Here is a 57,671-nt window from a genome sequence, read left to right as displayed (position 1 = left end):
AGCACAGGAGCAGATGACTACATGACAAAGCCGTTTCATCCTTTAGAATTGGTAGCGCGGGTTAAATCCCAGCTTCGACGCTACAAGAAGCTGAATGTTCCTTCTATTCCCAAAGAAGACGAAATTGAGATTGATGACCTCGTCTTGAATGTGTCCACTCATGAAGTCAAGGTTGGCGGAAAAGATGTGCGATTAACTCCGCGTGAATTCTCCATTTTAGAGCTGCTCGCTCGTCATCGCGGCATGGTATTCAGCAGTGAACGGATTTATGAACGGGTCTGGGGAGAGTCTTTCATGCAATCGGACAATACCGTGATGGTACATATTCGCAAAATCCGTGAGAAGCTTGAAGACAACCCGCGCAAGCCGATGTACATTAAAACAGTCTGGGGAGTTGGATATAAAATTGAGAATTGAGATTAGCGCACCGAAATTTATTAGAATACCGTGGCAAATGATTTCACGAAAGGTGAGAAGCTGGCGACATACATTACTCAGAAGCTTACGCGTGCGATTAATACTGACATTTGCTGTCTGTATTGTTGCCGGATTGATTGTATACGCTGTGACCAAGCCGATATTTGAAACTCAGAATATGTCTGCTGAGATTCATTACGAGGGAGGCATGGATGAGATTGATAATGTAGCCAGAGAATCAGTAATGCCAGTGATTAACCAATACAATCAAGATTTAAAAACCGCACTTGGAAATCCTAAAACCACCAAAGCAGGCGAAGGAGCCGTTACTGGAAGTAGTCCCCAAGAAGTAGAAATAATTGATGGATCAATACACAACGAGAAAGAGTACATCAAAAACTTGCAAGAATTCATTGATCAACAAGGGAAAAACTACGAAAAAAAAATCATGATCATCGATATGGATGGGAAAGTCCTCTATAAATCAAGCAATACAGCTGAAACTCAGGTAGACATTCGTACCTTGATTGGTCAGGCGATGGAGGCTCGAAGTCACTACAGTGGAATCAGCTACTCTGGGGATTCCCATCCAATGATTGAGTATTCAAGCTTTATTCCGATTGAACTGTATAACAACCAAAAAGTATTCCTAATTGTGACTGGCGCCCCTCGCCCAAACATCGTGTACAACAATTTCTCGACTACCCCTATACTTCTCCCTATTCTTCCTGGTCTGATTACATTCTTCGTCCTTTTCTACTTCTTGACCAAACGAAAGATGAACCAAATCGGGGAGCTGTCTGCTGGTTTACGGGAAATTGCCACAGGCAACCTCCAGCATCGCGTCAAAGAAGGTAGCCAGGATGAAATCGGTTCACTTGCAGTCAACATCAACCATATGGCTTCAGAGCTGCAACTTAAAATCGAGGAAGAGCGCCAAGCCGAGAAAGTGAAAAACGAGCTGATCACCAATGTCTCACATGATTTGCGTACGCCTCTGACGACGATCATGGGATATTTACGCTTGGTTCTGGATCACAAATATGAATCTGACGAGCAAATGGAGGAATACGTGAAGGTTACCTATGGAAAGTCGGAGAAGTTGAAACGGTTGATTGATGACCTCTTTGAGTACACCAAACTGACCAGCCCTGGCGTCCGATTGCACCGAAGAGAAGTATGCATGAATGAATTAGTCGATCAACTGGTTGAAGAAGCTGTTCCGCTGAGTGAGGAAAACGGTCTTGTCTTTGTGAAAGAAATGACCCACGAGCGAATCATCGTCGATGTAGATGCAGACAAGATTGTGCGAGTAATTGATAATTTGCTGACCAATGCGATCACCTACAGCAACAAGCCTAGAGAAATCCGAGTTAGACTAGACTCTCTTGAACAGAAGGCCATTGTTCAAATCGACAATTATTGCGACACACTGACGGATGAAGACGTTCCACGTTTATTTGAGCGGTTCTATCGGGCTGATCAGTCGCGCTCTGCTTCAGGTGGTTCAGGACTTGGTCTGGCTATCGCCAAGAGCATTATCGAACTCCATGGTGGAGATATCTGGGCCCATAAAGAAGGCAATTTCATTCGTTTTTCATTCACTCTCCCTTTGTAAACTGCACAGGTGTATTGAAACAAAACCCTGCTCGACACAAACGGAAAGCTGTGTCAGGCAGGGTTTTGTTCAGCATAAAATTATCTTATATCTTAAACTGAGCGACCGACTCCAGCAATCGCTTGGAGCATTGGGTTACTTCTTCACAGAGATTGACGATGGTATCCGAATCCGAGACGATGATTCCCGATTTCTCCGCAATATCTGTCGTTCCAATTGCTCCCTGAGAAGTTGCAATACTAATTTCATTCAATGAATTGGTCATGAGCTCAATCGAAGTTAACAATTGGTGGGTCGTTTCACTGAAATCAGCCATCATCCTGCTGATCATATGCGCGTCCTCATTATATTTTTCTGCGGTGACAATTTGAAGCTGATAATCTTGAATCACCTGTTGATCAATAAATCCCATCACTTCAGACGAACTATCGGACAAGTGTTGCACTGCCTCCATCACACTATTCACCACTTCCTGGATTTCGGTAGCCGAATCACGGGAATGTTCAGCCAGCTTGCGAATTTCCAAGGCGACAACAGAGAATCCTTTGCCTGCTTCCCCTGCTCGCGCCGCTTCAATCGAAGCATTAAGAGAAAGCAGATTCGTCTGTGCCGCAATATTCATAATCGCGGTGGAAAGCTGTCCAATTTGTTGAACAGCGCTTGACTTCTGGATGGCGTCCTTCAGTTTTTGATTCGTCTGCAAATACATTTCTTGTGCCACTGCCTGTGAGTGAAGCGCGGAATCTTTTAATTCTTTGGCTCTTTGGTTAATTTCTTGAGTTGACGCTTCGGCTGCAACAAGCCTTGCCGAAATATTCTCCACTGCCCGTCTAATCCCGGAAGCGGAGGCGTTCATCTCTTCGGTAGATGCGGCGGTTTGCTGCATTCCCGCAGACATCTCTTCGGTAGTCGCCGAGATATCTTCAATTTGACCGTTGAGATGCCCCATATGTTCCATCGTTTGGTGCAGAAGACGATTGACTTCCTCCGATTCTTGCGTGATTCCGGTAATAATTTGACGAATAGAATCTCTCATATTGGACGAAGAACGGATCAATACGCCAATCTCGTCTTGTAGACGGGAATCTTTACTCTCCATCTCACTGCGAAAATCCCCCTTCGCCAAACGAGCCAGATAAGCGGTTGTATACTCCAACGGTTTAGTTAATCTCAAACTGAAGAGAACCGCACAAACAATAATCACAACAATTACACTGAAGGATAAGGTAAACAGAGTCAGTAGGTTATGCTTAAATTTCAGCTCCAATTCTTCCGTGTCCAATCGTACGGCCTGATCAATATCATCCGTATAGTTACCTGTCCCCACAACCCAACCAAAGTCTTCAAAGGCTATCGAGTAAGAACGCTTCGGCAAAGGTTCCGTTCCGCCATTTCTCGGAAAATAATAATCGCTAAAGCCGCCGCCCTTTTTCCCGTTCTCGATAATTTCCTGGATAAAATGATTGCCTTTTGCATCTACCTGATTATAACGGTTTTTACCCTCTGACTCTTTCTTTCCTAAGAAAACGACGTTCGTACCATCGTAGGTGTCAATCCAGAAGTAGGAATCCCCGCTGTACCGAAGCTCACGCACAGCGTCAGCCGCTTGTTTCATGGCGGCCTCTTTGGTCATCTCTCCTTTTTTGGCTCGATTGTCATAATAGTGAAGTAGACTGATGACCGATTCCACTTCCGACTGAATCTTACGGTCAAATCCCTTTCTCAAAGAATCGTCTAACTGAGCGATGGCGCGTTCCTTGGCAGATGACATATACAAATAGGCCATACCGTTAATGAGCACTCCTAAAAGCAGACAGGCAGATAACATAAGCAGTATGACCTTGTGGCTTAATTTCTTCACGTTGTCTTATCACCTCGTTGAGTTTTGTGACTTTATCCAATACCCAACTTATTGATAGTGTTAAACATAAGAAAAGACATCCTCCCTCTGTGCTCTATTTAAGCTCGCGTGTAGCATCTAGTGTCCGCTCCGAGCACTACGGAAGGGAGTCGACAAGAAAATCACTTAGTTTCTCAGTCTGAAGTAAAGAATGCCGACTCTATTTCCTTCCTACGTTCTCTGCGCTTTGTTTCGCTTAAAATGAGCGTCGAGCGGACGATGTCTTTTCTTGGTTGGCTTACGCGAAATGGAAAACGCCTCCGATGTCCGGAAGCGTTTGTTTGGATCGTTTATCGTTCAATGATTTGTGCGGTAACCATCGCTTGCCCCACAAGCTGGTCATTATGGAAGACGGATACCTCCACTTTTCCGAATCGGCGGCTGATATCGAGCACACGCGGTTTGACGGAGATTTCACTTTCCATCTGAACCGGCTTGAGGAAGTAAACCGTAATATTCTCAGGTACCATATCCCCACGCTTATGTTGACGGAGCGCGTTACAAGCGGATTCAACAATGACAGTCGTCATGACGCCACTTGAAACTGTCCCCAAGTGATTCGTCATCTGCGGTGTAATATCTCCATGCCAGACAATCGTATCGCCCTGCTTCTCTTCATGGAAGTGACTGACAATTTGGTTTGAGAAGGTCTCCCCCATTTGGGGCTGTTTCTGCATGTACTGCATGGCTTTCAAGACATCCTGACGACTGAGGACACCAACGAGCTTTCGATAATTGTCTACGACCGGCAACAGCTCGATTCCTTCCCACACCATCAAGTGGGCAGAGGAGGCTAACGATACGCGCGGTGTTGTCGTAATTGGATTTTTGGACATGACTTTTTCGATTAGCGTATTTCGGTCGTGTCCTATAATATCTCGGGAGGTAACAATTCCGGCAAGTCGCATTTGGTCATCCACAACCGGAAATCGAGTATCGTTGTAGGCTTGGGTAAACTCGTGCCATTTGTCCACCGTATCGGTTGATTTGAGCACGGCGGTCTCTTCCAGTGGTTTTAGAATATCTTCCACCATCATGATTTCTTTTTTGATCAGGCGGTCGTATATGGCTCTGTTGATTAGAGAGGCCACGGTGAATGTATCATAGGTAGATGAAATAATCGGGAGAGACAATTCATCGGCCAACGCCTTCACTTCATCGCTTGTATCAAATCCACCGGTGATCAGTACCGCCGCTCCGTTTTGCAAGGAGAGTTTATGGGCTTGATCGCGGTTCCCGACAATTAACAAGCTTCCCGGATCGATATAACGCATCATCGCTTCCAGCTTCATTGCGCCGATGACAAATTTATTCAGTGTTTTGTACAAACCTTCTTTACCGCCCAGCACATGACCGTCTACGATATTGACAACCTCGGCAAACGTGAGCCGTTCAATATTTTCTTTTTGCTTCTTCTCAATCCGTACAGTTCCCACACGCTCAATCGTGCTTACATACCCTTGTACCTCCGCTTCCTTGATGGCGCGGTAGGCAGTTCCTTCACTAACCTCCAGATCCTTGGCGATCTGTCGAACGGAGATTTTTGTTCCTACGGGCAGACTGTCAATATATCCTAGAATTTGTTCGTGTTTTGTTGCCATTGTCCGTATCACCTTCCACCATTCTCGGGTCTAACCTCAAGTTGGGCTTCTTCATAACTTTTCTATCTATTATATAGATAACCTTGATAGATTACCTCAGCTAACACAAGTGATCCTGGCAAAAATAAGTACCAGACATAAATTTTTCGAATTTGCGGGACGCTGATCCATTCATGTCCCCGCAATCGGTTGAGTCCGACTCGTACAGTAAAAAAAATCCAATAGACGGACCAGTTGATCATGGGCAAATACAAAATGATAAACCATAAAAAACTGATCGAATGTTCTCCCAGATAAAAGCGGAGCAGTGTCGCCAGAAGGGCCACTAATAAGAAACGTAACATAGCCTTTTCCCTCCTTCTGCCACTATAGCGTACTGCCCGATAAAAAAAAAGAGTGTAGCCAGCATCGGCTACACGAACAGGTATATTAATTAAGGGGGTTTTCATCGTAGTTTTATCTTACCCATCAATTATTACAGGAATATTACAAAGGGATTACAGTTTCTTTTCAGTTTTTCTACGAATGTCTTTTACATTTTTTTCCTCTACTCTTCTATTCTCTTAAAATGGCCTTCATCCACGCCCTTTTGAACAAGCTATGATCCTGCCTAGACCCACGCCCAGAGCGGATTATCGCACTCACACCCATGGAACCAATACGTATGTCCTGTCATAGAATAGACTACCTAACGCCTAGCGGGAAGGGGATAGCCATGTCATATGTTCCAACGATGATTCAAGCAGTAGATTCAAAAACAGAAGAATATGGTGTATATCTTCCCTCCAAAATCATTCGTGAATGTAAAATCCCTCTAACTACCCTGACTATAGAATTCGGTAGTCAGCAAGCCCAAGGAACAATTATCAGACAAGAACAAAAAAATGTGACACAAATGACGGTACCACTTCTTAGAACGCTACGAATACCCATTGGATTGCTGATTCAGCTACGTTACGATGAATCAGCAGGCAAATTGATTTTTGGCCCGTACATGGGCATTCTTCTCTCCCGGATCAATCATTCCAATCCGTCACAACCTTTTGCCGGGATTACATCGTTTGTCGAGGAGATTGCTGATGTATGCCGAAAACAAGGCGGGATCGTGTCTGTATTTACCCCAAATGATATTCAATGGGATTCCCAGAGTATCCGAGCCATGATCAGGCGGAATGGGACTTGGCGACAATCCACCTTACCTTTGCCTCAGTGTATCTATAACCGTTTGCCGACACGTGAAGTGGAGCAAACGAACCTGGTAAGTTCATCAATTCAGCGATTTAAGGATCAGCAAATCCCCTTTTTCAATGAGCAATTCCTGAACAAATGGGATGTCTATGAAGCGCTGGCCCATCACCAAACGGTTGGGCAGTATTTTCCCAAAACCGTCCGCTTGCAACAATCACAAGATCTCAAAGAAATGTTGGCCGATCATCGCATGGTCTACGTGAAACCGACTAGCGGAAGCATGGGACGGGGAATTTATCGGATCTATAACTCCTCCAGAGGTTATCACCTGCAGTACGCCGCCATGAATGGCAGTGTAACTAAAACGTATAAAGAGTTCGCTTCCCTGTATTCTTCCCTGAACAAGCGTATTCGAGGAAAAAGTTATCTGATTCAACAGGGACTTTTTTTGATCGGTGTTAACCGTAAACCAGCTGACTTTCGGGCCCTTGTTCAAAAAAATAGGCGGGGCAAATGGTCTGTTACCTCTTTAGTAGCACGTATCGGTCAAAACAGCATAGTATCCAATGTAGCAAGAGGTGGAACGTTGACCTCCGCCAGTCGGGCCTTGAGTGTATCTGGGCCGTGGCGCGCTTCAGTCCGTCCCTCGCCACACGCGCTTAGCTCGGTTGCACTGGAGATTGCCCAAGAGCTGGAGCAGTCTCTGGCCGGTCATTACGCCGAAATGGGCATTGACTTAGGGGTAGATGTAACTGGTCGAATCTGGCTGTTGGAAGTCAACAGCAAGCCTTCCAAGGCGGATAATACCATCCAACGCAAAGAACCTGATGAAGGTGAGGACGTCAAAGAAATCAGCATCGTTCGCAAAATTAGACCCTCCGCTCGCCGCATATTCGATTATTCAACCTTCCTTGCGGGATTCTCCAAGTTGCCTAAATCGAGTTCCATAAAATCTAAATCAAGAAAATTAAAATCAGGAAAAGCCAAAATCGTTCGTTCGAAAAAGGTGAAACAAAAAGGACAACGAAGGTGACACTTATGTCATTTGAATATCGAACATTAGGAATTATGGCATTGTTCAAGGGAGAAGAGCCTTCCTTTAAAGAGAGAGGCTATTACAAAATGCTGACATTAGCTGGACGCAAGCTGAGAATCCGCGTCTTCGTCTTTTCTCCCCGTTCCCTAGACTTTGAGAATCGAGAAGTTTCCGGATATGAATTTGAACAGAATCGCTGGATCAAAAAGACCTTTCCGTTCCCAAAACTCGTCTATGATCGTTGTTTTATTGGGAGCTCTATCCGTACCCGTTATAAACCCTTAATCGATAAGCTGCAAGAAGATCCCGAGGTCACATTTCTTGGCCATGGACTTACTGGAAAATGGCAGGTTTATCAAACCTTGCTCCAATCTGAGGAGCTGGCGCAATACTTGCCTGAGACTCAACAATACTCTTTTAAGCATGTAACTTCCCTACTCATGTCAGGTCAGGACGTGATTGTGAAGCCAGCATCCGGAACCCACGGACTTAGTGTGATTCGGCTCTCAAGGCACTCAAAACAAGACTATGAGGTGTTAGGTCGAAATCATTCCAACCAAGTGATTCATAAACGGTTTACCAGCTTACCCAGTTTTCAACGGTTCCTTACTTCATTTACCGCCTCTCGCCCCTTTATTCTTCAACCATATTTAACCCTCCATACTCCAAGCGGGACTCCGTTTGACATCCGTGTTCTGGTCCAAAAAAACGGGAACGGCGAATGGGAAACAACCGGCAAAGCCGTCCGATTAGGTGAAAAGAATGGCATCACTTCTAATCTCCATGGTGGAGGTAAAGCGGTGGCAATCGACACGTTTCTCTCCCAAAACTTTGCCGCAAAGAACCCGGATCTGATCGAGCAAGAGATTGATCACGTCATTCGTTTGTTACCGCCGTTCCTTGAATCAAATCATGGCCGTTTGGTGGAATTAGGGATTGATATTGGTATCGATCAATCAGGAAAAATATGGATTATTGAGGTGAACAGCAGGCCGGGTCGGACCGTTTTCCGTCAGATTGAAGATCGAACCGCTCAACTCCGCTCCTTGACACAGCCTGTCAAATACGCGGTATATCTCATGAATGAACGTGTAGGGGGTTACTGAGCATGGAATCGCTTCTCGTGCGGCTTCGCTTCCTCAACCACTCCAAAGTTGCCGGAATCATTCTGCCGCTTTCATTATGTCAGCAATTGCAGCTTCGTCCACGTCAACAAATTCTTATTTCGTTGGGAAAGAAAGAAGTAACAGCTACCGTTTTTCAGGATAAACAAAACGTTGACAGTAACACCGTAAAGATTACCGGTCTGTTACGCAAACAACTTTATATTCCTCATACCGGATTTATTCATTTAAAAAGAGATGGAGATACCATTCGCATCGGCCCTTCCATTGGGATTGTGACAACAGGAGTTCGCCCGCAAACGCCAAATCCGATCGGAGGTCGCACTTCTTTTTTTCAAAAACTCCTGACCGCTCAAAAAGGAAAAGGGGTCTTCTACTTCGCCTTTTCCCCCAATGATATTGATTGGGATCGGCAGGTGGTGGATGCCTGGTTTTTGCGCCCGACCAATACAGGAAAGTACACGTGGAAAAAACTGACCACTCCGCTGCCTGACGTCGTCTACGACCGGATCCCTTCACGCGCCGCAGAAAAACTGGATTATGTCCAGCAATTCAAGATGAGGTGGGTGGCAGAAACAAGGTTGCCGATCTTTAATGACGGATTTTTTGACAAATGGAATGTTTATCGGCTCCTTTATCCCAATCTGGAAGTGCAGGAGCACATTCCGGAAACGCATATCCAACCAACCCTGGAAAAGGTTAAAGCCATGGTCAGAAAATATCCGATCATCTACCTTAAACCCAAAAATGGCAGTTTAGGCTACGGGATTGTCAAATTGACAAAAAAAACCAACAAGACCTATGAGGTTTCCTATCACACCGGTATGGGAAATGTCAGGCGAATATTCAAAACCATCTCCGCCGCCTTCGCTCATATTTCTCGGGCTCGCCGGTTAAATTCTTATTTGGTCCAACAAGGTATTCAATTATGCACATACCAGAATCGCCCTTTTGATTTTCGCGTCCATCTTCACAAGAATCAGGAGAACAATTGGGTCGTCTCTTGCATGGCGGCCAAGGTGGCTGGCTCGGGAAGCGTAACCACACATGTCAGAACTGGTGGCGTTGTAATCCCCGGAGAAGACTTGCTCCAACATCTATTTGGCCAGCAAAAAGATTTGATTACCAGACGCATCAGGGATGCAGCCATTCGCTTGTCGGCTGCTATTGAAGAGGCTAATCGAGCCCCTCTAGGTGAACTTGGTTTAGATATGGGCATTGATACCCATGGGCAGGTGTGGATGTTTGAAGCGAACTCCAAACCCGGCCGTTCTATCTTCAAGCATTCCCGGTTAAAGGAAGCGGACGCTTTTTCACGCAATCTCATCGTGGATTACAGCCGCTATCTAGCCAACTTCTAATAACCCCCTAGAAAATCGTATCAGTAGGAAGGAGGCAGTCCTATGGCCCAAATACGATCAGGGTGGCTAACGATTCTCCCCTCAGGTCGCTGGTATCTGCAAGGAGTTAACAAAGCCATAATTACAGGATTAAACAAACAAAAGCGACTCTTAGCCAAACTAGGCCCTGATTCCATTCAAAAACCAATTCAGCTTGGGGCACCCCCACAGCAGCCTCATCGTGTACGAACTAAGGTGTATTGGGCGGTGTCCAACGATCAACTAACGATCGGGCCAATCGTTGGTATTATGACTGTTGGAGACGGTAGTTCTTTCAGAGGAAACCGTGATAACTTCAAGGACATTATCCACTCTGGCAAACGGCTTGGCGCATTGGTTTATGTGTTTACTCCTAGTGGCATTAACTGGGAAAAGAAACGAATTCAAGCGTTCTTATACAACGAAGAATACGATAGCTGGGTTGAGAGCGTCATGCCGTTTCCACATGTCGTTTATAATCGTGTGCCTACCCGCAAATTAGAGACGAAAGATGAAGTCAAGCAAACCTTGAATCAACTGGCTAAATTAGAGAATGTCACACTATTCAACCGTCACTTTTTTAATAAGCGCACGCTCTTCCAAATCCTTGAGAAAAAGCCTGAAATACAAGAATATTTACCAGACACCAAGGTATTGAGCACCTACGCCCAATTCCAAGCGTTCGCCAAGCAGCATCCGTTCATCTATCTGAAGCCGACGAGAGGTAAAGCGGGCAAAGGAATCATGCGAGTCGAACAGCGCAAATCTGGCTGGAAGTTACGTTGTGTGAATGAGCAGAATTCGACTACCCGTCATTTTCACAAACTGGCAGATTTGTGGCGAAATGTCATACTGAGAACTCGAGGCAATCGCTATATCATCCAACAAGGCATTCAGCTGGCTCATTACAAAAAACGGCCGTTTGACGTCAGAGTATTAATTCAAAAGGGCGGCAGCGGCGAATGGGGAGTAACTGGTATAGGAATCAGGCGGGCTGGCGCCAACAGCATCACGACTCATGTGCCTCGCGGCGGTTCCATCCTCCCTACAACCAAGGTACTGCAAGCGTTATTTAAGGAACAAGCAGACGAGATCTATCAGCATATTGAACAAACCGCTTTGTCTATTGCGCGGCTTCTCAACGAAGAAATTGAGGATCTGGCAGAAATGTCGATGGATCTGGGGCTGACCGAAGAAGGAAAGCTTTGGTTTTTTGAAGCCAATGCCAAACCGGAAAAATTCGATGAGCCCACGATTCGCCGTTCGTCGCTGGCAAACCTCATTTACTATTCTCAGTATGTCTCAGCTTTTATGGCCTAATAACCCCCCCGTGGAGCATAAGAAAACCCATTCGACAACGCGGAATGGGTTTTTGGCTTTGATTTCGTCTTGAAAATTAGAATATTGATTCTTTCCTCCTTCATGCATTGAATAAACCACCATGGTAAAAAATTGATATCAGGAGGTGGTCAAATTGACCTACAACAATTTCTATGGGCAGAATCAATTCCAATCGCAATTACCTGTTGGCGGATCTGCTAGTACGATGTTCCAACCTGGCTTTGCGGGTACAAATGCAAACGAAGTTCGTCAAGATTATGCACAATCTTTGCAAACTCCTGCGGGAACCTCTACATACGCGGCTGGAATGTATGGAACACCGGTAAACAACATTTTCTCCCCCAATTTTGCGGGAACCAACGTCCAAGAAGTGCGTGCGCTTAACTCTGGTTATTCTTCTCCTGCGGTTCACCAACAACCGTTCATGGCTGGTATGGGCCAGACTATGGGTTATGCCCCTCAAGTTTCTTCTGTTGGCATGCCTTCTGTCAACGAGGTGTTCCAACCTAACTTTGCAGGCACCAATATTCAAGAAGTTCGCGCTCGCAACGCATCAGCCGGTTCATTTGCAGGCTATGGCATGCACGCGGGAATGAGTGGAATGAGTGCTGGCGGAGCAAACAGTGTATTCCAGCCTAACTTCGCAGGCACCAATGTTCAAGAAGTCCGTGCGCTTAACTCCGGCTACCCTGCTCCTTCGGTTAACCAACAACCATACGGACAAAGCTATAATATGGGGATGGGTATGGGGATGAGCGCGGCACCATCTTTTCCAGCCACGGCTAACGCTATCTTCCACCCTGGATTTGCCGGAACGAACGTTCATGAAGTTCATCAAGACTATGCACAATCTCAACACTACGCTCCATACAACGCTGGCCACATCCCGTTCCGTTCATTCTAAGAATCGACTGCTTGTGTAAATCGGAGAATAATGAGCTTCTGATTTACGAATGAAAAAGACCGCCGACTGTTGGCGGTCTTTTATCATACTTTGTGATTTGGTCTTCGATCGATGTCGAGAATGAAGGAGGAACGAGTGAAGACTTACGGTAATTACGAGAAACTGTACAAGGCCATCCGTCAATACGACACCAAGCAAGCCGCCGTGACGCATATTAAAGATTTAACAGAAATCCATGAGATCTGGTCGTTTTATGAGAAACTGACCCTTGAGGAACTTCGCTTGATCGGGGCGGCCATTCGCAAAACAGAAGCGCAACTCGGGTATATTCCCTTTTGTTTTTCCACGGTTCCTTTTGTATTTCTCATTTTCTCAGCCAAGCTCTCCAATCTGGTGAAGGAAGACCTGAAACTGCTCTTCGCCATTATCTTGGCCCTTACGTTGTTCGCGATTTATATCATTCAGCTTCATTTCAAACACAAAGCCTATAATTCCCTGCATCGTCATATTGTCGATAGCATTATTGAGATCAAACTTTCCGACGAGGAAGCATAATCATCAGAATTTCCAACGCATAATCGCTTGATGCAACTGACGCAATGTGTCCACGCTTGCTTCATCCACCGTAAAATAGACGCCGTCAAACCAATATTGGTCCTTCACAACACAATCCAATTCGGGACCAAAGTGGGCAAATTGAGCCTCAACAGCTTCTCGTGTTGAATCGATTACACGCCTAACGTGGACATGCCGTTCGATCTGTGTGCGATATTGACCGAACACCTCTCGCAACCCCGCTTGAATTTCTGGGGTAGCTTCAACTCGCAGCAGACGGTATAAGGCAAGCTCCACTTGCAGCCAACAGGTCACATAGAAATGAAATTCCCAGAACAACACGGTTAGCGCGTCAAGCAACGCTTCCTCACCGCCAGCTGTTGCTCTTTCTTCATATGCGTACAAGAGCTCGTCCTTTTTCTCTTCAATTACCTCGTAATGATGCAGGGCTCCACGTGTAAACTTGTCCACTATTTGAAACAACATTTCTGGTGTTCTTTCTGGAAGCCCTTTATGTCGATTGGCAATGTCACGCAATCTTGATCACCTCAACAGCTCAGATTCGATATCCTTATAGCATACCACGTTTTTTCAAGTACACTCTCCTGTCGACCTTGACTATTCTGTGATAAAAAAGAAAAGACTTCGTCCCTCTATGCTCTGTTTAAGCTAGCTTGTAGCATCTACTGTCCGCTCCGCTCTCTACGCTTGGTTTCGCTTAAAATGAGCTTCGAGCGGACGAAATCTTTTCTTAGTGGGCTTACGCGAATGGAAGGAAAGATAAATTACTTTACCACTTAAAGCAATTTATCTTTCCAATAATATTAGAGAAAACTTCGTCCCTCTACGAAAAAAGGTGACAGTCAGGCATTTGGGCTACCTGCTGTCACCTTTTTTGTAAACACATGAAGTTTATGTAGGACATCCCTTGCTTAGCAAAGCGCAAAGGATGTCTAGGGAGCATTACGCACTTGTAACGGCTGCGTGCAATTTCATAATGCGGGCCGGGTTGAAACCGAGCACTTGCTTATCCCCGATGACAGTGACTGGAACAGACATATAGCCTAGTTTGCTTAATTCCTCGCCATACGCGTCGTTCTCATCGATATTACGTTCTTCATACGGAATATTTTGTTCTTCCAAGAAGGTTTTCAATTGTTTGCAATAACTACAATTCATACTGGAATAGACAATCGCTTGGTTCATCAGATTTGATCTCCTATCTTCACTATCTGTTGTGAATCAATTAGAATTATTATTGATTAGCTGTAAATTACTATAGCACCCACGCTACTTAGAGTCAATACTTCTTTATAATTATTATAAACAAGAATTTAATTCACTAAATTGTAACAACTTTATTGTAAACTTAACAAAAGGACTAGCAATCGTCTGATGATTTCGTAAAATAGAACTTATGGTACTATTCTAAAAAGATCCAATATTGGATTCTATCGTGACGTGGAGGGGATTATTTGATGAGTCAAGCAAACCATTTCGATTCAAATTTCACCGTTACTATCCCGGAGTATTACAACTTTGCCCATCAGATTGATCAATACGCCGCGGCCCATCCAGACAAACCAGCTGTGCTCGTCGTAAACGAAGACGGTGAGGAGCTTCGGGTTTCTTATCAGGAACTAAGAAAGTACTCCAACCGGATCGGCAATAGTCTAAAATCTCTTGGAATTGCACAAGGCGACAAAGTGATCGTCCTCGTCCCTCGCGGAGTGGAATCCTATGGAATCTATCTGGCACTCAACAAAATTGGAAGCGTTATCATGCCAGGATCAGAAATGCTCCGCGGCAAGGATATTGAATACCGAGCCAAGCACGCTGGCGCCAAAGCGATTATCGCCTTTGGCGGAATCCGTCATGAAGTGGACGAGATTCGCGCCAACTGCCCGAGTGTCGAGCATTATATTCTGCTTGGTCAACAGCATGATGACTGGTTGGCGTTTGAGGAATTGATCTCCCAATCATCTGAAGAGTTGGAAGCTGCTCGTACACACTCAGATGAATTAGCCTTTCTTTCCTACACATCCGGAACGACTGGCGGTCCCAAAGGCGTCATGCACGTGCACGGCTGGCCATTTGCACATTTGGCGGTAGCGTCCACCTTCTGGCTCGACGCCCGTGAAGATGATCTTGTCTGGGCGACAGCAGGTCCTGGTTGGGCGAAGTGGATCTGGAGCCCATTTGTATCAGCGCTGGGCAAAGGCGGTACCGCTTTCGTTTACCAAGGAAAATTCTCCGCCGAGGCTTACCTCTCTCTGATGGAGAAATACCCGATTTCGGTTCTGTGCGCGACTCCTACCGAATACCGAATGATGGCCAAAGTAAATGGCATTGAAAACTTCAACCTCTCCGCCCTGCGCTCTGCTGTCTCGGCAGGCGAACCGCTGAACCGCGAAGTAATTGATACCTTTATGCGCGCCTTCAATATTACGGTGCGTGACGGTTACGGTCAAACCGAGAATACGCTTATGATCGGCACATTTGTTGGCGTAGAGCCGCGTCCGGGTTCCATGGGCAAACCATCCCCTGTCGTCAAGGTAGCCATCGTCGACGAGGAAGGCCATGAGCTGCCAATCGGAGAAGTAGGCGATATCGCCATTGAGCGCGGAATGATTGCCTTGTTCAAAGGGTATCTCAATGATCCAGAAAGAACTTCCCGCTCCTTCCGCGGAAACTGGTACGTGACTGGTGATCAGGGACGGATGGATGAAGACGGCTATATCTGGTTTGAAGGCCGTTCCGATGATATTATTATCTCTTCTGGCTATACGATCGGGCCATTTGAAGTAGAGGATGCGCTAGTCAAACACCCAGCCGTCCAAGAATGTGCTGCTGTGGCTAGTCCTGATCCAGATCGCGGACATGTCGTGAAAGCCTTCATCGTCTTGAAAAAAGGCTTCGAGCCAAGCGAAGAGCTTCTCCATGAACTTCAGGAACATACCAAACGCTTAACCGCACCTTACAAATATCCGCGCAAAGTTGAATTTGTTCAGGAATTGCCGAAGACTACTTCGGGTAAAATCCGTCGAATCGATCTTCGCCGCCAGGAAGCTGGCTCTACTTTCTAGCCTAGAAACATCAAAGAGGTATGATCTCTCTCATCGGGATCATACCTCTTCTTTATTATTTGTCTAAAACATCGTGGTGCAAATCGGCTTCTCTGATGTCTGGAAGATACGACCCAATCTCTTTACATACTCTGTATTTGAAACTTCCGCAAGCCCATACGAAACGAGCTTACTGAACGGAACAACTCCCATCAGCATGGAGGAGAAATCTGCTACCCCAATCTTCACTTCAACTTCATATTCCTCACCCTCTTCCATCCGTGTAGGATAACCTCCGACAAAGTGAACGATGGTGCTTGGAGGTGGCGGATTCGTAATGTTATCCGACCCATTTATAAACGAATCATGCACGGTAAGCTTTACTTTACAGTTCACCCCGTCAAAATTGTGATGAGCCAGATAAGACCACAGCGCATCCTGATTGATTACACGGTACATCAAACCGATCGCTGCTACATTGATAGGGTGAGCTACGTGTGGGATCAGTTTAACATCACCATTACGCGCATCATCGAATAAATGATGGAGGAACTCATCTTGTGTATTGATTACAATGCGATTGATTTGATCAGACTGACTATTGAGGAAGGTGCAGATTTCGCTCAACACTTCTGGCGTCTCGTAGATGAATTCCTTGACGATCATATTGTTTAGAGCAAAATTCAACTCATGTTCCTGTTTAAAAGAGAAGACGATATAGCCATGAAGCGTGTCTCCTTTCTTCACTCCCACCAATCGATTCTCAGGATTGTCGAATAGCGCTCTTAGATCAAGATCCGTTTTTTTGATCATCCCATGTGTATGCGCAAACAACCGATCATAGCATTCGCGCACCAGCTGCACATCTTCTTTGGTCAGATACTGTAGATGACGTTTCTCACCGTTGGATGGAAAAGCGGAGGGAAGCACTTTGTACTGATTGTTCTTAGTCCCAAAGCCAAAGCCCATTTGCTTATAAAAATCAGGTCGAAATGGATAGAGTAACGCGAGAGGCATCTTACGTTCCCGATAATGATCGATGAAGAAGGTGATGAGTTCTTTCGCGACTTTTTCCTTTTTGTGAAGAAAATCAACCGCCACCATCCCTACTCCACCAACAGGTATCTGAATCGAGCGAAAATTCAACAGGTAATCATACAGGATCATGCCTCCCAATAATTGACCATCCCGAAAATATCCATAGAAGTTGATCGACTCCTGCTCCATTCGCTGTTTCATCCGCGCGATTGTTCTTTCTTTGGTATCAGGCAATGCGAGATTAAGCGCAGGGTAAGCATCTCCAGTAATCGTGATAAACTCATCCAATTGATCACTTGTTAACAAATGTACTCCATTCATTCTGATCGTCTCCTTTTTCTCTATGATTCTCTTACCTCTTCTGGTGTGAATTGTTCGGTGAGCAGGCGATAGAACTGGAGATGCGGATCTCCCTTTTGTATAAACTCATCAACCATCCTCTTTCCGTAGGCGTAGCTTAACAGATAGTTCCGATAGAATCGGGAACGGCTGATCAGTTCAACCGTTTCTCTTATGATACTTTCATCAATTAACGTATAGGTAACTCCGTAGCGGATGATTTCTTCAAGAGATTTGCCAGTGTGAAATAAGTAGACGAGATTGCTAGAAATCTGATCCAGTGAATTTCGCGTAGCTGCTTGGAGCAGTAGTGGCAAGTCAGCATCCCGATATTCGATCTTCAGTGGAGAGTATACATGTTCTACCATCCACTCTGCTGCCTCTTCATATGTAAATATCATCTCAAACGCTTTTTCGGCAATACCTTCCGTCAGAATCAATTTGGGGCTTAAGGTGATCAACACTGACTGTTCCATATACCCCTGTTTATGAATAAGGAATTCCTCTTTCAAACTAGACTCGGTATGGTGTCCGGGATACCCTTCATGACAGATTAGCGGTAATAGGGTGAACAGGTTCTTCGGTCGGTCCAGATTAAACACCATCAGAGAATGATAGTTTCCCTTGTACCAGTTAGCTGCCCCAAATGATTTATTCCTTACTGTTTGAATTTCTACATTCTCACCCTTTGGTAGCGCATACCGCTCATTCGTCCTCCTTCTCGCCTCAGCTGTGGCACCCTCTATGATCGAGTAGAGCCTATCAGAAGAGAGTTCCTGGGTATTTCTCTTTTGCCAAAAGGTAAATCGTTCTTGAAGACTTCCTTCTCCAGGCAGCGAACGCTCAAAGATTTCCAAGCCATGCTCAAAATAGCTATCGGGTATCCAATGGAGATTGACATCAAAAAACGTCTCAACCTCTTCTTCAAAAGCAAGCGGTTCATTCGTAAACCATTTGAGCATCGTCTCCATCCCGCTCAGTTGTTTGTCCAGGAACCTCCTGCGGCTTGTTGAATACCCCTGCTCATCAAGTGAATTTCGGAGATCCTCTACATCCCTTTGCATTTCCAGTGGACTTTTGATCTCTTCTTGATCAACCCGTATGACAAGTTCATCAGGTCCAAAATAAGCATCCAAATAAAATTCATCGTAGCGCGACTTAAACAACTTGTTCATCCGTAAAGAAGTGAGTAGAAATCCATGTCCCCAATCCACCCTGCCAATCCCTCCCTCGAAACTTGTAATTCCACCCATTTTATACCATTCATTCCCACTTGTACAAAATATTACAAAATTTCACCCCCTGGCTTTTTAATGAAGAGCCTTTTATACGAGATACAAGCTCTATGGGGCTACTCGCCTATTTTACATACTTAACATATCGAAATGTTTACAATGTATTCATTCTGTGCCATACTTTAGCTACAGAACGAATTACGAGGAGGATCTCAATCATGAAAATACTTGTCATTAATGGAAGTGCTACTCTACAATCTCGTACCCGCGGACTCTCAACCTTCATCTCCAATGAATTGAGTAACCATCAGGTTGAAGTGCTGTCTTTTGACGCCGGGATCCATCTTCTCCCTATCTATAATGGCACGAATGAATCATACAGCCATCCGGAAGTAGCTCGTCTGATCCAATTGGCTGAGCAGGCTAACGGATTCTTCATCACAACTCCCGAGTATCACAATTCGATGACTGGCGCGCTCAAGAATGCGCTTGATTTCCTGGGGGGCAAACAGTTCAAAAACAAACCAGTTGCCTTGGCAGCCGTATGCGGCGGTGGAAAAGGCGGCATTAACGCGCTAAACAGCCTTCGTACGGTTGTTCGTGGCGTATATGGCCTTGCGTTACCAAGCCAATTCGTTGCTGATCCGCAATGTTTCAATGAGCAGGCTGAATTCGTTGCGAAAGATGGACAAGAGCGTGTCGCTTCGCTTGTGACTGAACTCGTTGAATTAACCCGCTTGACTTGCCCAAAAGTAGTTGTGTAAACGCTTTTGTGAAACGCTCTTTCTTCACGAATAGAATTTCTCCCGATAGGCAGAACCTTTACCTCAAGTAGGGTTCTGCCTTTTTGAATTGAATATATATTTAATTTTCTAACTTTTCTTGATTAATCCTTTTTATTCGATTAAAATTTTTTTATAAGATGTTCAAGTTGTATTCATCCGGCTATTGAAAAAGGGGGAATCCGCATGAAATCAGCGCTTGTTTTGGGAGGAACGCAATTCTTTGGGAAGCACCTGGTTCAGGATCTTTTGGAAAAAGGGGTTAACGTAACCATCGCTACACGGGGAACTACACCAGATCCATTTGGCAATCAGGTTGAGCGCCTACGGCTGAACCGCGAATCACGTGAAACCATTGCCCAAGCGGCGGAAGCTGGGAAGTGGGATGTTTTGTATGATCAAACCTGCTATTCTCCTCAAGAGGCACAAGATGTGATGGAGCTTTTCTCCGGTAAAATCAAGCGTTATATCTTCACGTCCACGATGGCTGTCTATGATTTTGCTCCCGCTCGAAAAGAAACCGATTTTGATCCTTACTCCTTCGGTTATACACTGAAAACCCGCAAGGAATATCCAGGGCTCCTCGGTTATCAGGAAGCCAAGCGGGCCGCTGAAGCTGTGTTGTTCCAACAAGCTCCTTTTGATGTCGTTGCCGTTCGCTTCCCGCTGGTGGTTGGCCCGGATGATTACACGAATCGGTTTACGTTTCACACCGACCGGATTAAGCAAGGGCTGCCGATCGGGATTGATCAGCCTGATGAACGCTACAGCTTCATCTCCTCTGCCGACGCGGGACGTTTCTTAAGCTGGATTGGAGACACTAAACAAACTGGACCGTTTAATGCTGGTTGTGAAGCCGATATCTCTATGGCGGAATTGATCAAGCGAATGGAAGCTTCTCTGGGGAAAAAGGCGACCATTATTACAAATGCAGACCCAACCGATCGCTCACCCTACGCCCTTCCCGCATCCCTCTCTATTGATACGACGAAAGCGAGAGCGGCTGGCTTTACTTTTGAAACACTGGATTCATTGTTGGGTCGATTGTTACAAACTAAGTAACGTGGTGGAATCTATTGAGGAATTAAGTTTCGAGCCATAAAACAACAAAAGAGCTATCGACTGGATTCAACCTCTCAGCGATAGCTCTTCTATTTATTCGTCGCGTTCATTCATGCAACGCTCGCATTCATATAGGTAGGATTCATGTTGTTCTTCAAATTCATGACCACAGCAGACGCACACTTTCTTCTGAATATTCCGATAAAAAATAGCAACTGGAACCATTCGTATCTCCCCTTCTCCTTTGTTTCTTGCTTATATTGTATTATAACAGGTCAAAAATGTGAATACTTGTGTGTATACAGTTTCAGAAATTTTTATGACATATCTCTGGAAAGCTACATTTAAGAAAATGCTAACAATAAAAACCAGTCGCAACTCTCATAAGGTTGCGACTGGTTTGTCTGTTTCATCTAGTTTGTTAATTTAATCGAATGAGTCCAACAGATTCTCAAACTCCTCTGCCGAGACAGGTCGACTGAAAAGATAGCCTTGGGCACGATCACACTTATGCTTGTGTAGAAAATCAAGCTGTTCCTTGGTTTCAACCCCTTCGGCGACAACGCAGAGCTGCAAGGACTGAGCCAAGCTGATGGTAGAGGTGGCAATTGCGGAAGCGCTCTGATCGACAGATAGATCATTCACGAAGGAGCGATCGATCTTGAGTGTATTGATCGGGAACTTGCGCAGATAGCTAAGAGACGAATAGCCAGTCCCAAAATCGTCGATCGCGATGTGAATTCCAAGATCCCGGATTTTTTGCAGCTTGGAAATCACGTACGTCTCATTATACATGGCGATCGTTTCCGTGATCTCCAGCTCCAGATCCTCTGGATTGTGATTGGTTTCCTCCAGTATTTCTCGGATCGACTCAACCAAATCCTCTTGCTGAAACTGTCTTAGTGACAGATTCACCGATAAGCGAAGGCGCGGATAATTGAGCTTTTGCCAGGCTACATTTTGCTTGCACGCCGTACGCAGTATCCATTTTCCGATTGGGACAATCAATCCGGTCTCTTCCGCCAGTGGAATGAACTCCCCTGGTGGAACCAATCCTCGCTCAGGATGCTTCCATCTGATGAGAGCCTCCATTCCGACAATTTTCCCTGAATCGATATCGATCTGCGGTTGATAGTAGACGATCAGCTCTTGACGCTCCAAAGCCTGGTGCAACTGATTTTCCAACTCCAAACTATCAATTACCTTCTCCTTCATCTCAACTGTGTAGAATTGGTAATTGTTCTTGCCTAATTCCTTGGCGTAATACATGGCCATATCGGCATGTCTAATTAATGTGGTTGCGTCTTCGCTTTTTCGAGTATTCAAGCTGATCCCAATGCTCGTCGTGATGAAGACTTCACGTCCCTCAAGCGTAAAAGGCTGGCTGAATGTATCAATAATGACAGATGCGAGCTCCGTTATCTGACTGGCATGCTTCACATCAGTCAAGATGATGGCAAATTCATCCCCGCCCATTCGAAACACACTCGCGCAGTTGTCCACACACTGCACCAGTCGTGTGGCAACAGCCTGCAAAAGCATGTCTCCTACGGCATGTCCAAAATAATCATTCACATTCTTGAATCGATCCAGGTCCAGAAACATCACAGCCAGGACGCGATTTTCTTCCCTCGCTCTCGCCAACTCATTGTTCAGTTGATTCATCAGCTGGTGACGATTCGGCAGTCCAGTTAAGTTGTCGTAGTAAGCCTGATACTTGATTTGGGCTTCATATTGTTGGCGAGCGGTTATATCACTGAAAGAGATCACCGCTCCGACTACACTTCCCTTTTCATGGATAGGAGCAGCCACATAGGCGACTGGTAGGAGTACCTTCTCTTTGGTCATAAAGTAATCATCATCGATCCGACTCGTTACACCGGAGTGAATCGTTTGATAGATGGGAGAATGGAGGTATGTAATGAGTTCATCCATGTTCTTGCCGATGATTTCTTCATTGCTCCAGCCTGTCAGGCGTTCCGCTTCGGGATTCGAGAAAGTCACATTCCCTTGAGTATCTAGGAGAAATAATCCTTCCCCCACTGTAGAAGTTATCAATTCTAGCTGTTTCTGATGTTTTTTGGCCTTTTTCTCGGCTAGACGTTGGTTCGTATACGGCTCCTCGATCAGCGAAATATAGATTCCCTTCATCAGGAATAAGTAGCCAAAAACCTTGAAGATATGTCCAATCACGTTATACCAATCGTAAACATCATGGTAGCGAGTAAATAAAAGCTCCCCTAAAAATAAGATAAAGAATGCAAGGCTTAACGAAAGCAGCGGTAGTCTGGGCTTGCGACGATATAATCTTAGAACGATCAGCGCGGTCGTTAAATGGATGGCGCAAACAAGGTATTCAAGGGAATTTTTCAGAGGAGTTGGACCAATTGTTGGAATGACAAGCGTTGGCAGTTGATTGAATTTCGTCAAGATAATGTAAGCAAGTGAAAAAACATAGAGACAGGCCAGCAGAAAAATTGGCAACCGGCTATTTTTATCGATCGATTGATCTTTCAGACAAAACAGGATACATAATGAAAGACTCTCTGTAATTCTCGCGGTGATCCAAAACCAGGTAGCCGCAGCGCTATTCATATACAGGATCGTTGGCATTCCTTTATAGGTTAGGGTGTGCATGAGATCGAGCAGACCCACCGAAAAAAATATACCGCCAATCAGTAAACGATGCCTGGTTGCGCTGTAGGGAAACATCATCCAGCATTGAATCGCAATGGAGAGAGAGACAGCTATGCTAAAAAACTCCAGAACCGTATGTACACTCAAGTAATGATTAGAGGTCAGAACGAAATAAAAATAAGGATAAAGGAAGATCGAAGCCAAAAACGCTCCAAGGAACGTTAGAGCGATCCAAATCGCATGTTTTTCCGCCTGTTTTCGTGGTTGTTCATCTATTGGATAAGACCAAGAGTTCATTATCAACTCTCCTATTCACTCCTACAAGATCTTAACGTGATCGTTCAATATAAATCCTCAAGCTATATTATATCGTCATTGTTCATGCTCACTAGATTGATTTGATATCCTTTATGTCGATTCCCTGACAGTTTGGATAAAAATAGCAAATCGAACGAATCATTATTATGAGTTGAAGGTCCATTCATCCTTCAGCATTCCGAATAAAAACACATCCACAAACTCATCATAGCGGCACTCGCCTTGACGAAGCCGGCCTTCCTCCACAAAGCCCAAACGTTTCGCAACCTGCTGCGCGCGCTCGTTGTCTATCGCACAGTGGATTTCCACTCGATTCAGCCCAAGCTCCGTAAAGCCATATTGGATCATGGCACGGGCAGACTGAGTAGCAATCCCTTGCCCTTCCCACTTGCTAGCCAACCAGAACGACAGACTTGCTGAGCGGTCTTTGGCATTAATAAATCCATATCCTACTTCGCCAACGATTTCTTCGTCACACAAAATAGAGAATTTACATACTCGCTTCGCTTCAAATTGGCTGCGAAGGTAATCAATATAAGATTCCGTATGATGCAGATTCTTGGTCATTTCTACCCACGGAAGATATTTACTAAGATGCTCTCTTGATTCGTCTATCCGCGCAAAAAGTTGTGGGGCGTCCCCTGGCTCGGGTAATTTCAAGGATAAGTGCTCATTTATCGGTAGGTGTATCATATGCGATCTCTCCTGTCCTCCTAAAAAGAATGGGGCTATTTAACTCTATTACCATATCGAGATGAAGACGTTTTTTCAATGAAAAAGAAATAAAACTTAATCATAAAAAAAGAAGTGCTTCCATTTTTGGACAGAAGTACTTCTTAGGTATAGCGTCTTTGTTGCCTTGGAAGATGTTTTCCATTACACTCAAACTTTTTGCGCGATCGAAGTCAGCTGGTTGGGATACCACTACTTTTACGCCATCTTTGCCATCAACTGCGGAGTGGAAGCATTTCGGCTGCTTTTACTAGCTGATTCGAAGGTTTATTCGTTTATCCAGACCGTTTTTTCCGTGTAGGCTTTCCGTTTCCCTTTCGGCGACGGCATGTCAGGATAGCCAATATAAATGAATCCGAGAATTTCATCTTGGTCACGCAATCCAAATTGCTGCTTCATTATGGGGTGGTAGGCTGGTTTACCCGTCCGCCAAATGGCTCCCAGTCCAAGCGCATGAGCAGCCAGCAGCATATTTTGGATGGCGGCATTCACTGCAGCGCGCTCTTCTAACAGCAGCACATCCGGGTGATCGGAAGGAACCACCGCCACTGTGATGACGAGTGGGGCACGAAAAGCCTTTTCTACTTCTTTTTCCAAACGCTTCTGATTCTCCTCGCTCGTCGGGTCATCCATCTCATCCCGCGTAACGGCAGCATATCCCTCTCCCAGCTTGCGTCTGCCCTCCCCTGTCATGACAAAGAATTTCCACGGCTCGGTATGTCGATGATTAGGCGCCCAAGTCGCCGCCTCGAGCAACGTTTCGATCACCTGTTGATCTACGGGATCACTTTTTACCTTGCCGATTGATCTTCTTGTACGAATCGCTTCTATAACATCCATCTGTATCCCACCTTTACATAGAGGATTATCGACTGTTTCTATTCATATGTAACAAGACCATTATTAATATGCATGATCCCCTTGTCAAACCATGGCAAAAAAACAAGAGCCTACTCCATGCGAAGCGGCTCTTGTTTGTGGATTAGATATTAAAACAAAACGTATGCGCCAGGACCGATGAGGGCGACACCCACAGCAACGGCGATTAACATCAGATTGTACTCAAATCCGTTCGTCGTTACCCAGTAACCGTTTTTGCCATGAACCTTTACAATTGCGACCAACATCGTCATGACAATGAAAAGTGCAGCCACCCACGTAAATACGCCAGCTGCGAAGAACAAACCGCCAGCAAGCTCAAGTAATCCGGCAATGGCGGCCATCAGGACTCCTGGTTTGACGCCGATTGATTCCAACCAACCGCCAGTTCCTTTCAAGCCATATCCGCCGAACCAGCCAAACAACTTCTGTGTGCCGTGCCCCGCGAAGGTTAAACCTACAACCAAACGAATGATTAAAAGACCTAGATTCATCATGATAATTCCTCTCCTTTATGAATGAGTGAAAAGTATTTAACTTACTTTATGTAAGTATAATAAGTTATGTTACTTACTTTTGTCAAGCTACTTTTTAAAATTTAAGTACTTGTCCAAAGGTAAGCAAAAAAGACCCGCTTCCTGCCTAAGCAAGAACGAGTCTCTTTTTTCATTGAATGATATTAGATCAATAAGAACTTGTTGGAAAACTCCATTGCCGGAATCGGTCGGCTAAACAAATACCCTTGCGCCTCTTCACAGTGATGCTCCCGCAAAAATTGCAGCTGTTCCTCGGTCTCTACGCCTTCTGCCGTCACTTTGAGATTCAGGTTGTGCGCCATAGAGATAATCGTTGCGACAATGGCCGCATCGTTGCCTCCCTGCGTAATCTCCTTCAGGAAGGATTGGTCTATCTTTAATTTGTCGATTGGCAAACGTTTGAGATAATGAAGCGAGCTGTAGCCCGTTCCAAAGTCATCCATGCCGATTTGGACCCCAAGCTGTTTTAGTTCTTGTAGGGTATTCATCGTATGACTGACATCCATCGCCATGCTCTCCGTAATCTCCAGCTCCAGATAATTCGGGTTGCACAAGCTCTCCTCCAGAATGAACTTCACCGTAGAGATGAGGTTATGCTTCATGAACTGTTTGGAAGAAAGATTCACCGCAATCGAGATCGGCTCCATCCTTCCTTCATTCCATTCTTTTAACTGGCGGCAAGCCGTCCGCATCACCCAAACGCCAATCGGTATAATTAAGCCGGTTTCCTCTGCCAACGGGATAAACTGCGCGGGTGACACGAGTCCCCATTTGGGATGGTTCCAGCGGATCAAAGCTTCCGCTCCGACGACTTTACCGGTCTTCACATGAATTTGCGGCTGATAGTACAGCTCAAATTCATGACGCTCCAACGCACGGTACAAATCGTTTTCGATAACGATTCGCTCTTGTGCTTTTTCATTCATATTGGGCTTATAGAATTGATAATGGCTTCCTTTATCCTTAATTCGATACAAGGCCGTATCCGCGTTGACCAATAGCGTCTCCGTATCGGTTCCGTCGTTCGGATAGACGGCGATTCCGATGCTGCAGGAGAGATGAAACTCATAACCCTGCTCAATCACAGGCTCTTCAATACAGTTGATGATTTTCTGCGCGATCTCACCAATCTCCTGTTCTGACTCCACATCAGATAAAAGCACGGCAAACTCATCTCCGCCAATGCGAAACAAACGATCATTTATCCCAAGGCAGCGGCTCATCCGATTGGCCAAAGAAATCAGAAGGGTATCCCCATATTGATGGCCTAAGGAGTCATTTACCTTTTTGAAGTGATCAATGTCGATAAACAAAATCGTATAGGTCTTGTTTTGATCCGTTGTCGAAATGACGATTTCATCGATTCGTTCTTTTAACGCCCGTCGGTTTGGCAAATGCGTCAATTCATCGTGAAGTGCCATAAAATTAATTCGCGCTTCTGCCAGCTTGCTATCCGTTATATCTTTAAACATAGCGATAAATCCAGTGGTATTGTTTTCATTATCAGACAACTTAGCTGTAGAAAGACTCACCCACTTCAGGAAACCATCTTTGGTCAGCCTTTGCACTTCAAGTCCCGTGAACTTTTTGTTTCGGAGCATAACATCATCGAATATTTTTGCAAATTCCTTCTTATTCTCTTGAGCGATCAGGGGATACGGTTGGTGAACAATTTCTTCTCTCTTCCAACCAAATATCTCTTCCGCCGCCGGATTCCAAATGGTGACTTTTTGATCCTGATCAAGAGTAATGACCGCGATAGGAGACGCCTCTATAACAGCCTTCAAGGCATGCGTGCTCTGCCACAAAGAGTTTTCAACTTTTCGTTTGGTGGTGATATCAGACAGTAATCCTATGTAATGGGCAACATTTCCACTTTCATCGCGAAGGGCCGTTATGATGAGATGCTCAAGATACACGTCGCCATTCTTGCGTTTGTTCCAAATCTCACCTTCCCAGCGATCTAGATTCGCAATACCCTTCCACATTTCGTTGTAAAAACCTTGATCATGCAAATCCGATTTGAGAAAACGAGGATTCTGACCAATCACTTCATCAAAAGAATAACCCGTAACATCCGTAAAAGCCGGATTGACATACGTGATGAGTCCTGATTGGTTCGTAATCATAAGGCCTTCCACTAAATGATTAAGCACTTTCTTATATAGTTGTACGTCCTGTTCCATCTTGTAAGGATCCTCCGAGGCTGAAGACTGGGGCAATATTCTGCATTTTTAATATATACTAAATTCCTATTTTGGTCATTAGAATCACTGAGAGTTTTTCTGCATTTTTTTATTAAAAAACATTTTAATAGGTATTTTATAACACATATAAGCAGTGTATAATTAGGAATATAGTCCCTAATCGAATGATATTCTTCGAAAATAGCAAACTCATCGAAAGGTGTGGACGCAAAGCTGCGGGTCTAATGGTTTTTAAAAGCCAACGACAGCCGGGTTGCCGAAAAGAGGTGTGGAAATGAAATATACGGGACGGTTCACTTTAACACTCATTTGTTTGTTTACTTTAGCTGCCTATTTTTCTAGCGACTTCCAAGCTGTAGGGATGTTTATCTACTTGATCGACATAACTTACTTGCTGGTAGCCTGGTTTCTAGGCAAACAGTATGATCGTGCCAAATACTACTCGGAACATGATGGACTGACAGGAGTTTATAACAGACGTTATTTAACCGAGATGGTCATGAAGCTCCTCAACACGATGAAAAAGCAAGACAGAGAAGTGAGCATGATCGTCGTGGACGTCAATGACTTCAAATTAATCAACGATGAATACGGTCATCTTTTTGGCGACCATGTTTTAAAAAATGTGGCCACAATCCTGAGTTGCAACCTTCCAAAAGGAAGTCTTGTCTCCAGATGGGGTGGTGACGAGTTTCTCATTGTCATTCCAGATGTGAATGAAGAAGAGACGGCTGCATCCGTCTTACAGATTCATGAGGAATTAGAGCGGCTTACCAACTTATTTCGCATAAATATTACCGCTTCTATCGGCGTCTCCGTTTATCCGCGCGACGCCAGCACTCTTGATGATCTCATTCACATGGCGGACCTTCACATGTACGATAGTAAACGCGAGTATAAAACGGTGTGCTTGCAATCCATAGAGACTCCTATGTAACTATTCTTGTCCATCCCAAGGAAGCTGATAAAATTGCTGGGTATTGGCAAAAATGGTTCTGGCCGTTTCATCGATCGAAAGCCCTTTAAGCTCAGCTATTCGTTGAATCACATCGATAACCATTCGAGGATGTGTCATCAATCCGCTAAACGGGCCTTCGAACGGCCACGGCCCATCTGTCTCAGCCATCAGTAATTCTAGCGGATATTTACTGACGAGAGCTTGAATCTCTTCTTCATAGAGAACATCCGGCGTGATAGAGACTCTGTAGCCATTACGGATCATCCGGGTAATCGTCGAATCGCTCCCTTTAAACCAGTGAAAATGAGCGGCTGACACCTGATGCTTCTCCAACAAGTCACAGGCGATATCGGCGTCTTCATAAACCGCATGCATTACTATTGGTTTATTGACTTCCTTGCTCAATTGGATGAATTGCTCTAGCAGCTGACAGTACGGCTCGATTGTAAATGCCTGTCCGGTTTGCTCCGCTTCGGTGCGCTTATAATACGGAAGCCCTACTTCCCCAATAGCTACAATCTCCTGCCGATTCGCTCGGATGAAGTCACAGATCCAGTTCAACTCCGCTTCACTCGGCAGCTCTTGTTCCGGATGATAGCCGTAAGCCGCAAAAACTTGTTTTGGAAACTGCTGCTGAAGCCGTCGCACCGTCAAGCAAGAACGCTGATTCATCGAAACGGCAATCAGTGCTTTGATTGGGCTTGTGGCCAGTCCTTTTACCAGCTGAGCTGCTTGTAGGGTCACAGCCTCAGAATTCATGTCCGTCAAATGAAACGGTTCATCATATTTATCCAAGTGAATGTGTGCGTCAATTGCTTTGATCACGTTCGCATCCTCCCAGAACAAAACCTAGTCGCATTGACCAGGTTTTGTCTTCTGTGTATGGGATGATTGTATCTTACTTTTACACGAATTCGCTAGTCTTTACTGTCCCCCGTTAGTATGAACAAACTGTCCCTTATAAAAAACTTGTAAACATGTTATATTTCTGCGGAAAACATAGAGAGAGGGCGGCTGATTATAGTGGCGTTGGAAATGAGAAAAAAATGTGAGCGTTGTAATTCTCCACTTGAGGGCAATTCACTCGCGTATATCTGTACCTACGAATGTACCTTTTGCTCTGCCTGTACGGAAGATATGAATTGCGTTTGTCCCAATTGCGGGGGAGAGTTGGTAAGAAGACCGAGGAAGCCAGCAAGTAAAAACTAGTTACTTACCTCGCAGGGCTAATTTTGTTTAATTCACCGGTTTGATCATTCACAGCGAAATAAAAATCTGACCAAGCTTCGTTCCCCTGTTCAATATCCACAACTCCGCAAATCACGGCGATATCCGCTTCTTGATGCGAAGTTAGATATTCGAATAAGAAGCCTTGGGGGCTTTGGGCAGAGAAGACCTGATTCCCCTCCAAATCAAAGCCGATCAAATATTCTGGACGATCCCAGTTGTCGCCAACTAAAGCGACAACTCTTTTTACGTTTTCATAGTACTTGGCTTCAAACACATTTTGGACTGCTGGACTAACCACTTGACCATCATAAAACCACTGCAATTCGTTAATTACTAGAATGTCAATCATCATGAGCATTCTCCTACCTGCTTTTCAGCCAGTTATCATAATCCTTGATTGGATAACCCCCAATTGCGGTGTCTCCGGCAGTTTTCCAACGAATCTTCCCTATTTATTTCATGATCATCCAACCCTAAAAATACCAAATAAAACATTTTGTTGCAATTTTTCGTAATAAAATTATTACTATCGCGATGATTCTAATGCTAAGAACAGGAGTTCAGGACTACCTCTTTTTTGTCCAACGAAGCCAAATCATACGAAAGACCCCTGCCTTTCGAACGGTTTCTATTTCAGTATGTATCCATCTAAACCGATTGCTATTTTCTGTGGTAATATTAGCTATTGACAGAATTTTTTTAATTGCAAAATTCGACTCTATCGTAATTCCGAGTAAAAACTCATAGTGTCTTCCTGGAGGTGTATGTTATGTCCATCGTAAACAGAGGCCAATTTATCGAGACCGTCCAGATGAAAAAGCTGGAGGTTTCTCTTATCAGTTCAGGTGATGGAACGGAAATCATTCACCATAAACTAGAAGCAGATGGTAAGTGGGGGTTAACTCCACAAGAAGGATGGGATGCCCTGGAGCATATAACGCTTCTTTCTGGTAAACTTCGACTCCAGACTGAGAAAGGTGAAAGAATTCTTGTTGCTGGTGATTCTTACTTTGAATGCCCTGTTACCAATTCTTTGATTTTTCATGCGGAGGAAGAAACTGAGTTCTTATATATTTCCTCTCGCCCCGTTTTTCATATATATAGCCACGCAAACAAAAAAACAATGGATCTTGCCGTCGCCATCGAAGAAAAAGATGGATACACAGCGGATCATTGCTACCGAATTGCGCAAATGTCTATGATGGTAGGCGAACAAATGGGGCTTGACCCCAATCAGTTGGTCAAACTTAATCTTTCTTCCTTCTTTCATGATGTTGGCAAGGTAAAAGTTCCATTAACCATTCTCCAGAAACCCGGCAAGTTAACCAGTGAAGAGTGGGAGATTATGAAGTTGCATACCACCTACGGAAGAGAAATTCTAGAAGAAACAAATCTTCCATTATTAAAAAAAGCAGGGGAAATTGTCGAACAACATCATGAAAGATACGATGGAAAAGGCTATCCCAAAGGCCTAACTGGTGATAAAATAGCTATCGAAGCGGAAATTATTTCCATAGTAGACTCTTATGATGCCATGACAACCGATAGAATCTACCAAAAGGGTCGGACGAAAGAAGCAGCACTGGAAGAAATCAAACGTTGCAGCGGCACCATGTACAACCCTGAAGTAGTAAAAGTTTTTCTCTCTTTAAAGGAAAAATTAAACTAATTTGGAGGAAATGCGATGAAGAAATTAGGAGTCGTTTTAACATCTGTAATGCTTGTGATGTCTCTTGGTATGGGAGTTGCTGGAGCTGAGTATTTGCCGCAATATGACAAGTACATTGAGATTCCTATCGACAAAGCTAGACATTTTGCCGATGCAATGGGACTTAATAAGTTTCCTTTGGGAGAAGAGACTGCTCAAAGATCTTTTCAATTTCAAGAAGCCTTAATTGCTAAGCGCGAAGCAAAAACTGGAAAAGAAATTGATCACTATTACATTTGGCTAACTGTTGATGGAAAGCCCGTTTTAGCGATTGACCCACCAATTGCATTGTTTTAATTAAAACATTTGCAATTATCAACAAAGTCACTACCTACATAGATAAGCCCGCTACCTTTTCTATCTGTAAAAGTAGCGGGCTTTATTGTTTAAACTTCATTCTGCTTCGTTCTTTGGGCGATTGGGTGATCATCATTTAATTGCAACAAGTCCCACAAATTCCCGTAAAGATCCTTAAATACGGCCACCATTCCATAGGATTGCTCTTTTGGTTCCCTCACAAATTCTATTCCTCTTGAAATCATTTCATTATAATCTCTCCAAAAATCATCGGTATTTAAGAAAAGAAATACTCTACCGCCTGACTGATTGCCAATAAAGGGCTCTTGCTCAGGTTTAGACGCTCTCGCTAGTAAAATTGTTGTGCCGACTGAACCAGGAGGCGACACTACTACCCACCGTTTGTTTTGCTCCGGCTGATACGTATCTTCGACTAATGTAAAATTTAGCTTCTTTGTATAAAACTCTATTGCCTCATCATAGTCTTTTACTACTAAAGCAATGTGAACGATCGATTGAACCATTATTGTTCCTCCTCTTTTCTGTTCGATTTCCTATGTATTATTCTGTAAGTTCTACGTCATAAACGATTCACTCGCTGGATCTTATTTTTCGAAGCTTTGGCCTAACTATGATAGTATACTAGACATAAACCAACCATCGTTGCAAGGAGAATGACCACAATGAAGTTTGTATCATGGAATGTAAACGGACTTAGAGCCTGTGTCAATAAAGGGTTTAACGAATATTTCACCGAGATGGACGCCGATATTTTCTGTGTTCAAGAAACGAAATTGCAGGAAGGACAAATTCAACTGGACATAGGAGCGGAATATTTTCAGTACTGGAATTACGCTGTTAAGAAGGGGTATTCCGGAACGGCTGTCTTCACAAAGATCAAACCACTATCGGTACGCTATGGATTGGAAGAGAATGAAGAACCTGAAGGCCGGATTATTACGCTGGAATTCGAACATTTCTATTTTGTTACGGTATACACTCCCAATGCGAAGCGTGATTTGTCTAGGCTGGACTATCGGCTGGAGTGGGAGGATCGGTTTCGCCACTACCTTTTACAATTAGACAACCATAAACCGGTTATTATTTGTGGCGATCTGAATGTGGCCCATCAAGAAATAGACTTGAAAAATGCGAAATCCAACCGGAATAACTCCGGTTTTACTCCAGAAGAACGTGACAAGATGACCCAATTACTTGGTGCTGGATTCCTTGACACCTTCCGCTATTTCTATCCGGACCGGGCGGACGCTTACACCTGGTGGTCTCAAATGCCAAAAGTAAGAGAGCGCAATGTCGGATGGCGAATCGATTACTTCCTCGCCTCTGCGCGTCTTGCTCCTTCATTACTTGACGCGCAAATAGACGCACACGTGACTGGCAGCGATCATTGTCCGATTATCTTGAAATTGGCCGACCTTTAATTGGCTTCACTGCCCAAAATTTTGTAATCGTAAAGTCTAAACCAATCATTATTTGGGCATCCTCCATTAGATGGTCATACTAATTGTATACTTCCTTTTGGGGGATTTTCGATGGGACACGATATTCGATTTCTTGAAATAGCTATTAAGACATGTGTTGGATTTATGGTGATCCTTCTTCTGACTCGGGTGCTTGGAAAAAAGCAACTGAGCAATGTTACTTTTTTTACCTACGTGACAGGAATTACAATTGGCTCCATTACCTCCGCTATGATCATCAATGAAAATATTAATTTTATCGAAGGAATCCTTTCACTTTCCTTGTGGTCCTTATTAACCGTTCTTGTCGAGTATATCAGCCTTAAATCCAGTAAAGCGAGGGTTCTACTGGATGGTCAGCCGACGATCGTGATCAAAAAGGGCGAAATCATGGAAGACGCGTTAAGACAGTGCAGACTGAACATGGATGACTTGAGCATGATGTTGCGCAAAGAAGACGTCTTTTCACTTAGGGATGTTGCCTACGCTATTCTTGAACCCAATGGTCAGTTGAGCGTCATGAAGACAAAGGGTGCGGAGAGTGTAACTAGGGACGACCTGGGGATACAAAAACCAGCAGTCAAAGTTTTTCCTTCGGAGATTATCGTGGACAGCCAAATTGTCGAGAAGAATCTGCAGGAATTTAACCTAAGCAAGGAGTGGCTCCATCAGGAGTTAAGCAAGCACGGTATTCATTCATTAAACGAGGTCTTCTATGCGGAGATTCAAGCAGACGGAACGTTGTTTGTCGATAAAAAGGGGAACACTCGTGAATATCATCACTAAAAGACTATCTCCCAAAAGCTCGTGAGCCCATCTTAACTGATGGTCACGAGCTTTTTTGGGCTTTCTGGAAACCGGTGGCCCGGAAATTCTCCTACTACTTCATACAAATTTACAATTCTACAACAAGATTACATATCAGCTTTAAATAGCCTTAATATTGGCTCATTACTCTTTTCTTGATCGATAAGATTGGGAGGAAAGTAGATGAGCATCGGAATTTATATCCCTCACCAGGCGGATTGCTACGTGAATCTTCAAAAACAATTAAGCTGGCATTATATTCAGTTGCTAAAAGAAAAGAAAACCCCAAATATCAAAGAGATTCGCTTCATCATCCTGGATATCGATAATACACCGGCGACTCCTTATGTGATTCATTACAGCAAGAAATACTCCAATGCCGCCATCTTTGTACTGACTTCTATGCGTAATGAGCATGATCTATTAAATGCCTTTGCCCACGGTGCTGATGATTACCAGGTAAAGCCTTGTCCGATCAAGGAAGTGGCAACCCGGATCAGAGTCATCCTCAAGCGAAAACAACATCATCTTCTGGATTCCCCAAGCTATTCTCATCTTGATGTAAAGACAAGATCGTTCGAATGGAGAGGAAAAACCCTTCAGCTTACCAAAATGGAATGCAAGATTCTCGAGGTCCTCTATCAAAACAAAAACTCTCTCCTCACAAGAGAGCAGCTGGTTCAGGGGATCTGGGAAGGAGGGATTGATCCCAATAGTAAAGCAATCCACGTGCATATCTTTAATCTCCGAAAGAAGCTATGGAATATGACAGAAGGGCAAGTAACGATCAATACAGTCACCAATCGAGGTATTTATATCACGACAAATATGAAGCCGAGTTAAAGGAAATATCAGGCAGACTAGAGGAAATATTTACATTTTTCTATCGAATCATTAACGATATCTCTAGTTGGCGTTAATAATTATTGATTACATTATGATTGTTAATTATTGATCCTTTTACCTAATGGAGGAGAAAAAGATGAAGCGTTTTGGTACTGGTGTACTACTAACATCAGCAGTTACTATGGCACTTTTGTCCGCCGCCCCTTACAGTCAGACGTTTGCCGCAGCTGCTGTTAACAAACCAGCGGCAGCACCCGTGAAAGCAGCACCTGCTGTACAAGTTTTGAAATCAGTCATCAATGTGAACGGAAAAGACACTTCCTTCTCCACGATCTCGCTTAATGGAACAACATTAGTATCCGTTCGCGAATTGGCTCTAGCAGTGGATGCCAAGCTCACCTGGAATGACAAAAGCAAGATGGTAGAGTTCTCCAAGGACGGAATGGTGGCTTCCTTTAATGGTGCCTCTTCCAAGCTGCTTGTGAATGGACAACCGATGAACATGGCGATCGCTCCCCGTACGATTAACGGAGCCATGTTTGTTGACGCCGCTAGCATTGTGAAATCACTTGGCGGTGAGGTTAGCAAGGATGCTTCAGGTAAGAAGCTGCAACTCTCTTTAGTGAAACTGTTAGACGGAAGCAATGAATCCGCTCGTTGGGTTAACGGAATTTCCCTCCTAGTTGCCCACGCTACGGATGAGACCAAACAAGATTACATAATCAACACGTCCAATAAAAAGTATGAACCTGCGGTAGAAGGTGAAGTGCTTTTTGCGGATATGGTCGTTTCTCCTGACGGAAAAAGCGCCGTAGCCCTGAACGAAGCAGGAGAAGTGTTTATCGCGGATCTCGCTTCCAAAACAGTCAAAAAAGTAAGCGAAGACAAGAGCATTAAAAGTGAACTTCAGTGGTCCAACGATGGAAGCAAGCTTTACTTCCTCCAAGGTGACAAAACAGCCGTAATCGCCGAGATTTCCATCGCTGACGGCAAAATCACCCCGCTTGTCGACGATAAAGTAAATTACAAGTCTGATCTGCAAGTTACTGCGGATGGCAAGAAGTTTGTGTATGTGGTTTCCAAAGACGGCAAACTTACCGCCGATTCCGTTAAAGAAGACGATCAAGCATCTGTGGATAATGCCAAGGTAACCCTTGATCTTGCAGGAACAGAACCGCAGATCTTTGTTTTCGATCCTACAGTGAAGGACGCGAAGGCTGTTCAGGTGACCAAAGGAACCGACAACAAAGTCTTCACGAAGTTGCTCCAAGACAGTCGCATCGTTTATGTCAGCGCTGATACGGAAAAAGAAAACCAACCTCCTGTCCTGAAATCCGTTAGTTTGGACGGAAAAGAAACAAAAGATTTGATTACCGATCTGTCTGTTCTTCAAAGCACCGTAATCGATGGTCACGTGTACGTTCTGGCTGCTGATGCCAGCGGTAAAAAAGCCGTTTACACAGTAGATGCCGCGACAGGCTCCAAGCAGAAGAAATGGGATGTTCCAGAAAATACCCAGCTTGTGAGCCTATCTGCTGACGGTAAACAATTGGCCGTCTCACTGTCTACAGAAAACGGTGAGTCCCTAGCTGTTCTCACTGATCAAGGATTCCGCGCAGTAACCAAATAATTTATCTAAAGGGGATTAGAAAAATGAAATTGTTCAAAAGACTTTCAATGGTGGCAGTAGCCGCAGCATTAATCGCAACTTCCGCATTCGCTGGAAACGCTTCTCAAGCAGAAGCAGCCGGTGTGCAAGGCAAGGTGGTTGTAGCCGGTTCAACAGCGCTTCTTCCTTTGACTTTGCAAGCATCTAAGGAATTTAAGCAAAAAAATCCATTGGTATCCATCTCCGCTTCCGGTGCAGGTTCCGTAACTGGCCCTCAATCGGTAGGCAAAGGAATTGCTCAAATCGGCGCTTGCGACTGGGACGCTTCCACTGATGTGCCTGGATTCAAAGCATTTAACGGAATGGTTGCACACAAAGTGGCGGTTATTCCTTTTGCCACAATTGTAAACAAAAACGTGTCCGTATCGAATCTAACCGGCGCTCAACTTCAAGAAATCTTCTCTGGTAAAATCACCAACTGGAAACAGGTGGGCGGATCCGATGCGCCAATCATCGTTGTTAACCGCGCGTTCGGTTCTGGTACACGAGTGAACTATCAAGTGAAAGCTCTTGGCGGAGGGCAGTTCATGAAATCCGGAGCGAACTACAAAGAAGTGAAATCCAGCGGTGACATGTACACAGCGGTAAGCACCACTCCAAACTCCATTGGTTTCATTGACCTGGTCTATGTAAAAGGCGACGTGAAAGCACTGAACTTCAACGGTGTCGCACCAACTGTTGAGAACGTAATCGCGAAGAAATATCCAATTTGGAGCTACGGGTACTTCATGACCAAAGGCCAACCAACTGGTGCAACCAAGGCATTTATCGACTATGTTCAAAGCGCTCAGTTCCAACAAGGTTCCCTTAAGAAAATGAAGTTCATCCCGATCACAAGCATGAAGTAAGCTACAAAACAATACGTAAATGAGATCAGCCCCAGAGGAGTTGGATGGGGCTGGTCGTTTTTACGAGAAGTCATGGAGGTCGTGCTATGGAGAAGCTGATGTTGGAAAATAGCTCTGTTGAAGCAAAACAATCGTCTCCAAAACTTGTCATCAAGAAAAGCTCATTCATTGATCGCGCTTTTCGTGTAAAAATGTCCAATCGGTTCTTTCAACTATTTTGTATGTGCAGTGCGTTTATCCTCAGTGTAACGCTGTTGTCGATCGTTTATTTCATCGGGAAAACTGGATTTCTTACCTTCCAAGAGGTCCCTCTTAAAACCTTCCTCTTTTCCCCCGAGTGGGTACCAGAAGAAAATAAGTTTGGTGCCTATATTTTTATTTTTGGAACATTGGCGCTGACAGCTCTTACACTGCTGATTGCCACCCCTATTTCGATCGGAATCGCGATTTTTATTGCGGAAATCGCACCGAATTGGGTAAAACGAATTCTTCGGCCCATTCTAGATCTGTTGGTCGGTATTCCCTCTGTTGTTTACGGATATCTCGGGTTAACCGTCCTGATCCCTTACATTCGCACAATAACGGGTCAGGATATGGGTGACGGATTGCTTGCCGCAGCACTCGTTCTTACGATTATGATTCTTCCTACCATTACAAGAATTAGCGATGATGCGATTTGCTTCGTTCCACATAAATACCGCCAAGCCGCTTATGCATTGGGCGCGACTCGCCATCAGATGATTTGGGGAGTTGTCGTTCCCGCTGCGAGTAAAGGAATCGTTACCGCGATCATTTTAGGAATGGCCCGGGCACTTGGCGAAACGATGGCGGTCGTCATGGTCATCGGGAATACCGCTCAGTTGGCCAACGGTTTGTTTGTACCCACTTCCGTGTTGACTAGTAATATCGTCATGCAGATTTCCAATGTGCCGTTTGATTCCACATGGAACTATGCGCTTTACCTCATGGCTTTCATGCTGCTCCTGATATCATTGGTACTCATTGTGATTATTCGTCTGATTCGCTTCAAAGGAGAGAGCGTTCATGAATGAGAGATTGTTTGGCAAGCCACGCAAACTTCCCCTTTTACTGAATAAAGCTTGGACTTTCTTTTTCTGGCTGATGGGGATTGGCTCCGTGATTTTGGTGGGCTGGCTCCTCTACACGATCCTAAGCAGAGGGCTTCCCTCGATCACGTGGGATTTCCTCTATAAGCTGCCGGATGAGATCGAAGCGGGTGGAGGAATCGGGCCGGTTTTTTTCAATTCCTTCTACGTATTGATTCTCTCGATGATCGTTTCGTTACCCATTGGAATCGGAGCCGGGATCTATTTAGCGGAATACGCTCCCAACAATGGCTTCACCGCTTTTATCCGGATGTGTGTGGAAAGCTTGGCATCTGTGCCGTCTATTGTTTTTGGCTTGTTCGGACTCTCCCTTTTCGTAGGGTACTTTCAGATCGGTTTAACGATTATCGGCGGTGCGGTGAGTCTGGGCCTGCTTAACCTCCCCGTTCTCACGAGGGTGACGGAAGAATCCATTCGGGCGGTCCCGAAAGAACTTCGCGCTGCGTCCTACGCTCTAGGAGCAACCAAATGGCAGTGTATTCGAACAGTCGTCCTTCCAGCCGCGTTAAGCGGGATTATTACGGGCATTAGTCTGGTGGCAGGACGCGCATACGGTGAATCCGCCGTGATTATTTTGACAGCGGGAACCAGTACATCAGGTGCGATGTGGGATTTCAATCTTTTCTCGCCTGGGGAAACACTGGCCGTCCACTTGTGGTATGTACAATCGGAAGCCATTGTTCCTGACGCCAAGGAAATTGCCAATAAATCTGCCGCTGTCCTCGTCTTTGTTGTCTTGATGCTCAACCTCCTCCTCCGCATACCGATCTGGCTGAGTGAGCGCAAATTTAAACTTCGTTAAGGAGAGAGCGAACGTGTCAATTATTGAAGTAACCGAACTAGATCTATACTACGGAAAACAACAAGCTCTAAAAAATATCAACATGAAGGTAAAAGAAAAAAGCGTCACAGCGCTTATCGGTCCATCTGGATGCGGGAAATCCACTTATCTAAGAACGTTGAATCGGATGAATGATTTAATCCCCGATGTCAAAATTACAGGGCAAGTGAAAATCGCCGATGCTGACATCTATCAATCCAATATTGGAATCGAATACCTTCGTAAACATATCGGAATGGTATTTCAACAGCCGAATCCTTTTCCCAAGAGCATCTACGATAATGTAGCTTATGGGCCTAAACTGCACGGGACGTCCAAACGAGCGGTTCTGGACGATATCGTGGAAAGAAGCCTGCATGCGGCCGCTTTATGGGAGGAAGTGAAGGATATTCTGAAGAAGCCCGCTTATAGCCTGTCAGGCGGGCAGCAACAGCGCTTGTGTATTGCTCGCGCGTTAGCGATCAATCCGCAAATCCTGTTAATGGATGAACCAACCTCCGCGCTTGACCCAATCTCAACGGCCAAGATTGAAGAGCTGATCGAAGAATTGAAAAAGACGTATACGATTGTCATCGTGACCCACAACATGCAACAAGCCGGCCGTATCTCCGATTCAACCGGATTCTTCTTGAACGGAGAATTAATTGAATATGATTTAACCTCATCTATTTTTCAAAATCCTGCGGATAAGCGGACAGAAGATTATATTTCTGGTAGATTTGGGTGAGAAGAGAAGAAAAGACTTCGTCCCTGTTCGCTCTGTTTAAGCTCGCGTGTAGCATATACTGTCCGCTCCGTTCACTACGGAAGGGAGTCGGCAAGAAAATCGCTTAGCGTCTCAGTCTGATGTAAAGAATGCCGACTCTTTTCCTTCCTACGTTCTCTGCGCTTGGTATCGCTTAAAATGAGCTGAAGTGACGAAGTCTTTTCTTCAGCGGGCTTACGCGAAAGGAAGGAATGTTCAATCACTTTACTTCTGTAAAGCAATTAAACATTCCGATATTATAAAAAAGATCGCCGAGTTCATTTCGACGATCTTTTTCGTATCCTATCTACCGTTATATAACAAATTAGGATATAGCATGAGCATGAACAGCGATAGACGCACATTCATACGGAACCGTTATCCTCACCCACGCCCCGCCTTCGGTATGATTTCCCGCTTCGATCCTTCCGCCGTGTTTCTCTACCAGCCTCTTCGCTGTATATAATCCTAGCCCAGAATGGCCTGTTGCCTGTGACCTTGATGGATCACCAGAGTAGAATTTATCGAACATATGCCGAAGATCTTGTTCGCTAAAGCCCGATCCCGTATCTTTCATTTCAAACGTAATTTGCTTCTCTTCTACGTGAATCACCCACTCGATTACGCCTTCGGTCGGTGTAAATCTTAAGCTGTTCGTGAAAATATTATCAAATACTTGTTCCAACCTGGCAGCATCTAGAAGGTACTTGGGCTCAGGATGAAGATGCCAACTTTCATACGAAAAACAAAGGACAATCTCCTTTTCACGGCATAATAGCTCATATTCTTCTTTTTTCCGCTGACAGAAAGCAAACAAATCCGTTGGAGCATACCAAAGGACATAATCGGGCATGTCGATTTTATTGAGAAACAATAGTTCCGTCAACAGTTTGTCGGCACGCTTCGTGCTGTTCTGGATGGTTAACAAGTACTTCTCCAGCCGTTCTGGATGGCGCGCACCGCTCTCGATTAAATTATCCGCATGTCCTTGAATAATCGTAAGCGGCGTCCGTAGATCATGCGCAATTGCTGCAATCATATCCCGTCTTTCCTGCTCCAACTTCCACTCCCGCATCAATGATTGCTCCAGCGCTTTTCGCATCTCTTCAAAGGCATCCGAAAGCTCCGTTAACTCCTTCGAACCGCCCTCTCCCGCTACGGAGAAATTAAGATCATTTTGTTGAATCCGTCTGGCTCCTCCGATAATCCGATGAATCGAAGGCTCTAGTCTTTTTCCTAAACTTCTTGCGAAAATGATTGCGAACAACACGATAAAAAAGAATGGCGCAATCAAGCTGCTTAGAATAAGAACAACCAGCAACCAGTTTCCAGGGTTGTTGGCAGACACGCTTAAACTATATCGCAGAACAAGCATGCCTTTTAGCTGTTTTTGCGAATTGAGGATGGGATAGTACTTGATGTATTTTCCGCCTTGTTTCTCCAGTTTGTTCAGCTTGTTGGGCACATCCTCCGGGCTGTTGACGAATAATTGCCCCTTCCAACCGTAGACAACCTCCCCCTTGAGATTAATGATTTGATATTGAATGCCTTTCGTCGGAATAACCCGTTCGAGTGCATCCTGCATATGTGGGGACAGCAGGTTATCTTTTTGCGTATCTACAAACTTTAGAATCTGTGGGATTTTCTGCTCATAATAATTCGCTGGAAGAATGTTCTTGTCCATCTGATTTAACAAAACATAAAGTAAACTGCCCCAAACCATCGCTGAACATAAAAAACTATAAAATAGCACAAGGGAAAATGCGCTGATAAACTGCCTGCGCAGCGTCCTTTTACTTGTCTTTACTTTCTTTCGAATTTGTAACCTACCCCCCATACCGTCGCAACAAATGTCATCTCAGGTGCTGCCCATGCCAGTTTTGCCCGAATGTTTTTGATATGTTCCGTGACAGTGGCCGAGTCACCCTCCGCATCGTATCCCCAGATTTTCTCGTATATTTGTTCTCGCGAGAAAACTTGATTCGGATGCATGAAAAGCAGTCGAAACACTTCGAATTCCCGACTGGTCAGCGGAATTTGAATGTTCCTATAAAATAATTGCAAGCTGTCCAAATCGATTGAGAGATCACCGTGATGCAGCAGCTTCGGTTGATGGGCGAAATGGTTCCTTTGCTCTCGACGGAGATGGGCTTGAATTCTGGCTTTCAATTCTTGTATGCTGAAAGGCTTGACGATATAATCATCTCCTCCGACAGCGAGTCCCTGGATACGATCAGTTTCAGCAGACCGCGCGCTTAAGAACAGAATGGGGCAGGATACCCGATTCCGTATGCTTTGACACACTTCGAGTCCATCCAGATAGGGCATCATAATATCAAGAATGATCAAATCGGGCTCATCTTCAAGCCGATCGAACACTTCCTTGCCGTCACAAGCAACTCGCACATCGTAACCTTCATCCTGCAGCGCATCTCGCATAAACTCTACGATTTCCCGCTCATCGTCGGCAATCAATATCTTTTCTCTCATTGCGCTTGTATCCTTTCTTGTCTTTCTTCCTCCAAATCCCATTTTAGCTGCTTGTACGTGAAAAATCTCCCTAAAATGGAACATCTCCTTTCCACTTCAGGGAGTCATTAGAAGCTATAGGGTTAGTACTTCGTAGTCGGCTCTTTTACTTTATCGAAAACGATAATTCCGTCAAACTGTTCTTTAGGAACAAACTTCATCGACATCGGTTCAATGATCTCAGATGTCATTCCGTCCTCGGCAGCATAGATCGGCTTGAACATCCAAGCGTTATTGGGATTCGGGGACTTGTGTTTGGATAAATCGGTGAACGCAATCTTATAGCCGCTTTGCATGATCAGATTCTCTAGGCTTCCCTTTGGCATTGGCTTGATCTCAAACAGCTTTTGAGTTGAGATTGTACTCGCTTTTCCGCTATTCATATACAGACCCATTACATATTCCTTATCTTTAAGTTTTTTCTGAAGCAGCTCTCCCATGCTAGTAAAGCTGTTGATCCATTTCCCCTTCTCTTTGGTAGCAATTTTTGAAGTGTTCTTCGCAAGGTGGTCGTTATGTGCCCATAAAATCACCTTTTTGCCCGGGTACATTACTTTCATTAACCACTCTACATTGTCAGCCATGATACGATCTCGGAATTCATAACTTTCTTTCGTCCCATACATCGCCATTTCGATAAACTTGATGCGATCTTCCAATGTTTTTACTGCAATCTCAACCATATGCGGATTGGTCGGATATTGCGCCGCAAGCTGTTCCTTGTGATCTTTTATGAACTGAATCAATGCCTTGTATTTCGGTTCGTATTTATCCTTGACTACCTTAATTTCTTTCTTGGCTTGGGGATTACTATCGCTGTCCAGCCCATATTTGTTGAGGACCGCATAGAAATCGGTTATCGTTTGCATTTCAAAATTGAAGTAATCCTGCCCCTGATTCTTATCCACCTTGGAAATCCAATTCGCGATAAACTGCGTTAAATACGCAGACGTAAACTGCATATCATAGCCTGCAAGATACAAGGGGTCTTTCGTCCCACGTTGTTTCTTAATATAATCGAACAAACCAAGTGTCTCTTGGGAATGCCAGATCGGAAAAATAGAACGCTGCATCATTTCTTTGGAAGTCAAGTTCCCGGCGTTTTCATAGGCAGCGAAGGAATCGCCAAGTCCTGACTCAAATGCAATGACATCAAAATCAAGCTCTTCATGCAAATACTTGATCAGCCTTGTTTTCATACTGCTGTATTCTGCGACGCGATGGAAGTTCTCTCCAAGGCAAACTACGGTTTTATCCTTCAGTAAAGGTTTTAGAAACGCTAAATCCTTATAATCCTCTGACGTTAGAGATTTTATTTCTTGAATATTCCCCTTAAATCCTATGTTGTTCTGCGTGGTTGCAGAGACATTAGCCGTCGACAGTAATAAAGAAAATGCCAGCCCCACTGCCATAGCGCCTGTCAATCGTTTGGTTGCTTTCATTGTGATCATTCTCCTCTCTTAAGTCCGTTGAATCGTTCTTCTAAACTGCTCAACCATCCTATCAAGAACATCTAAGGAATTTATAAAGACCGCCGATTCACTTTCTACCCATACAAAGCGTTCCTGTTCATCTTTTTGTCGGAGACGGCTGAGTGACAGAAGAGTAAAGTTAACAAACAACTCAAATAAATTGCAATTCTTTCAATTTCCGGTTATTCTAATGAAGAATTATTTTTGTTCGGAGTGAAGGATAGTATAAGGTAATATTTTTTCGTCTTAATGATCCTCAGAGCAAGGATAGTAGTATATGTGTGGTTATCACACTAGGAGGCAACAACAATGGAACAAGGCACAGTAAAATGGTTTAACTCAGAAAAAGGTTTTGGATTTATCGAACGTGAAGGCGGAGAAGACGTATTCGTTCATTTCTCAGCTATTCAAAGCGAAGGTTTCAAATCTCTTGACGAAGGTCAAAAAGTTACTTTTGAAGTTGAAAAAGGTCAACGCGGACTTCAAGCTGTAAACGTTCAAAAAGCTTAAAAATGACCATAAAAAAAGGCTCTATTTTTAGAGTCTTTTTTTTATTATTTGGAAAAACAAATGAAAACTCTTCGTCACATCTCGCACTTATTATTAAATCAATTCCACCTCTAAATCAGACCAATAGACATATTGACAAAAAATAATTCATTATGATAAAATAAAAAATTTTAATACAGAAAATGTGTGATATACTTAATAGGTTAACTCTAATTGGGGGTGAACTTATGTTTAAAATAGGCGATAAGATTTTTTATCCGAATCACGGTGCAGGTGTGATTCATTCTATTGAGGAGAAAGAATTTCTCGGAGAAAAGCATCTATATTATGTATTGAATATGCTGCTGAAGGGTCTCCAAATTATGGTTCCTGTAGAGAAAATGTCCAACCTAGGAATACGTCTGGTTGTCAAATTAGATACTTTAGATAACGTTTTAGCTATGTTTAATGAAGAAGAGCCCGATCTTACAATTAATTCTACCCAGAGACACCGAATTAATTTGGATAAGTTGAAGCGGGGTGATATTTATGAAGGTGCAGAAGTCATCCGCGATTTAGTTTGTATAGGTAAAAAAAAGGTGCTTGGAGCTGGAGATAAAATGATGCTCGATTCTGCTAGGGAGATATTACTTAGTGAATTAGCACTTGTTAAAGGGATTGAAAAAGAACAGGCATCCTTACTACTGTATGAGGCCATCAATAATTAGGCAGTACTTATCTCAATTTATACTGGTTGCTCCGCTTTCAATAACTAGAGGTTTTACTCCTTCAGAGAAGATTAAAACAAAAAAGTCCTTCTGCCAATTTAGCAGAAGGACTTTTTCGCTGAATGAACACTTCTATGCGCAGTTCCTAACAAGCTTCCGATTCTCTATTCACATTTAGAATTCGATACAACTCATCAAGCTTTTGGATTTGATAGGTTGGGAGAATATTCGTGTCATTCGACTTCAGTTCGGGGTTGAACCAGCAGGTGTCCAGCCCAGCTAGCTGTCCGCCTTTCATATCGGAGCTTAAGGAGTCCCCTATAATTAATGCTTGCTCCACAGAGAAATGAGGAATCCGTGCAAAAACATAATCAAAAAATTCCTTCATCGGCTTTTGATAGCTCGTCTCCTCTGAAACAAAAATCCCCTTGAACAGCGGGTACAGGCCTGAATCCCGCAAACGTCTATCCTGAGTCCTGGAGACACCATTCGTAACGATATATAAGTCATACTTATTATGCAGGGCTGTAATCAGCTCCAAAGCTCCGTTAACAAGCTGGTGTCCTTCTTCTAGGTGGACGCGATATTTCTTTTCCAGCAAGACTCCGTCAACCTCTTGACCATACTCTCGAAAAAGCAATGAAAAGCGCGTATTGACTACCTCATCAACATCTATTTTTCCTTCTTCAAAAGCTTTCCAGAGACCATGATTGATTTTTTTGTATCGGTCTATTATTTCTGCGCTTAGCGGAATGTTCTGCTCCTCAAAAAGCAGGCGCAACGCTTTGCTTTCTGCCGCCTGAAAATCCAACAATGTATCATCTACGTCGAATAAGAGTGTTTGGTATTTTTTCAACAGTCGCCCCTCCATATTTACTCGCTTAACGACATCTTAGCCGCCACTTGGCTCTCCCGTCCACCGCCTAATTTGAAGATAGCGATGCCACTCACGATAATGACTACACCAATGAGCTGCTTCAATGTAAAAGGAACCCTCTCCAGACCCAACCAGCCTAGTGAGTCAAATAATAAAGCAAACCCGAGCTGTGAGGTCAACGTGATAGAGATCGCTAGGGAAGGGCCAAGTTGCCTGATCCCTTGAACCACACAGATCACTACTCCTACCCCAATCATACCGCTGAAGGCGTACCAGAGCTTCATATTTTGCAATAAAAATAGATGTTTTCCCTCGAAGATCAACCCTATCGTCAGTGAGGCGAGGAATCCCATGCCTAATACCAATGTTGTCGTTGCCCAGGATCCTGCGCGTTCATTCACCTTGCTGTTGAAAATACTTTGCACACTGACCAGCGAACCGGCGACGAGCGCCAAAAATAGTCCTAGAACCATAAGCTTTTCTCTCCCAATGGCTGAATTTTAATCGTTATTCGTAGAGATTATCACTTGCAATCGCACGCAGTCCTTCTCTGTCCTTCACAAGGATAAGCCCTTTGTTCCGCTCAACCAGACCCTCTGTACAGAATTGTTTGATGACCCGGTTCAGGTGTCGATAGCTGGTTCCAATTAGATTCGCTGTATCCTTTAGACTGACGGCGCTCAGTTGCCCTTCTAATAGCGAATCCGATTCATCACAAGAGGCTGACAACAAATAGCTCGCCAACCGCACTTCCACCGGATACAACAAGTTGAAACTTAATGAATTGGATTTAATCGTAAACTTACGGGTAATGATATCCAACATAAATTGCAGCAGCGGCGCATAATCGCTTCCGTATTTTTTTAACCAACGGTGATGAATACCGATCATACAAACAGGTGATACGGCCTTAACCGTATTGATAATGTGAATCCCACGCAAGTATTCAACATCCCCGATCACTTCAAGCGGTGTCTTAAAAGAAAGAATGAGTGTTTTGCCTTCCGCCGAGGTGGTATAGATTTTTACCTTCCCCTTAACCAGTACGTACAGATACTGCGAAGACTCTCCTTGGCTACAGATGAGTTCCCCTTGATCAAATGAGTACAGCGATAAGTGCGGTAATAATTGCTCATTAAAAATCGATTCGATTTGATGGACTTGCAGATAGGATTGCAGTTGCTCGCGATCTTTGATTTCTTTCACAATCCGGTTTCACCACCAGTCATTCGGCTATAGTCGTTCGAAATATTGTCTGCATTTAAAGCCTGAGAACCAATACACCAGTGATCATCAAGGCGATGCCAATAAACTGTGGCAGCTTCATCTTCTGCTTCACGACACCGAACCAGCCGTTACCGTCAATGATAAAGGTCAGGCTCAATTGAGCAATCAATAAAGTAGCCATCGTAAGGGTTACACCGATGTGATGCATAGCTGTCACATTACTAAAAACAATAATCGCCCCTAAAGCACCACTAGTCAAATACAACGGCTTCACTTGCTTAAACTCTTGCCATCCTCCGTCACGGACGAACAACAGGATAATCAAGGCTGTAAGGAATCCCGTCAACTGGGTGATCGTCGCTGTTTGCCAAGTGCCAATATCATGACTAATCCGAGAATTGGCCACTCCCTGCAAGGTAATAAAGGCCCCGCCTAAAAATGCGAAGAAAATCCCTCTCACACTGTTCCCTCCCCAATACGGACTTTTCATTATTAAATGACAAATGGAAGGAACTGAGGTAGGACATATGTCCTCGATTTTATAGGTTATGGTCACATCTCAATATTACATTTATCAAATAAAAGGTTAATATTGGAATAATATTTGAGTACTAGAATGAGAAGTGGATTGCTAGAGTTCAATGATTGAATCGGGATGGGGGTAACCTGCTTGAGCATTCGTTTGAAGCTTTTTTTTGGTTTTACAATCGTTTTAGTACTCCTTGCTTTCATTAGCACCATCTCTTGTTTAATCATGATGTCAGTTGGTAACCAGACAGAGGAGATTGAAAAGCGGTGGATGCCCAGTGTCACCAACTTGAGCAAAATTCAAAAAGATGTTGGGGATGTTTCACGGATTCTGCTCGAGCTTCCGCAAGAAACGCAACCGGACCATGTTGTGGAATTAAAGGCTCAGCTCGAAAGCACATTGAAGCAATTAGCCGCTAATCGCAAGGAAATCGAGGCATTGTTGACAAACTCTGAGCATCAGAAACTATACAACGCTTTCAGTGCCGACTGGAAGGATGTTGAGAAGAAAATACCCGATATCCTTGCCAAAGTAAATGAGGGAGACGGCTACTTCGCGAATCTGGAGTATCAAACTGTGCGCCCAAAATGGGAAAGCGCCAATCATAGCCTACAGCAAATTGTTGAATTGTGCGAGAAAGCGGCTAAGCAATCGACCAAAACATCCGTCGAATCGTTCCAAAAAGCAATGGATTGGATCACCATTTTCTCATGCATCGCGATAGTCGTCGGGATTATGTCGGCGTTTCTCCTCTCCCGTCAAATCATTCGCCCGCTTGCATTGTTGCGAAAAGAATTGGGTCTATTGACAGAAAAGGGTGGAGATTTGACGCAGGAGATCAAAATCGTGCGAAAAGATGAAGTAGGCGAGCTGGCACGAACGGTCAATCTCTTTCTGGCCAATGTCCGGACGATTGTCGCCAATACCCTGAAGGAGTCAGAAGAAGTGACACAGCTTGCCTCTTCCCTTACACATACGGCCCATCTGTCTAATGAAAGCTCGAAACAGATGGCGACGACCTTCCATGAATTGGCGGAAGGAGCCAACAAACAAGCGGAATATGCAACCCAAATCTTTCGGAAGATGGAGGGCACACAGTGTCAGGTTCAGACCGGCTTTTCTAAATCGCTGGATACAGCGACAAGTGCCCAAGATTCTACGAGGGTTGCGGTGGAAGGCAGAAAATTTATGAATGAAGCCATTGAACATTTGCAAACCATGAATGAGATTTTTGCAAAATCGACGCATTCCATCCATCAATTAACCGAGCGTTCCAACAAGATCGGCGGAATCGTTACGACTATCACCGAAATATCCAGTCAAACCAATCTGCTGGCATTGAACGCAGCCATTGAGGCGGCCCGAGCGGGTGCACAAGGTAAAGGATTTGCCGTCGTCGCCGAAGAAGTGCGTAAGCTTGCGGATCAAACCAAACAAGCCGCAGAACAAATCATCGTGCTGATTCGTGCCATGCAGGATGAGACAAACACGACAGTCTATATGATGGAAGACAATCTCACTTCTTTACATAACCAGATTGAGATGATTCAAAAGGGCGGAGAGTCCCTCACCAAAATCGTCCACCACGTGGAACAAACGGAGAGAGATGCTCGGGATCTGCAAGAAATATTCACCGTCTTGAGTAAAGAATCGATGTCCGTACTCCAACAAATTGAAGAGATGTCGACGATTATCGAGCAATCAGCAGCGGGAACACAACAAGTAGCGGCCACCGCAGAAGAACAAGCTCACAATATGAGCGGAATCTACCATACCGCGATGGAATTCTCCCAAGTCTCCAATCGTCTGCAACGAGAGGTAAGCAAGTTTACCATGTAAACCACGCATTCGAACAAGAGAGAACAAACATACAAACCCGGCCTGTTATGGACCGGGTTTTACTGTCATTCGCACAAATTCATATTGAATATTTTACTTCCGAATGGTTTTTAATCATCAACTCATCCTGCATCGTTTTCCCTGTTCGTTTATCCACGACTCTTCTCCAGATCTCATTTTTTCTGTAATTTTTGCCTTCTATGCAATGAAATTGATGATTTCTTTCTTCAACATGATAGGAAGTAGGCCATTCACTTTCACAATAGATCGCTCCCTTAAGATGCTGCTCTGTTAACCAAACCCGAATTTGAAACGGATGATTGGTTGGGTTATAGAATTGGAGATCAATATAATTGTAAAAAACACTAGCCCCGCTTCCAAATGGCAGTACTCTTTGATCGTCAGGAAAAGGATCAAAACTATGATGGTGTCTTTCCTTAATTTCTAGCGGTGTATGCAAAGCCAGCCAAAAAAGCAAATTCGCTAACTGACATAAACCACCCCCAACACCAGTCTTTACTTCTCCCTGCGATAATAACAATCCCTCAATATACCCTTTGCTGGCTGCTGGTTTGCCAATTAAATTCCAAAAGGAAAAAACTTCGCCTGGTTTAATTACAATTCCATCCAGACTTTTTATAGCAATAGCAAGATTCGTAATTTTATTTTCTTGTAATTGCGGGTCTGATGAACCCAGTTTTCTTCGTAACAGCGACTGGTGTCGTTTTATTGTAAAAGGGAAAGGATCCAGCCTTCTCTCATTCGCAAATTTCATAAAGAAATTACGAAAATATCTCTTCATTCGCAGTTGAAAGATTCTGAATTTATAAACCAACGGAATTTTGACTAAGGCCTGCTTGATCATTAAGAGCCCCCATTGCTAAATGACTTGTTCCTCTTCTTCCCCGACCGTAATCCCATACTTCTTAATCCGCCGCATCAACAGGGACTGTGTAATGTTCAACGCTGCTGCGGCTTTTCGCGTGCTTTTATGCTGTTTGAGTGACTGTGCGATCAGTTCCTCTTCTATTTTTTCGATCCGCTCTGTCAAAGAGAGATTGCCGCCCAAGTTCATCAGGCTGTCATCGATTGCACCCATCTGACGAAACTCTTCGGGCAGATCAGATACCTTAAGCTCATCCTGCTTGGCGGTAATGACAATCCGCTCCACCAGATTTTCCAACTCCCGTACGTTCCCCGGCCAGTCATACAGATGCAGCACATCCAGTACCTCTGCCGTGAAGCGACGCTGGCCGTTGTGCTTCGTATTGAACTTTTTCAGATAAAAATAGAGCAATGGAAAAATATCTTCCTTACGCTCACGCAACGGGGGGACATTAATCGGCAGGATGTTGAGTCGATAGTAAAGATCATGTCGGAATTTACCCAGCTTGACTTGCTCCAGCAGGTTGGCGTTCGTCGCGGCAATAATCCGAACATTGGCGGTATACGTTTTTGTGTCGCCGATCGGCATAAACGTCTTGTTTTGCAATAAAAGCAGGAGCTTTGACTGCAGGTGGAAGGGAAGCTCACTGATCTCATCGAGAAATAGCGTGCCATTGTCCGCCATTTTGACCAGACCAATTTTCCCCGTTTGATTGGCCCCGGTAAACGCCCCTTTGTGATAGCCAAAAAGCTCCGATTCGATCAGCGACTCGGGGATAGAGCTGCAGTTGACATGAACGAACGGTTGACCACATCGATCGCTCAGCTGGTGGATATGCTCGGCAAGGAATGTTTTGCCTACCCCGGTTTCACCCGTGATCAGAACAGTGGTATCCACGACCGCTACCTTTTTTAGCAGCTCTAATAGTGAGAGATAAGAACGGCTGGTGCCAATCAGGGTCTCCTTGTGGCTGCTCTGTACCTCCCGCTTCATTAAATGAACCTCTTCGCTGTACCTTTTCAACAGCGCAACGGTCTCCTCCAGCTTAGAGCTGGTCCTGGCCGCTTCTGTAATGTCGCGGGAATGGGCGACAATCAGCTCGGGTAATCCCAGCTCGTCCGTAATGAGGTGACCTGTGACCAGAAACCTGCTCTTGTTGTTGACTAATTGTACCGTTGTCGTCGTTTTCCCAGTTTCTATCACCATTCGCGTGACGGACGGGTTGAAGATACCCATCGCTTCCAATTCCGCCACGTCACGACCGATGAGTTGCTCTTTGGGGACACCACATAGATTTTCACTCGCATTGTTCAGCCAGAGCGTCGTTCCTTGCGCATCGGAAATGTAGATTCCATCAGCAAGCGCATTGAAGATATCGATGAACTGTCTTGTTTTGAAATGTGACAGTATATCAGCTTCGTGTTTCACCGGTTATCCACTCCCCTGATGAGTTTTTCTATAGGTACGGACTGAATCGCTTTTGAAAAAGAGTGAATTGAAATCGATTCAACGAAAAAATGGCGTTGTTTCTCTTTCGACTCAATTTTAACGAATCGACTTCGATTCACTCAATTATATGGAATTGTTCGAAAATTGTAAATTGTAAACGATTTCAGCACTGGCACGACAATTGCTTATTCATAAGGTTAATCCTATCAATTTTAAAAATGAGTGAGATCAAATTGCATTCCTTATACACCAAATTTGTATCGCTGGAACAAGCCCTTGAGTCCGTAAAAAATGGAACCCATCTAATCTGTGGCGGTTTTGGCGGGATCGGTTCACCCCATTCGCTAATCGAAGGCATTCTGCAAAAGGACGTCAAGCATCTGAAAATCACGAGTAACGATGCGGCATATCCGAATAGCGGAATCGGTCGGCTCATTTCCGCCGGACTTGTCAAAACACTGGTAACCTCCCACATCGGCTCCAACCCGTACGCTGGTCAACTCATGACAGAGGGACTACTGGAGGTCATCTTCGTTCCGCAAGGGATCTTAGCTGAAAAAATTCGAGCAGGAGGCGTAGGCATTCCCGCTCTGGTAGTCGATATCGGACTGGGTACGATCATGGAAGAAGGCAAGCAGATCATTCGCTTCAATGGTATAAGCTGCCTGATTGAACCGGCCATCACCGCTGATGTGGGGATTGTGTATGCCAAGACAGCGGATACGTACGGAAATCTGATTTACGATAAGAGCGCTCGCAACAATAATCCGCTCGTAGCCATGGCCGCAGATATTACGATTGCCGAGGTGGAGGAAATCGTACCCGTTGGAGAGCTTGACCCAGAACTGATTGCAACTCCCGGTATCTATGTGGACTATATCGTGGGGAGGGGCGGATCATGGATACGGAGATAGAAGAACGCAATATCATTGCGCGCCGTGCCGCAAAAGAGATCGAGCCTGGCATGGTGGTCAACCTAGGCATTGGCATTCCTGAATTGGTTGCCCATTTCATCCCGCGAGATTGGCAGATCATGTTTCATTCAGTAAACGGAATATTGGGCATCGGCTCCACCCCGATCAAGGGACATGAGGATCCTTACCTATTCAATGCAGGAGGCACGCCGGTCACCCTTGTGCCTGGCGCTTCGATTTTTGACACGACCATGGCCTATGCGATGGTTCGACGGCGAATGCTGGACATCGCGATTCTCGGCGGACATCAGGTGGATGTCACGGGGAATTTGGCCAACTGGATTATCCCAGGAGAACGTGTCCATGGGATCGGCGGGGGTATGGAGCTGGCGCAACGGGCAAAAAAAGTGATCGTACTGATGAAACATCTGGACCCACAGGGTAAATCCAAAATCGTGAAGCGCTGCACCTATCCGCTGACCGCAAAAGCGTGCGTACATCTAATCATTACCGAGCGGGCGGTTATTGAGGTGACACAGGCGGGTCTGCTCCTACGGGAGGTTCAGTATCCCTACACACTGCTGGATGTGCTCGGCAGTACCGATGCCCCACTTCGAATATCAGAGAATTTACTTGTAGCGGAATAACCAGATTCTTGAGAAAGGAGGTGGTGCTGCGAAGCTTGATCCTCGCAGCCTATCACCGAAAACTTTTCAGCATTACAAAAATAGGGGGAATAAAACGATGAAAAAAATGACGAAATCTTTAGGATTTGCAGTGTCACTGCTGCTGTCCCTTTCACTTTTCGCAACAGGCTGTAGCCAATCTGCTTCCAATTCAGCCCAACCGGCAGCATCTAGCATGACGAAAGAAGCCGGCGTGTTTACCTATGCGGCATCCGGCGAATACCAGCCATTCAGCTACTTTAAAGACGGTCAGCTGACCGGGTTTGATATCGAAATCGGCGAGGAGATCGCGAAGCGGATTGGAATGAAGCCAAAAGCCGTTACCTCCCCATTCTCTGGCATCATCGCGGGCGTTAAGGAAGGTCGTTATGATGCTGCGATTGCCAGCCACGCCATCACGGAAGAACGCAAGCAGCAAGTGGACTTCGCCGACTCGTACTACCTCTCCGGCGGTCAGCTGTTTACCCGTCCAGACAGCAACCTCACCAAGCTTGATGATTTGAAAGGCAAGGAAGTAGCTGTTGCACTAGGCACAACCCACGAAAAAATGGCCCGCCAATATACCGACAACATCAAAACCTATGACAGCGACATAACCGCTCTACGCGCATTGGAGCAAGGCAAACATGACGTAGTGATTACTGACAGCGTCGTAGGCGAGATCGCGATTAATGACGGCGGTCTGAAAATTAAGAAAAGTGGTCTTCCCCTGTCGGAAGTACAGCATGGTATCGCTGTTCGCAAAGGCAACACCGAACTTTTGAAAAAAATCAATGAAGCCCTAAAATCGATGCACGAAGACGGCACCTACCTCAAATTGAGCGAGAAATACTTCAAGCGCGACATCAGCAAAAAAGAATAGTTGAACTTCCTGCCTACCAAGCCTTTGATTGTTTGCAAAGGTTTGGTAGGTACATTCCATTTCAGCGAGGAGTGGCGTGAATGCCCAGCATTTCCCATTTGTTAGAAGAACTGATCCGAACTTACCCTTTTTTTATCAAACCGCTGCTGCTTACGTTTGAATTGACGATCGCATCTATCATCGTAGGGATCATCATCGGGTTGTTCATTGCATTGCTTAAGGTTTCCAATATTCCTGGCGGTCAGCTTTTAGCCAACATTTACATCACCCTGATTCGCGGCACACCACTGATTGTGCAAATCTTCGTCCTCTATTTTGGGTTCTACAAAGTCATTGACCTAGGCCAATTCTGGTCGGCTGCGCTAGCTCTAGCCATCCATAGTGGTGCTTATATCGCCGAGATTTTCCGCGGCGCCATACAATCGATCGACAAAGGACAGATGGAAGCAGGCCTATCCCTTGGTATGACTCGCGCCGAGACGATGCGCCGGATCATTTTGCCGCAGGCGCTGAAACGTTCGATTCCTCCGCTCGGCAACCAGTTTATCCTGTCCCTCAAAGAATCGTCATTGGCTGCCTTTATCGCGATGGATGAGCTGTTCTCGCTGGCACGACGTATGTCAGCTGAAACATTTGACGAAATGACCTACTTCTTGATCGTTGCCCTGTACTATCTAGTCATCGTCATGCTTTTCACCTATGTGGTGAACAGAATGGAGCAGCGGTTGGCCAAAGGTGATTCGTAGAAAGGGGGAGAGAAAATGAGTGAAAAGCAGGAAATGATCCGTGTACAAAATTTGAAAAAGAGCTTTGGCGACGTTGAAGTGTTAAAGGACATCAACCTGACAGTGAAAAAGGGCGAGGTCGTTGTGCTAATCGGAGCCAGCGGTTCGGGAAAAAGCACATTGATCCGCTGCATCAACTTTCTGGAGATGAAAAACGGCGGAGATGTCATTATCGAGGGAAAAAACATTGACCCCAAGAAAGACGATTTGACCAAGGTGCGGCAGACAGTGGGCATGGTGTTCCAGCATTTCAACCTTTTTCCGCACAAGACGGTTATCGAAAATGTCATGGAGGCACCGATGATCGCCAAAAAGGTCAGTCGGACAGAAGCCCGCGAAGAAGGCATGAAGCTGTTGAAAAAAGTAGGGCTCGAAGAAAAAGCAAGTGTTTACCCCTCGAGCCTCTCTGGCGGACAAAAGCAGCGCGTGGCAATCGCCCGTTCGCTAGCGATGAAGCCAGATATCATGCTGTTTGATGAGCCGACCTCCGCCCTCGATCCAGAACTGGTTGGCGAGGTGCTGGAAACGATGAAGCAGCTTGCCCGCGAAGGGATGACGATGATCATTGTTACGCATGAAATGGGGTTTGCCAAGGAAGTGGCCGACTGGGTGGCTTTCATGCACCACGGGAAGATCATTGAATTGGCCCCGCCATCAGAGATTTTTAACAGCCCAAAAGAAGAACGGACTCGGGAATTTCTTAATCGAGTTCTGTGAAAAAACAGCAAGAAAACCGGGAGTCTCCTTCCTCTTGCGTTTCCTTTGAGCTAATAGAAAGATCCACTGATGAGGATTACATCAGTGGATCTTTGTTTAATCCAATTGAACACTACAAAAACCGCCGATTCACTTTCTTCCCATCGTAAGTAAACAACACGGCTCGATCATCCAGGACCGATTCTAAATGAATGGATTTGCCCCAAATCTGATGAACATACGGCAAGGTCCGCTCAATATACTTGACGTCAAGCTCCAGTCCCTCGAAGTATACAGAAACTGCTTAACCTAACACTATTTGACCAAATAATTCAAATAAATTGCTATCCTCTCAATTTCCTGTTATTCTAATAAAGAATTATTTTTGTTCAGAGCAAAGGATAACATAGGGTTTATTTTTCGTCTTGATGATCCTAAGAGCAAGGATAGTAATACATGTGTGGTTATCACACTAGGAGGCAACAACAATGGAACAAGGTACAGTAAAATGGTTTAACGCAGAAAAAGGTTTTGGATTTATCGAACGTGAAGGCGCAGAAGACGTATTCGTTCATTTCTCAGCTATCCAAGGCGAAGGTTTTAAATCACTTGACGAAGGTCAAAAAGTTACTTTTGAAGTAGAAAAAGGCCAACGTGGACCCCAAGCTACTAATGTTCAAAAAGCTTAATAATGACAACAAATATAGACAGGCTCTATTTTAAGAGTCTGTTTTTTTTATTGTCCAAAAAAAATCAATTAAAAACCCTACTCAAGAAGAAAATGAGTAGGGTTATGGAACAGTACAGTAAATGGTAGACTGAGTATAACATAGTACACTTGAAATCCCTAATTATTTTTTTTAATTCCGCAAACAAAGAATAGATCGATGTCTTTTATGGGGTATCATCAGCGGTAAGGAAATTTTTGTACGTTAATGCTATAAAACACTTGATTTATTAGCAAAATACCGAAAATGGTCGTAACTGCCCTTTAAGTTAATAGATAATACCGGTAAAAAAAGCTCATGAGTCTATCTTAATAGATAGACTCATGAGCTTTTTTTGCTCCCTGAAAACTGGATACGCAAGTATTTTAAGGATAATGGACGTGGATAAGTCCTCGACCGATTAGTATTCGTCAGCTCCATGCGTTGCCGCACTTCCACACCGAACCTATCAACCTCATCGTCTATGAGGGGTCTTACTAGCTTGCGCTATGGGAAGTCTCATCTTGAAGGGGGCTTCACGCTTAG

The 57,671-nt window shown here is 44.6% G+C and carries 57 protein-coding genes, 1 rRNA gene, 2 pseudogenes and 1 riboswitch (1 of these 61 running past the window's edge); of the genes and pseudogenes, 32 read left to right on the top strand and 28 right to left on the bottom strand.

The genetic code is table 11. From position 1 onward, the window contains the following. Both ACQCN2_RS00300 and ACQCN2_RS00295 read left to right on the top strand, forming a co-directional pair. Positions 1 to 417, top strand: partial view of a response regulator transcription factor gene (locus ACQCN2_RS00300; RefSeq protein ID WP_426926887.1) — the 3' portion only. 279 nt of this gene lie to the left of the window's left edge; 417 of the gene's 696 nt are visible here — the last part of the coding sequence; its start codon lies off the left edge, out of view; the stop codon is at positions 415 to 417. Between the two features lie 91 nt (positions 418 to 508). After that, positions 509 to 2,035: a sensor histidine kinase gene (locus tag ACQCN2_RS00295; RefSeq protein ID WP_426926886.1), complete on the top strand. Its 1,527-nt coding sequence runs from the start codon at positions 509 to 511 to the stop codon at positions 2,033 to 2,035. Positions 2,036 to 2,120: 85 nt separating this feature from the next. Here the strand turns inward: ACQCN2_RS00295 and ACQCN2_RS00290 are convergent, their stop codons facing one another. The 3 genes from ACQCN2_RS00290 to ACQCN2_RS00280 all read right to left on the bottom strand — a co-directional run bounded on the left by ACQCN2_RS00290 (position 2,121) and on the right by ACQCN2_RS00280 (position 5,880). Further along, entirely contained in the window at positions 2,121 to 3,896 is a 1,776-nt protein-coding gene (locus ACQCN2_RS00290; protein ID WP_426926885.1) for a methyl-accepting chemotaxis protein, read from the bottom strand. Positions 3,897 to 4,225: 329 nt separating this feature from the next. Next, entirely contained in the window at positions 4,226 to 5,536 is a 1,311-nt protein-coding gene (locus tag ACQCN2_RS00285; RefSeq protein ID WP_426926884.1) for a DRTGG domain-containing protein, read from the bottom strand. A 62-nt stretch (positions 5,537 to 5,598) separates the two neighbouring features. Further along, positions 5,599 to 5,880: a hypothetical protein gene (locus tag ACQCN2_RS00280; RefSeq protein WP_426926883.1), complete on the bottom strand. Its 282-nt coding sequence runs from the start codon at positions 5,878 to 5,880 to the stop codon at positions 5,599 to 5,601. A gap of 371 nt (positions 5,881 to 6,251) precedes the next feature. Here ACQCN2_RS00280 and ACQCN2_RS00275 point away from each other — a divergent pair, with 371 nt between their 5' ends. The 6 genes from ACQCN2_RS00275 (at position 6,252) to ACQCN2_RS00250 (ending at position 13,063) form a co-directional block, all read left to right on the top strand. After that, the gene (locus tag ACQCN2_RS00275; RefSeq protein WP_426926882.1) at positions 6,252 to 7,757 is read left to right on the top strand and encodes a YheC/YheD family endospore coat-associated protein; all 1,506 of its coding nucleotides are present in this window, start codon (positions 6,252 to 6,254) and stop codon (positions 7,755 to 7,757) included. A gap of 5 nt (positions 7,758 to 7,762) precedes the next feature. Continuing rightward, positions 7,763 to 8,866: a YheC/YheD family endospore coat-associated protein gene (locus ACQCN2_RS00270; protein ID WP_426926881.1), complete on the top strand. Its 1,104-nt coding sequence runs from the start codon at positions 7,763 to 7,765 to the stop codon at positions 8,864 to 8,866. A gap of 2 nt (positions 8,867 to 8,868) precedes the next feature. Further along, positions 8,869 to 10,245, top strand: a complete 1,377-nt coding sequence (locus tag ACQCN2_RS00265) for a YheC/YheD family endospore coat-associated protein (protein WP_426926880.1) — start codon at positions 8,869 to 8,871, stop codon at positions 10,243 to 10,245. Positions 10,246 to 10,287: 42 nt separating this feature from the next. Continuing rightward, a complete protein-coding gene (locus ACQCN2_RS00260; RefSeq protein WP_426926879.1) occupies positions 10,288 to 11,583 on the top strand; it encodes a YheC/YheD family endospore coat-associated protein in 1,296 nt (431 codons plus the stop codon). Between the two features lie 154 nt (positions 11,584 to 11,737). Then, positions 11,738 to 12,508, top strand: a complete 771-nt coding sequence (locus ACQCN2_RS00255) for a hypothetical protein (RefSeq protein WP_426926878.1) — start codon at positions 11,738 to 11,740, stop codon at positions 12,506 to 12,508. 135 nt (positions 12,509 to 12,643) lie between these two features. Next, positions 12,644 to 13,063, top strand: a complete 420-nt coding sequence (locus ACQCN2_RS00250) for a hypothetical protein (RefSeq protein WP_426926877.1) — start codon at positions 12,644 to 12,646, stop codon at positions 13,061 to 13,063. 3 nt (positions 13,064 to 13,066) lie between these two features. On the opposite strand, the gene ACQCN2_RS00245 is transcribed toward ACQCN2_RS00250, so the two are convergent. Both ACQCN2_RS00245 and ACQCN2_RS00240 read right to left on the bottom strand, forming a co-directional pair. Next, positions 13,067 to 13,600: a hypothetical protein gene (locus ACQCN2_RS00245; protein WP_426926876.1), complete on the bottom strand. Its 534-nt coding sequence runs from the start codon at positions 13,598 to 13,600 to the stop codon at positions 13,067 to 13,069. Between the two features lie 426 nt (positions 13,601 to 14,026). Then, the gene (locus ACQCN2_RS00240; protein ID WP_426926875.1) at positions 14,027 to 14,269 is read right to left on the bottom strand and encodes a glutaredoxin family protein; all 243 of its coding nucleotides are present in this window, start codon (positions 14,267 to 14,269) and stop codon (positions 14,027 to 14,029) included. A 272-nt stretch (positions 14,270 to 14,541) separates the two neighbouring features. Between ACQCN2_RS00240 and ACQCN2_RS00235 the strand changes: the two genes are divergently transcribed. Beyond that, positions 14,542 to 16,149, top strand: coding sequence for an acetate--CoA ligase (locus tag ACQCN2_RS00235; RefSeq protein WP_426926874.1), 1,608 nt, complete (start codon positions 14,542 to 14,544; stop codon positions 16,147 to 16,149). A gap of 63 nt (positions 16,150 to 16,212) precedes the next feature. Here the strand turns inward: ACQCN2_RS00235 and ACQCN2_RS00230 are convergent, their stop codons facing one another. Both ACQCN2_RS00230 and ACQCN2_RS00225 read right to left on the bottom strand, forming a co-directional pair. Beyond that, positions 16,213 to 17,487 (bottom strand): GNAT family N-acetyltransferase, encoded by a 1,275-nt coding sequence (locus ACQCN2_RS00230; RefSeq protein WP_426926873.1) that lies wholly within the window; start codon positions 17,485 to 17,487, stop codon positions 16,213 to 16,215. A 20-nt stretch (positions 17,488 to 17,507) separates the two neighbouring features. Continuing rightward, on the bottom strand, positions 17,508 to 18,719 hold the full coding sequence (locus ACQCN2_RS00225; protein WP_426926872.1) for a hypothetical protein: 1,212 nt from the start codon (positions 18,717 to 18,719) through the stop codon (positions 17,508 to 17,510). A 239-nt stretch (positions 18,720 to 18,958) separates the two neighbouring features. On the opposite strand from ACQCN2_RS00225, the gene ACQCN2_RS00220 reads away from it, so the two are divergent. Together ACQCN2_RS00220 and ACQCN2_RS00215 are read left to right on the top strand one after the other, a co-directional pair. After that, entirely contained in the window at positions 18,959 to 19,504 is a 546-nt protein-coding gene (locus ACQCN2_RS00220) for an NADPH-dependent FMN reductase (RefSeq protein ID WP_426926871.1), read from the top strand. A gap of 204 nt (positions 19,505 to 19,708) precedes the next feature. Next, complete coding sequence (locus tag ACQCN2_RS00215; RefSeq protein WP_426926870.1) at positions 19,709 to 20,584, top strand: NAD-dependent epimerase/dehydratase family protein; 876 nt, start codon at positions 19,709 to 19,711, stop codon at positions 20,582 to 20,584. Positions 20,585 to 20,677: 93 nt separating this feature from the next. Here ACQCN2_RS00215 and yhfH read toward each other — a convergent pair whose 3' ends face one another. From yhfH to ACQCN2_RS00180, 7 genes and pseudogenes are all read right to left on the bottom strand, one after another. Then, complete coding sequence (gene yhfH, locus ACQCN2_RS00210; RefSeq protein WP_426926869.1) at positions 20,678 to 20,809, bottom strand: protein YhfH; 132 nt, start codon at positions 20,807 to 20,809, stop codon at positions 20,678 to 20,680. 201 nt (positions 20,810 to 21,010) lie between these two features. Continuing rightward, a complete protein-coding gene (locus ACQCN2_RS00205; protein WP_426926868.1) occupies positions 21,011 to 23,518 on the bottom strand; it encodes a bifunctional diguanylate cyclase/phosphodiesterase in 2,508 nt (835 codons plus the stop codon). A gap of 165 nt (positions 23,519 to 23,683) precedes the next feature. Continuing rightward, a complete protein-coding gene (locus ACQCN2_RS00200; RefSeq protein WP_426926867.1) occupies positions 23,684 to 24,232 on the bottom strand; it encodes a GNAT family N-acetyltransferase in 549 nt (182 codons plus the stop codon). Between the two features lie 154 nt (positions 24,233 to 24,386). After that, positions 24,387 to 24,503: pseudogene (locus ACQCN2_RS00195) on the bottom strand (D-ribose ABC transporter substrate-binding protein); the annotation flags it as partial. A 35-nt stretch (positions 24,504 to 24,538) separates the two neighbouring features. Further along, complete coding sequence (locus ACQCN2_RS00190; protein ID WP_426926866.1) at positions 24,539 to 25,111, bottom strand: nitroreductase family protein; 573 nt, start codon at positions 25,109 to 25,111, stop codon at positions 24,539 to 24,541. Positions 25,112 to 25,260: 149 nt separating this feature from the next. Next, on the bottom strand, positions 25,261 to 25,647 hold the full coding sequence (locus tag ACQCN2_RS00185; RefSeq protein WP_426926865.1) for a DoxX family protein: 387 nt from the start codon (positions 25,645 to 25,647) through the stop codon (positions 25,261 to 25,263). Positions 25,648 to 25,829: 182 nt separating this feature from the next. Continuing rightward, positions 25,830 to 27,872: a sensor domain-containing protein gene (locus tag ACQCN2_RS00180; protein WP_426926864.1), complete on the bottom strand. Its 2,043-nt coding sequence runs from the start codon at positions 27,870 to 27,872 to the stop codon at positions 25,830 to 25,832. Positions 27,873 to 28,065: 193 nt separating this feature from the next. After that, positions 28,066 to 28,154, top strand: a riboswitch (cyclic di-GMP riboswitch). Between the two features lie 13 nt (positions 28,155 to 28,167). Between ACQCN2_RS00180 and ACQCN2_RS00175 the strand changes: the two genes are divergently transcribed. Continuing rightward, complete coding sequence (locus ACQCN2_RS00175) at positions 28,168 to 28,830, top strand: GGDEF domain-containing protein (protein WP_426926863.1); 663 nt, start codon at positions 28,168 to 28,170, stop codon at positions 28,828 to 28,830. Here ACQCN2_RS00175 and ACQCN2_RS00170 read toward each other — a convergent pair whose 3' ends face one another. Further along, a complete protein-coding gene (locus tag ACQCN2_RS00170) occupies positions 28,831 to 29,676 on the bottom strand; it encodes a TatD family hydrolase (RefSeq protein WP_426926862.1) in 846 nt (281 codons plus the stop codon). A gap of 198 nt (positions 29,677 to 29,874) precedes the next feature. Between ACQCN2_RS00170 and ACQCN2_RS00165 the strand changes: the two genes are divergently transcribed. Continuing rightward, positions 29,875 to 30,060: a DUF1272 domain-containing protein gene (locus ACQCN2_RS00165; RefSeq protein WP_426926861.1), complete on the top strand. Its 186-nt coding sequence runs from the start codon at positions 29,875 to 29,877 to the stop codon at positions 30,058 to 30,060. 4 nt (positions 30,061 to 30,064) lie between these two features. On the opposite strand, the gene ACQCN2_RS00160 is transcribed toward ACQCN2_RS00165, so the two are convergent. Beyond that, the gene (locus tag ACQCN2_RS00160; RefSeq protein WP_426926860.1) at positions 30,065 to 30,433 is read right to left on the bottom strand and encodes a hypothetical protein; all 369 of its coding nucleotides are present in this window, start codon (positions 30,431 to 30,433) and stop codon (positions 30,065 to 30,067) included. Between the two features lie 459 nt (positions 30,434 to 30,892). Between ACQCN2_RS00160 and ACQCN2_RS00155 the strand changes: the two genes are divergently transcribed. Both ACQCN2_RS00155 and ACQCN2_RS00150 read left to right on the top strand, forming a co-directional pair. Next, positions 30,893 to 31,750, top strand: a complete 858-nt coding sequence (locus ACQCN2_RS00155) for an HD domain-containing phosphohydrolase (RefSeq protein WP_426926859.1) — start codon at positions 30,893 to 30,895, stop codon at positions 31,748 to 31,750. 15 nt (positions 31,751 to 31,765) lie between these two features. Beyond that, entirely contained in the window at positions 31,766 to 32,086 is a 321-nt protein-coding gene (locus tag ACQCN2_RS00150; RefSeq protein WP_426926858.1) for an 8-amino-7-oxononanoate synthase, read from the top strand. Positions 32,087 to 32,175: 89 nt separating this feature from the next. On the opposite strand, the gene ACQCN2_RS00145 is transcribed toward ACQCN2_RS00150, so the two are convergent. Continuing rightward, the gene (locus tag ACQCN2_RS00145; RefSeq protein ID WP_426926857.1) at positions 32,176 to 32,610 is read right to left on the bottom strand and encodes a VOC family protein; all 435 of its coding nucleotides are present in this window, start codon (positions 32,608 to 32,610) and stop codon (positions 32,176 to 32,178) included. A 159-nt stretch (positions 32,611 to 32,769) separates the two neighbouring features. Between ACQCN2_RS00145 and ACQCN2_RS00140 the strand changes: the two genes are divergently transcribed. The 8 genes from ACQCN2_RS00140 (at position 32,770) to pstB (ending at position 40,432) form a co-directional block, all read left to right on the top strand. Next, entirely contained in the window at positions 32,770 to 33,528 is a 759-nt protein-coding gene (locus tag ACQCN2_RS00140; RefSeq protein WP_426926856.1) for an exodeoxyribonuclease III, read from the top strand. A 111-nt stretch (positions 33,529 to 33,639) separates the two neighbouring features. Further along, complete coding sequence (locus ACQCN2_RS00135; protein WP_426926855.1) at positions 33,640 to 34,353, top strand: DUF421 domain-containing protein; 714 nt, start codon at positions 33,640 to 33,642, stop codon at positions 34,351 to 34,353. 204 nt (positions 34,354 to 34,557) lie between these two features. Then, positions 34,558 to 35,217, top strand: a complete 660-nt coding sequence (locus tag ACQCN2_RS00130; RefSeq protein WP_426926854.1) for a response regulator transcription factor — start codon at positions 34,558 to 34,560, stop codon at positions 35,215 to 35,217. A gap of 139 nt (positions 35,218 to 35,356) precedes the next feature. Continuing rightward, positions 35,357 to 36,850, top strand: coding sequence for a stalk domain-containing protein (locus ACQCN2_RS00125; RefSeq protein ID WP_426926853.1), 1,494 nt, complete (start codon positions 35,357 to 35,359; stop codon positions 36,848 to 36,850). Between the two features lie 23 nt (positions 36,851 to 36,873). After that, entirely contained in the window at positions 36,874 to 37,737 is an 864-nt protein-coding gene (locus ACQCN2_RS00120; protein WP_426926852.1) for a phosphate ABC transporter substrate-binding protein, read from the top strand. Positions 37,738 to 37,823: 86 nt separating this feature from the next. Further along, complete coding sequence (gene pstC / locus ACQCN2_RS00115; RefSeq protein ID WP_426926851.1) at positions 37,824 to 38,789, top strand: phosphate ABC transporter permease subunit PstC; 966 nt, start codon at positions 37,824 to 37,826, stop codon at positions 38,787 to 38,789. Beyond that, a complete protein-coding gene (gene pstA / locus ACQCN2_RS00110) occupies positions 38,782 to 39,666 on the top strand; it encodes a phosphate ABC transporter permease PstA (protein WP_426926850.1) in 885 nt (294 codons plus the stop codon). Before pstC ends, pstA begins: the two co-directional genes overlap by 8 nt. 13 nt (positions 39,667 to 39,679) lie before the next feature. After that, positions 39,680 to 40,432: a phosphate ABC transporter ATP-binding protein PstB gene (pstB, locus tag ACQCN2_RS00105; protein ID WP_426926849.1), complete on the top strand. Its 753-nt coding sequence runs from the start codon at positions 39,680 to 39,682 to the stop codon at positions 40,430 to 40,432. A 343-nt stretch (positions 40,433 to 40,775) separates the two neighbouring features. Here pstB and ACQCN2_RS00100 read toward each other — a convergent pair whose 3' ends face one another. The 3 genes from ACQCN2_RS00100 to ACQCN2_RS00090 form a co-directional block, all read right to left on the bottom strand. After that, on the bottom strand, positions 40,776 to 42,146 hold the full coding sequence (locus ACQCN2_RS00100; RefSeq protein ID WP_426926848.1) for a sensor histidine kinase: 1,371 nt from the start codon (positions 42,144 to 42,146) through the stop codon (positions 40,776 to 40,778). A gap of 107 nt (positions 42,147 to 42,253) precedes the next feature. After that, the gene (locus ACQCN2_RS00095) at positions 42,254 to 42,940 is read right to left on the bottom strand and encodes a response regulator transcription factor (RefSeq protein WP_426926847.1); all 687 of its coding nucleotides are present in this window, start codon (positions 42,938 to 42,940) and stop codon (positions 42,254 to 42,256) included. Between the two features lie 122 nt (positions 42,941 to 43,062). Then, the gene (locus ACQCN2_RS00090) at positions 43,063 to 44,421 is read right to left on the bottom strand and encodes an erythromycin esterase family protein (RefSeq protein ID WP_426926846.1); all 1,359 of its coding nucleotides are present in this window, start codon (positions 44,419 to 44,421) and stop codon (positions 43,063 to 43,065) included. A 339-nt stretch (positions 44,422 to 44,760) separates the two neighbouring features. Between ACQCN2_RS00090 and ACQCN2_RS00085 the strand changes: the two genes are divergently transcribed. Beyond that, on the top strand, positions 44,761 to 44,961 hold the full coding sequence (locus tag ACQCN2_RS00085; protein WP_426926845.1) for a cold-shock protein: 201 nt from the start codon (positions 44,761 to 44,763) through the stop codon (positions 44,959 to 44,961). Positions 44,962 to 45,188: 227 nt separating this feature from the next. Next, positions 45,189 to 45,668 (top strand): CarD family transcriptional regulator, encoded by a 480-nt coding sequence (locus ACQCN2_RS00080; protein ID WP_426926844.1) that lies wholly within the window; start codon positions 45,189 to 45,191, stop codon positions 45,666 to 45,668. Between the two features lie 145 nt (positions 45,669 to 45,813). On the opposite strand, the gene ACQCN2_RS00075 is transcribed toward ACQCN2_RS00080, so the two are convergent. The 4 genes from ACQCN2_RS00075 to ACQCN2_RS00060 are packed head-to-tail and all read right to left on the bottom strand — an operon-like array spanning position 45,814 to position 48,232. Further along, positions 45,814 to 46,524 (bottom strand): YjjG family noncanonical pyrimidine nucleotidase, encoded by a 711-nt coding sequence (locus ACQCN2_RS00075; RefSeq protein ID WP_426926843.1) that lies wholly within the window; start codon positions 46,522 to 46,524, stop codon positions 45,814 to 45,816. A gap of 17 nt (positions 46,525 to 46,541) precedes the next feature. Continuing rightward, on the bottom strand, positions 46,542 to 47,018 hold the full coding sequence (locus tag ACQCN2_RS00070) for a DMT family transporter (protein WP_426926842.1): 477 nt from the start codon (positions 47,016 to 47,018) through the stop codon (positions 46,542 to 46,544). A 34-nt stretch (positions 47,019 to 47,052) separates the two neighbouring features. After that, the gene (locus ACQCN2_RS00065) at positions 47,053 to 47,751 is read right to left on the bottom strand and encodes a Crp/Fnr family transcriptional regulator (protein WP_426926841.1); all 699 of its coding nucleotides are present in this window, start codon (positions 47,749 to 47,751) and stop codon (positions 47,053 to 47,055) included. Positions 47,752 to 47,806: 55 nt separating this feature from the next. Then, a complete protein-coding gene (locus tag ACQCN2_RS00060) occupies positions 47,807 to 48,232 on the bottom strand; it encodes a DMT family transporter (protein ID WP_426926840.1) in 426 nt (141 codons plus the stop codon). Between the two features lie 210 nt (positions 48,233 to 48,442). On the opposite strand from ACQCN2_RS00060, the gene ACQCN2_RS00055 reads away from it, so the two are divergent. Next, the gene (locus ACQCN2_RS00055) at positions 48,443 to 50,140 is read left to right on the top strand and encodes a methyl-accepting chemotaxis protein (RefSeq protein WP_426926839.1); all 1,698 of its coding nucleotides are present in this window, start codon (positions 48,443 to 48,445) and stop codon (positions 50,138 to 50,140) included. A 79-nt stretch (positions 50,141 to 50,219) separates the two neighbouring features. Here the strand turns inward: ACQCN2_RS00055 and ACQCN2_RS00050 are convergent, their stop codons facing one another. Both ACQCN2_RS00050 and ACQCN2_RS00045 read right to left on the bottom strand, forming a co-directional pair. Continuing rightward, on the bottom strand, positions 50,220 to 51,005 hold the full coding sequence (locus tag ACQCN2_RS00050; RefSeq protein ID WP_426926838.1) for a VanW family protein: 786 nt from the start codon (positions 51,003 to 51,005) through the stop codon (positions 50,220 to 50,222). A 15-nt stretch (positions 51,006 to 51,020) separates the two neighbouring features. Then, complete coding sequence (locus ACQCN2_RS00045; RefSeq protein ID WP_426926837.1) at positions 51,021 to 52,454, bottom strand: sigma-54 interaction domain-containing protein; 1,434 nt, start codon at positions 52,452 to 52,454, stop codon at positions 51,021 to 51,023. A 254-nt stretch (positions 52,455 to 52,708) separates the two neighbouring features. On the opposite strand from ACQCN2_RS00045, the gene ACQCN2_RS00040 reads away from it, so the two are divergent. From ACQCN2_RS00040 to ACQCN2_RS00020, 5 genes are all read left to right on the top strand, one after another. Beyond that, positions 52,709 to 53,389 carry a CoA transferase subunit A gene (locus ACQCN2_RS00040; protein ID WP_426926836.1) on the top strand — a complete coding sequence of 227 codons (681 nt, stop codon included), beginning with the start codon at positions 52,709 to 52,711 and terminating at the stop codon, positions 53,387 to 53,389. Next, positions 53,374 to 54,036, top strand: coding sequence for a CoA-transferase subunit beta (locus ACQCN2_RS00035; protein WP_426926835.1), 663 nt, complete (start codon positions 53,374 to 53,376; stop codon positions 54,034 to 54,036). Before ACQCN2_RS00040 ends, ACQCN2_RS00035 begins: the two co-directional genes overlap by 16 nt. Positions 54,037 to 54,133: 97 nt before the next feature. Continuing rightward, positions 54,134 to 54,937 (top strand): ABC transporter substrate-binding protein, encoded by an 804-nt coding sequence (locus tag ACQCN2_RS00030; protein ID WP_426926834.1) that lies wholly within the window; start codon positions 54,134 to 54,136, stop codon positions 54,935 to 54,937. Between the two features lie 80 nt (positions 54,938 to 55,017). Beyond that, on the top strand, positions 55,018 to 55,683 hold the full coding sequence (locus tag ACQCN2_RS00025) for an amino acid ABC transporter permease (RefSeq protein WP_426926833.1): 666 nt from the start codon (positions 55,018 to 55,020) through the stop codon (positions 55,681 to 55,683). A gap of 15 nt (positions 55,684 to 55,698) precedes the next feature. Continuing rightward, complete coding sequence (locus ACQCN2_RS00020) at positions 55,699 to 56,439, top strand: amino acid ABC transporter ATP-binding protein (RefSeq protein WP_426926832.1); 741 nt, start codon at positions 55,699 to 55,701, stop codon at positions 56,437 to 56,439. A 112-nt stretch (positions 56,440 to 56,551) separates the two neighbouring features. Here the strand turns inward: ACQCN2_RS00020 and ACQCN2_RS00015 are convergent. Beyond that, positions 56,552 to 56,710 (bottom strand): annotated as a pseudogene (locus ACQCN2_RS00015) (stage V sporulation protein R); the annotation flags it as partial. A 196-nt stretch (positions 56,711 to 56,906) separates the two neighbouring features. Here ACQCN2_RS00015 and ACQCN2_RS00010 point away from each other — a divergent pair. Beyond that, complete coding sequence (locus tag ACQCN2_RS00010; RefSeq protein WP_426926831.1) at positions 56,907 to 57,107, top strand: cold-shock protein; 201 nt, start codon at positions 56,907 to 56,909, stop codon at positions 57,105 to 57,107. A 419-nt stretch (positions 57,108 to 57,526) separates the two neighbouring features. Here ACQCN2_RS00010 and ACQCN2_RS00005 read toward each other — a convergent pair. Then, positions 57,527 to 57,671 (bottom strand): 23S ribosomal RNA (locus tag ACQCN2_RS00005); the annotation flags it as partial.

The sequence above is a fragment of the Brevibacillus ginsengisoli genome (assembly GCF_050113715.1).
GTDB lineage: Bacteria > Bacillota > Bacilli > Brevibacillales > Brevibacillaceae > Brevibacillus_H > Brevibacillus_H ginsengisoli.
This window is presented reverse-complemented; position numbering and strand designations above follow the sequence as displayed.

What these genes read in the sequence shown, in the direction of transcription:
- ACQCN2_RS00150 (WP_426926858.1), top strand. Translation starts at nt 31,766, where the DNA reads ATGAAGAAATTAGGAGTCGTTTTAACATCTGTAATGCTTGTGATGTCT.
- yhfH (WP_426926869.1), bottom strand. Translation starts at nt 20,809, where the DNA reads ATGGTTCCAGTTGCTATTTTTTATCGGAATATTCAGAAGAAAGTGTGC.
- ACQCN2_RS00235 (WP_426926874.1), top strand. Translation starts at nt 14,542, where the DNA reads ATGAGTCAAGCAAACCATTTCGATTCAAATTTCACCGTTACTATCCCG.
- ACQCN2_RS00025 (WP_426926833.1), top strand. Translation starts at nt 55,018, where the DNA reads ATGCCCAGCATTTCCCATTTGTTAGAAGAACTGATCCGAACTTACCCT.
- ACQCN2_RS00240 (WP_426926875.1), bottom strand. Translation starts at nt 14,269, where the DNA reads ATGAACCAAGCGATTGTCTATTCCAGTATGAATTGTAGTTATTGCAAA.
- ACQCN2_RS00215 (WP_426926870.1), top strand. Translation starts at nt 19,709, where the DNA reads ATGAAATCAGCGCTTGTTTTGGGAGGAACGCAATTCTTTGGGAAGCAC.
- ACQCN2_RS00220 (WP_426926871.1), top strand. Translation starts at nt 18,959, where the DNA reads ATGAAAATACTTGTCATTAATGGAAGTGCTACTCTACAATCTCGTACC.
- ACQCN2_RS00135 (WP_426926855.1), top strand. Translation starts at nt 33,640, where the DNA reads ATGGGACACGATATTCGATTTCTTGAAATAGCTATTAAGACATGTGTT.
- ACQCN2_RS00180 (WP_426926864.1), bottom strand. Translation starts at nt 27,872, where the DNA reads ATGGAACAGGACGTACAACTATATAAGAAAGTGCTTAATCATTTAGTG.
- ACQCN2_RS00080 (WP_426926844.1), top strand. Translation starts at nt 45,189, where the DNA reads ATGTTTAAAATAGGCGATAAGATTTTTTATCCGAATCACGGTGCAGGT.
- ACQCN2_RS00155 (WP_426926859.1), top strand. Translation starts at nt 30,893, where the DNA reads ATGAAAAAGCTGGAGGTTTCTCTTATCAGTTCAGGTGATGGAACGGAA.
- ACQCN2_RS00160 (WP_426926860.1), bottom strand. Translation starts at nt 30,433, where the DNA reads ATGATGATTGACATTCTAGTAATTAACGAATTGCAGTGGTTTTATGAT.
- ACQCN2_RS00020 (WP_426926832.1), top strand. Translation starts at nt 55,699, where the DNA reads ATGAGTGAAAAGCAGGAAATGATCCGTGTACAAAATTTGAAAAAGAGC.
- ACQCN2_RS00070 (WP_426926842.1), bottom strand. Translation starts at nt 47,018, where the DNA reads ATGGTTCTAGGACTATTTTTGGCGCTCGTCGCCGGTTCGCTGGTCAGT.
- ACQCN2_RS00190 (WP_426926866.1), bottom strand. Translation starts at nt 25,111, where the DNA reads ATGGATGTTATAGAAGCGATTCGTACAAGAAGATCAATCGGCAAGGTA.
- ACQCN2_RS00120 (WP_426926852.1), top strand. Translation starts at nt 36,874, where the DNA reads ATGAAATTGTTCAAAAGACTTTCAATGGTGGCAGTAGCCGCAGCATTA.
- ACQCN2_RS00265 (WP_426926880.1), top strand. Translation starts at nt 8,869, where the DNA reads ATGGAATCGCTTCTCGTGCGGCTTCGCTTCCTCAACCACTCCAAAGTT.
- ACQCN2_RS00285 (WP_426926884.1), bottom strand. Translation starts at nt 5,536, where the DNA reads ATGGCAACAAAACACGAACAAATTCTAGGATATATTGACAGTCTGCCC.
- ACQCN2_RS00270 (WP_426926881.1), top strand. Translation starts at nt 7,763, where the DNA reads ATGTCATTTGAATATCGAACATTAGGAATTATGGCATTGTTCAAGGGA.
- ACQCN2_RS00260 (WP_426926879.1), top strand. Translation starts at nt 10,288, where the DNA reads ATGGCCCAAATACGATCAGGGTGGCTAACGATTCTCCCCTCAGGTCGC.
- ACQCN2_RS00035 (WP_426926835.1), top strand. Translation starts at nt 53,374, where the DNA reads ATGGATACGGAGATAGAAGAACGCAATATCATTGCGCGCCGTGCCGCA.
- ACQCN2_RS00185 (WP_426926865.1), bottom strand. Translation starts at nt 25,647, where the DNA reads ATGATGAATCTAGGTCTTTTAATCATTCGTTTGGTTGTAGGTTTAACC.
- ACQCN2_RS00090 (WP_426926846.1), bottom strand. Translation starts at nt 44,421, where the DNA reads ATGAAAGCAACCAAACGATTGACAGGCGCTATGGCAGTGGGGCTGGCA.
- ACQCN2_RS00130 (WP_426926854.1), top strand. Translation starts at nt 34,558, where the DNA reads ATGAGCATCGGAATTTATATCCCTCACCAGGCGGATTGCTACGTGAAT.
- ACQCN2_RS00010 (WP_426926831.1), top strand. Translation starts at nt 56,907, where the DNA reads ATGGAACAAGGTACAGTAAAATGGTTTAACGCAGAAAAAGGTTTTGGA.
- ACQCN2_RS00145 (WP_426926857.1), bottom strand. Translation starts at nt 32,610, where the DNA reads ATGGTTCAATCGATCGTTCACATTGCTTTAGTAGTAAAAGACTATGAT.
- ACQCN2_RS00280 (WP_426926883.1), bottom strand. Translation starts at nt 5,880, where the DNA reads ATGTTACGTTTCTTATTAGTGGCCCTTCTGGCGACACTGCTCCGCTTT.
- ACQCN2_RS00200 (WP_426926867.1), bottom strand. Translation starts at nt 24,232, where the DNA reads ATGATACACCTACCGATAAATGAGCACTTATCCTTGAAATTACCCGAG.
- ACQCN2_RS00030 (WP_426926834.1), top strand. Translation starts at nt 54,134, where the DNA reads ATGAAAAAAATGACGAAATCTTTAGGATTTGCAGTGTCACTGCTGCTG.
- ACQCN2_RS00230 (WP_426926873.1), bottom strand. Translation starts at nt 17,487, where the DNA reads ATGAATGGAGTACATTTGTTAACAAGTGATCAATTGGATGAGTTTATC.
- ACQCN2_RS00050 (WP_426926838.1), bottom strand. Translation starts at nt 51,005, where the DNA reads ATGATCAAGCAGGCCTTAGTCAAAATTCCGTTGGTTTATAAATTCAGA.
- ACQCN2_RS00095 (WP_426926847.1), bottom strand. Translation starts at nt 42,940, where the DNA reads ATGAGAGAAAAGATATTGATTGCCGACGATGAGCGGGAAATCGTAGAG.
- ACQCN2_RS00140 (WP_426926856.1), top strand. Translation starts at nt 32,770, where the DNA reads ATGAAGTTTGTATCATGGAATGTAAACGGACTTAGAGCCTGTGTCAAT.
- ACQCN2_RS00125 (WP_426926853.1), top strand. Translation starts at nt 35,357, where the DNA reads ATGAAGCGTTTTGGTACTGGTGTACTACTAACATCAGCAGTTACTATG.
- ACQCN2_RS00205 (WP_426926868.1), bottom strand. Translation starts at nt 23,518, where the DNA reads ATGAACTCTTGGTCTTATCCAATAGATGAACAACCACGAAAACAGGCG.
- ACQCN2_RS00275 (WP_426926882.1), top strand. Translation starts at nt 6,252, where the DNA reads ATGTCATATGTTCCAACGATGATTCAAGCAGTAGATTCAAAAACAGAA.
- pstA (WP_426926850.1), top strand. Translation starts at nt 38,782, where the DNA reads ATGAATGAGAGATTGTTTGGCAAGCCACGCAAACTTCCCCTTTTACTG.
- pstC (WP_426926851.1), top strand. Translation starts at nt 37,824, where the DNA reads ATGGAGAAGCTGATGTTGGAAAATAGCTCTGTTGAAGCAAAACAATCG.
- ACQCN2_RS00175 (WP_426926863.1), top strand. Translation starts at nt 28,168, where the DNA reads ATGAAATATACGGGACGGTTCACTTTAACACTCATTTGTTTGTTTACT.
- ACQCN2_RS00085 (WP_426926845.1), top strand. Translation starts at nt 44,761, where the DNA reads ATGGAACAAGGCACAGTAAAATGGTTTAACTCAGAAAAAGGTTTTGGA.